Annotated in this window: 49 protein-coding genes (1 of these 49 only partly in view); 30 read left to right on the top strand and 19 right to left on the bottom strand. The window is 71.8% G+C overall.

Annotated elements, in window-relative coordinates; translation table 11 throughout:
• Positions 1-754: 754 nt before the first annotated feature.
• From aceE to IEZ27_RS31900, 3 genes are all read left to right on the top strand, one after another.
• The gene (aceE, locus tag IEZ27_RS31910) at positions 755-3,502 is read left to right on the top strand and encodes a pyruvate dehydrogenase (acetyl-transferring), homodimeric type (RefSeq protein ID WP_189650613.1); all 2,748 of its coding nucleotides are present in this window, start codon (positions 755-757) and stop codon (positions 3,500-3,502) included.
• Positions 3,503-3,686: 184 nt separating this feature from the next.
• Entirely contained in the window at positions 3,687-5,186 is a 1,500-nt protein-coding gene (locus IEZ27_RS31905; protein ID WP_189650612.1) for an alpha/beta hydrolase, read from the top strand.
• Between the two features lie 10 nt (positions 5,187-5,196).
• On the top strand, positions 5,197-5,943 hold the full coding sequence (locus tag IEZ27_RS31900) for a maleylpyruvate isomerase family mycothiol-dependent enzyme (RefSeq protein ID WP_189650611.1): 747 nt from the start codon (positions 5,197-5,199) through the stop codon (positions 5,941-5,943).
• A 183-nt stretch (positions 5,944-6,126) separates the two neighbouring features.
• Here IEZ27_RS31900 and IEZ27_RS31895 read toward each other — a convergent pair whose 3' ends face one another.
• The 3 genes from IEZ27_RS31895 to IEZ27_RS31885 form a co-directional block, all read right to left on the bottom strand.
• A complete protein-coding gene (locus IEZ27_RS31895) occupies positions 6,127-6,483 on the bottom strand; it encodes a VOC family protein (protein ID WP_125639889.1) in 357 nt (118 codons plus the stop codon).
• Positions 6,484-6,559: 76 nt separating this feature from the next.
• On the bottom strand, positions 6,560-7,288 hold the full coding sequence (locus tag IEZ27_RS31890) for a helix-turn-helix transcriptional regulator (protein WP_189650610.1): 729 nt from the start codon (positions 7,286-7,288) through the stop codon (positions 6,560-6,562).
• A gap of 86 nt (positions 7,289-7,374) precedes the next feature.
• The gene (locus tag IEZ27_RS31885) at positions 7,375-8,397 is read right to left on the bottom strand and encodes a PHP domain-containing protein (RefSeq protein ID WP_189650609.1); all 1,023 of its coding nucleotides are present in this window, start codon (positions 8,395-8,397) and stop codon (positions 7,375-7,377) included.
• A gap of 90 nt (positions 8,398-8,487) precedes the next feature.
• On the opposite strand from IEZ27_RS31885, the gene IEZ27_RS31880 reads away from it, so the two are divergent.
• The 9 genes from IEZ27_RS31880 (at position 8,488) to IEZ27_RS31840 (ending at position 16,689) form a co-directional block, all read left to right on the top strand.
• The gene (locus IEZ27_RS31880) at positions 8,488-8,892 is read left to right on the top strand and encodes a hypothetical protein (RefSeq protein WP_189650608.1); all 405 of its coding nucleotides are present in this window, start codon (positions 8,488-8,490) and stop codon (positions 8,890-8,892) included.
• Position 8,893: 1 nt separating this feature from the next.
• Positions 8,894-10,039: a glutathionylspermidine synthase family protein gene (locus IEZ27_RS31875; RefSeq protein WP_189650607.1), complete on the top strand. Its 1,146-nt coding sequence runs from the start codon at positions 8,894-8,896 to the stop codon at positions 10,037-10,039.
• A 23-nt stretch (positions 10,040-10,062) separates the two neighbouring features.
• Positions 10,063-10,494 (top strand): DUF350 domain-containing protein, encoded by a 432-nt coding sequence (locus IEZ27_RS31870; RefSeq protein WP_125639875.1) that lies wholly within the window; start codon positions 10,063-10,065, stop codon positions 10,492-10,494.
• 95 nt (positions 10,495-10,589) lie between these two features.
• Positions 10,590-11,714, top strand: coding sequence for a PucR family transcriptional regulator (locus tag IEZ27_RS31865; protein ID WP_125640279.1), 1,125 nt, complete (start codon positions 10,590-10,592; stop codon positions 11,712-11,714).
• 103 nt (positions 11,715-11,817) lie between these two features.
• A complete protein-coding gene (locus tag IEZ27_RS31860; protein WP_189650606.1) occupies positions 11,818-12,714 on the top strand; it encodes an ACP S-malonyltransferase in 897 nt (298 codons plus the stop codon).
• The gene (locus tag IEZ27_RS31855; protein ID WP_189650605.1) at positions 12,711-13,667 is read left to right on the top strand and encodes a beta-ketoacyl-ACP synthase III; all 957 of its coding nucleotides are present in this window, start codon (positions 12,711-12,713) and stop codon (positions 13,665-13,667) included. The genes IEZ27_RS31860 and IEZ27_RS31855 overlap by 4 nt, the downstream gene beginning before the upstream one ends.
• An 88-nt stretch (positions 13,668-13,755) precedes the next feature.
• Positions 13,756-13,995 (top strand): acyl carrier protein, encoded by a 240-nt coding sequence (locus tag IEZ27_RS31850; RefSeq protein WP_125639869.1) that lies wholly within the window; start codon positions 13,756-13,758, stop codon positions 13,993-13,995.
• 37 nt (positions 13,996-14,032) lie between these two features.
• Positions 14,033-15,265: a beta-ketoacyl-ACP synthase II gene (gene fabF / locus IEZ27_RS31845; protein ID WP_189650604.1), complete on the top strand. Its 1,233-nt coding sequence runs from the start codon at positions 14,033-14,035 to the stop codon at positions 15,263-15,265.
• Complete coding sequence (locus tag IEZ27_RS31840; RefSeq protein ID WP_189650603.1) at positions 15,265-16,689, top strand: acyl-CoA carboxylase subunit beta; 1,425 nt, start codon at positions 15,265-15,267, stop codon at positions 16,687-16,689. The genes fabF and IEZ27_RS31840 overlap by 1 nt, the downstream gene beginning before the upstream one ends.
• Before the next feature lie 160 nt (positions 16,690-16,849).
• Here the strand turns inward: IEZ27_RS31840 and IEZ27_RS31835 are convergent, their stop codons facing one another.
• Positions 16,850-17,344, bottom strand: a complete 495-nt coding sequence (locus IEZ27_RS31835) for a DUF3145 domain-containing protein (protein WP_125639861.1) — start codon at positions 17,342-17,344, stop codon at positions 16,850-16,852.
• A 175-nt stretch (positions 17,345-17,519) separates the two neighbouring features.
• On the opposite strand from IEZ27_RS31835, the gene IEZ27_RS31830 reads away from it, so the two are divergent.
• The 4 genes from IEZ27_RS31830 (at position 17,520) to IEZ27_RS31815 (ending at position 22,244) form a co-directional block, all read left to right on the top strand.
• A complete protein-coding gene (locus tag IEZ27_RS31830; RefSeq protein ID WP_189650602.1) occupies positions 17,520-18,533 on the top strand; it encodes a S8 family peptidase in 1,014 nt (337 codons plus the stop codon).
• A gap of 72 nt (positions 18,534-18,605) precedes the next feature.
• Positions 18,606-19,166, top strand: coding sequence for an RNA polymerase sigma factor (locus IEZ27_RS31825; RefSeq protein ID WP_189650601.1), 561 nt, complete (start codon positions 18,606-18,608; stop codon positions 19,164-19,166).
• The gene (locus IEZ27_RS31820; protein WP_125639852.1) at positions 19,163-19,624 is read left to right on the top strand and encodes a hypothetical protein; all 462 of its coding nucleotides are present in this window, start codon (positions 19,163-19,165) and stop codon (positions 19,622-19,624) included. The genes IEZ27_RS31825 and IEZ27_RS31820 overlap by 4 nt, the downstream gene beginning before the upstream one ends.
• Before the next feature lie 67 nt (positions 19,625-19,691).
• Complete coding sequence (locus IEZ27_RS31815; protein WP_189650600.1) at positions 19,692-22,244, top strand: CHAT domain-containing protein; 2,553 nt, start codon at positions 19,692-19,694, stop codon at positions 22,242-22,244.
• Between the two features lie 23 nt (positions 22,245-22,267).
• Here IEZ27_RS31815 and IEZ27_RS31810 read toward each other — a convergent pair whose 3' ends face one another.
• The 4 genes from IEZ27_RS31810 to IEZ27_RS31795 form a co-directional block, all read right to left on the bottom strand.
• Positions 22,268-23,080: a sulfurtransferase gene (locus IEZ27_RS31810; RefSeq protein ID WP_189650599.1), complete on the bottom strand. Its 813-nt coding sequence runs from the start codon at positions 23,078-23,080 to the stop codon at positions 22,268-22,270.
• Positions 23,077-24,189 (bottom strand): alkaline phosphatase family protein, encoded by a 1,113-nt coding sequence (locus tag IEZ27_RS31805; protein ID WP_189650598.1) that lies wholly within the window; start codon positions 24,187-24,189, stop codon positions 23,077-23,079. Before IEZ27_RS31805 ends, IEZ27_RS31810 begins: the two co-directional genes overlap by 4 nt.
• Positions 24,190-24,247: 58 nt before the next feature.
• Positions 24,248-24,838 carry a DUF5998 family protein gene (locus IEZ27_RS31800; protein ID WP_189650597.1) on the bottom strand — a complete coding sequence of 197 codons (591 nt, stop codon included), beginning with the start codon at positions 24,836-24,838 and terminating at the stop codon, positions 24,248-24,250.
• Positions 24,839-24,934: 96 nt separating this feature from the next.
• The gene (locus tag IEZ27_RS31795; protein ID WP_229824530.1) at positions 24,935-27,607 is read right to left on the bottom strand and encodes a bifunctional acetate--CoA ligase family protein/GNAT family N-acetyltransferase; all 2,673 of its coding nucleotides are present in this window, start codon (positions 27,605-27,607) and stop codon (positions 24,935-24,937) included.
• Between the two features lie 168 nt (positions 27,608-27,775).
• Here IEZ27_RS31795 and IEZ27_RS31790 point away from each other — a divergent pair, with 168 nt between their 5' ends.
• A complete protein-coding gene (locus IEZ27_RS31790; protein WP_125639836.1) occupies positions 27,776-28,669 on the top strand; it encodes a carbohydrate kinase family protein in 894 nt (297 codons plus the stop codon).
• 21 nt (positions 28,670-28,690) lie between these two features.
• On the opposite strand, the gene IEZ27_RS31785 is transcribed toward IEZ27_RS31790, so the two are convergent.
• Both IEZ27_RS31785 and IEZ27_RS31780 read right to left on the bottom strand, forming a co-directional pair.
• Positions 28,691-30,778: a RecQ family ATP-dependent DNA helicase gene (locus IEZ27_RS31785; protein ID WP_229824529.1), complete on the bottom strand. Its 2,088-nt coding sequence runs from the start codon at positions 30,776-30,778 to the stop codon at positions 28,691-28,693.
• A 115-nt stretch (positions 30,779-30,893) separates the two neighbouring features.
• Positions 30,894-31,715 carry a TauD/TfdA dioxygenase family protein gene (locus IEZ27_RS31780; protein WP_189650595.1) on the bottom strand — a complete coding sequence of 274 codons (822 nt, stop codon included), beginning with the start codon at positions 31,713-31,715 and terminating at the stop codon, positions 30,894-30,896.
• A 143-nt stretch (positions 31,716-31,858) separates the two neighbouring features.
• Here IEZ27_RS31780 and IEZ27_RS31775 point away from each other — a divergent pair, with 143 nt between their 5' ends.
• Entirely contained in the window at positions 31,859-34,351 is a 2,493-nt protein-coding gene (locus IEZ27_RS31775; RefSeq protein ID WP_189650594.1) for a DNA gyrase/topoisomerase IV subunit A, read from the top strand.
• 134 nt (positions 34,352-34,485) lie between these two features.
• A complete protein-coding gene (locus tag IEZ27_RS31770; RefSeq protein ID WP_189650593.1) occupies positions 34,486-37,536 on the top strand; it encodes a glycoside hydrolase family 3 N-terminal domain-containing protein in 3,051 nt (1,016 codons plus the stop codon).
• A gap of 46 nt (positions 37,537-37,582) precedes the next feature.
• Here IEZ27_RS31770 and IEZ27_RS31765 read toward each other — a convergent pair whose 3' ends face one another.
• Positions 37,583-37,954 carry a VOC family protein gene (locus IEZ27_RS31765; RefSeq protein ID WP_189650592.1) on the bottom strand — a complete coding sequence of 124 codons (372 nt, stop codon included), beginning with the start codon at positions 37,952-37,954 and terminating at the stop codon, positions 37,583-37,585.
• A gap of 54 nt (positions 37,955-38,008) precedes the next feature.
• Between IEZ27_RS31765 and IEZ27_RS31760 the strand changes: the two genes are divergently transcribed.
• On the top strand, positions 38,009-38,575 hold the full coding sequence (locus IEZ27_RS31760; protein WP_125639822.1) for a thioredoxin family protein: 567 nt from the start codon (positions 38,009-38,011) through the stop codon (positions 38,573-38,575).
• 6 nt (positions 38,576-38,581) lie between these two features.
• Here the strand turns inward: IEZ27_RS31760 and IEZ27_RS31755 are convergent, their stop codons facing one another.
• Positions 38,582-38,902: a hypothetical protein gene (locus IEZ27_RS31755; RefSeq protein WP_125639819.1), complete on the bottom strand. Its 321-nt coding sequence runs from the start codon at positions 38,900-38,902 to the stop codon at positions 38,582-38,584.
• A 139-nt stretch (positions 38,903-39,041) separates the two neighbouring features.
• On the opposite strand from IEZ27_RS31755, the gene IEZ27_RS31750 reads away from it, so the two are divergent.
• Entirely contained in the window at positions 39,042-39,536 is a 495-nt protein-coding gene (locus tag IEZ27_RS31750) for a beta-class carbonic anhydrase (RefSeq protein ID WP_189650591.1), read from the top strand.
• Here the strand turns inward: IEZ27_RS31750 and IEZ27_RS31745 are convergent.
• The 3 genes from IEZ27_RS31745 to IEZ27_RS31735 all read right to left on the bottom strand — a co-directional run bounded on the left by IEZ27_RS31745 (position 39,517) and on the right by IEZ27_RS31735 (position 44,800).
• Positions 39,517-40,533, bottom strand: coding sequence for a cytochrome d ubiquinol oxidase subunit II (locus IEZ27_RS31745; protein ID WP_189650590.1), 1,017 nt, complete (start codon positions 40,531-40,533; stop codon positions 39,517-39,519). The two genes, IEZ27_RS31750 and IEZ27_RS31745, sit on opposite strands and share 20 nt — an antisense overlap.
• 2 nt (positions 40,534-40,535) lie before the next feature.
• Entirely contained in the window at positions 40,536-41,894 is a 1,359-nt protein-coding gene (locus tag IEZ27_RS31740) for a cytochrome ubiquinol oxidase subunit I (RefSeq protein WP_229824527.1), read from the bottom strand.
• A gap of 839 nt (positions 41,895-42,733) precedes the next feature.
• On the bottom strand, positions 42,734-44,800 hold the full coding sequence (locus tag IEZ27_RS31735) for a DNA gyrase/topoisomerase IV subunit B (protein WP_189650589.1): 2,067 nt from the start codon (positions 44,798-44,800) through the stop codon (positions 42,734-42,736).
• A gap of 247 nt (positions 44,801-45,047) precedes the next feature.
• On the opposite strand from IEZ27_RS31735, the gene IEZ27_RS54230 reads away from it, so the two are divergent.
• Positions 45,048-45,278, top strand: coding sequence for a DUF7455 domain-containing protein (locus IEZ27_RS54230; RefSeq protein ID WP_125639804.1), 231 nt, complete (start codon positions 45,048-45,050; stop codon positions 45,276-45,278).
• A 128-nt stretch (positions 45,279-45,406) separates the two neighbouring features.
• Here the strand turns inward: IEZ27_RS54230 and IEZ27_RS31730 are convergent, their stop codons facing one another.
• Complete coding sequence (locus tag IEZ27_RS31730; protein ID WP_189650588.1) at positions 45,407-46,105, bottom strand: GNAT family N-acetyltransferase; 699 nt, start codon at positions 46,103-46,105, stop codon at positions 45,407-45,409.
• A gap of 60 nt (positions 46,106-46,165) precedes the next feature.
• Between IEZ27_RS31730 and IEZ27_RS31725 the strand changes: the two genes are divergently transcribed.
• On the top strand, positions 46,166-46,927 hold the full coding sequence (locus IEZ27_RS31725) for a YaaA family protein (protein WP_189650587.1): 762 nt from the start codon (positions 46,166-46,168) through the stop codon (positions 46,925-46,927).
• 62 nt (positions 46,928-46,989) lie between these two features.
• Here IEZ27_RS31725 and IEZ27_RS31720 read toward each other — a convergent pair whose 3' ends face one another.
• The 3 genes from IEZ27_RS31720 to IEZ27_RS31710 all read right to left on the bottom strand — a co-directional run bounded on the left by IEZ27_RS31720 (position 46,990) and on the right by IEZ27_RS31710 (position 51,760).
• Positions 46,990-48,648 (bottom strand): RNA polymerase sigma factor, encoded by a 1,659-nt coding sequence (locus IEZ27_RS31720; protein ID WP_189650586.1) that lies wholly within the window; start codon positions 48,646-48,648, stop codon positions 46,990-46,992.
• Between the two features lie 242 nt (positions 48,649-48,890).
• Positions 48,891-50,981 (bottom strand): SpoIIE family protein phosphatase, encoded by a 2,091-nt coding sequence (locus IEZ27_RS31715; RefSeq protein ID WP_189650585.1) that lies wholly within the window; start codon positions 50,979-50,981, stop codon positions 48,891-48,893.
• Between the two features lie 206 nt (positions 50,982-51,187).
• The gene (locus IEZ27_RS31710) at positions 51,188-51,760 is read right to left on the bottom strand and encodes an HhH-GPD-type base excision DNA repair protein (protein ID WP_189650584.1); all 573 of its coding nucleotides are present in this window, start codon (positions 51,758-51,760) and stop codon (positions 51,188-51,190) included.
• Positions 51,761-51,901: 141 nt separating this feature from the next.
• Here IEZ27_RS31710 and IEZ27_RS31705 point away from each other — a divergent pair, with 141 nt between their 5' ends.
• The 7 genes from IEZ27_RS31705 to sthA form a co-directional block, all read left to right on the top strand.
• Positions 51,902-52,126, top strand: coding sequence for a hypothetical protein (locus IEZ27_RS31705; protein ID WP_125639785.1), 225 nt, complete (start codon positions 51,902-51,904; stop codon positions 52,124-52,126).
• 141 nt (positions 52,127-52,267) lie between these two features.
• On the top strand, positions 52,268-53,758 hold the full coding sequence (locus IEZ27_RS31700; RefSeq protein WP_229824532.1) for a hypothetical protein: 1,491 nt from the start codon (positions 52,268-52,270) through the stop codon (positions 53,756-53,758).
• A gap of 14 nt (positions 53,759-53,772) precedes the next feature.
• Positions 53,773-54,549, top strand: a complete 777-nt coding sequence (locus tag IEZ27_RS31695; protein ID WP_125639782.1) for a thioesterase family protein — start codon at positions 53,773-53,775, stop codon at positions 54,547-54,549.
• Between the two features lie 16 nt (positions 54,550-54,565).
• The gene (locus IEZ27_RS31690) at positions 54,566-55,321 is read left to right on the top strand and encodes a LamB/YcsF family protein (protein ID WP_189650583.1); all 756 of its coding nucleotides are present in this window, start codon (positions 54,566-54,568) and stop codon (positions 55,319-55,321) included.
• A complete protein-coding gene (locus IEZ27_RS31685; protein WP_189650582.1) occupies positions 55,318-55,929 on the top strand; it encodes a 5-oxoprolinase subunit B family protein in 612 nt (203 codons plus the stop codon). Before IEZ27_RS31690 ends, IEZ27_RS31685 begins: the two co-directional genes overlap by 4 nt.
• Positions 55,926-56,771: a 5-oxoprolinase subunit C family protein gene (locus IEZ27_RS31680; protein ID WP_189650581.1), complete on the top strand. Its 846-nt coding sequence runs from the start codon at positions 55,926-55,928 to the stop codon at positions 56,769-56,771. Before IEZ27_RS31685 ends, IEZ27_RS31680 begins: the two co-directional genes overlap by 4 nt.
• Before the next feature lie 76 nt (positions 56,772-56,847).
• Positions 56,848-57,671 carry the 5' portion of a Si-specific NAD(P)(+) transhydrogenase gene (gene sthA / locus IEZ27_RS31675; RefSeq protein WP_189650580.1) on the top strand. It continues 580 nt past the right edge of the window, so only the first 824 of its 1,404 coding nucleotides appear in the window; the start codon lies at positions 56,848-56,850; the stop codon falls past the right edge of the window.

Here is a 57,671-nt window from a genome sequence, read left to right as displayed (position 1 = left end):
CGGCATGGCTGACGGTACATCCGGCGTCGCCGTCAGTTGCAAGGACGACGAGGTCCGCGCAGAGCGGACCTTCCGCGGGGCCTCACGAACAGCAGGCCGCCCCACCCAAGAGCCGGTTCCTCCCAACGGGCCGCGGCCAAGCCCCTCCCCCACGGCCGGTCCCGCGGACGCCGACAGTCAGCTTTTGCGCGCAGCGAAACCCACCCACAGCAGACCCCACAAGAAGAGAGGGAGCGGCGGGGTGGCCGGGACGCGTGTGCCGAGCATCCGGCCGGGCGTCGCGTTCGAGTGGGCTGAGGTGCTTCCTCTCCGCGAGCACTCCGCGAGGGTTCGTGGTGCCCGAGCGAAGACGGCGCAGGGCGGCAGTGCCACGCGGGGGTTGCGGGGCGGGAGGCGGACCCGCGGAGTCGCACTTCAGGAGCGGAGGCTAGACTCGCGCGTCGCGGTGCCGTCCCCCCGCTCGGGTGAGGATCCTCCTCCCGCGGGGCAGGGTTCAGGGCGGAGGCTGACCCGCCGGTACGGCCCCCTAGGATTGGGGTGAAATTTCGTCCGTTTTCTAGTCTTGTTAAATTCCTCCACCGATGTAACCTTTGGTGGCAATTCGTCCTACCATCGGTGGTCTAGGCCACCAACATGGCCCTGCCAGCAGGGACGCTCTGGTTACCGGTCAGTAGAGATGCGTTTTCTACGACTAGCGACCAGGATGGAAGGCGACCCAGACCAGACTTCAGTCATTCTCGGAAGGCGAGACCCAGTGGCTTCCGGACGCCAGCGATTCTCGATCATCAGCGACGGCCTACCCAGCCAGCTGCCTGATGTCGACCCCAGTGAGACCAACGAGTGGCTCGAGTCTCTCGACAATGTCGTCAAGACCGAAGGCCGCACCAGAGCCCGCTACCTCATGCTGCGCATGCTGGAACGGGCCCGCGAGCACCAGGTCGGCGTGCCGGGCCTGCGCAGCACCGACTACATCAACACGATCCCGCCGGAGCGCGAGCCCTGGTTCCCGGGCGACGAGCACGTCGAGCGGCGCATCCGCGCCTACATCCGGTGGAACGCGGCGGTCATGGTGTCGCGGGCCAACGCCCGTACGAACGTCGGCGGCCACATCGCCACCTACGCCTCGGCGGCCTCGCTCTACGAGGTGGGCTTCAACCACTTCTTCCGCGGCAAGGACCACGGCGAGTCGGGCGACCAGGTGTTCTTCCAGGGCCACGCCGCGCCGGGCATCTACGCCCGCGCCTTCCTGGAGGGGCGTCTCAACGAGGCCCAGCTCGACGCGTTCCGGCAGGAGTTGTCGCACGGCTTCCACGGCCTGCCCTCCTACCCGCACCCGCGGCTCATGCCCGACTTCTGGGAATTCCCGACGGTCTCCATGGGTCTCGGCCCGATCGGCGCGATCTACCAGGCGCGGTTCAACCGCTACCTGCTCAACCGCCAGATCAAGGACACCTCGCGCAGCCACGTGTGGGCCTTCCTCGGCGACGGCGAGATGGACGAGCCCGAGTCGCTCGGCGCGATCGGCCTGGCCGCGCGTGAGGAGCTGGACAACCTCACGTTCGTCATCAACTGCAACCTGCAGCGGCTCGACGGCCCGGTACGCGGCAACGGCAAGATCATCCAGGAGCTGGAGTCCTACTTCCGCGGCGCCGGCTGGAACGTGATCAAGGTCGTGTGGGGCCGCGACTGGGACCCGCTGCTCGCGGCCGACGTCGACGGTGTGCTGGTCAACCAGATGAACACGACGCCCGACGGCCAGTACCAGACCTACTCGGTCGAGACCGGCGGCTACATCCGCGACCACTTCTTCGGCGGCGACCCGCGCCTGCGCAAGATGGTCGAGCACCTGTCCGACGACGACATCCGCAAGCTGTCGCGCGGCGGCCACGACTACCGCAAGGTCTACGCGGCCTTCAAGGCGGCCCGTGAGCACGTCGGCCAGCCGACGGTGATCCTCGCCCAGACCATCAAGGGCTGGACCCTGGGCAAGGACTTCGAGGCGCGCAACGCCACCCACCAGATGAAGAAGCTCACCAAGGCCGAGCTGAAGGAGTTCCGCGACCGGCTCTACCTGCCGATCCCGGACTCCGCGCTGGAGGGCGAGCTGCCCCCGTACTTCCACCCGGGCGAGAACGACCCGGAGATCCAGTACATGAAGGAGCGGCGCGCGGCGCTCGGCGGCGTGCTGCCCAAGCGGGTCATGCGCGCCAAGCCGGTCAAGCTGCCCGGGGACGACGTCTACAGCCAGTTCGGCAAGGGGTCGGGCAAGCAGCAGGTCGCCACGACCATGGCGTTCGTACGGCTGCTGAAGGACCTCATGCGCGACAAGGAGATCGGCCACCGGTTCGTGCCGATCATCCCCGACGAGGCCCGTACGTTCGGTCTCGACGCCATGTTCCCGACGGCCAAGATCTACTCGCCCCACGGGCAGACGTACGAGGCGGTCGACAGGGAGCTGCTGCTGTCGTACAAGGAGGCCGTGCAGGGGCAGATCCTGCACGAGGGCATCAGCGAGTCGGGCTCGATGGCCTCGACCATCGCGGCCGGCACCTCCTACGCCACGCACGGCGAGCACATGATCCCGATCTACATCTTCTACTCGATGTTCGGGTGGCAGCGCACCGGCGACCAGATGTGGCAGATGGGCGACCAGATGGGCCGCGGCTTCCTGCTCGGCGCCACGGCCGGCCGCACCACGCTCAACGGCGAGGGCCTGCAGCACGAGGACGGCCACACGCCGCTCATCGCCTCGACGAACCCGGCCGCGGTCTCCTACGACCCGTCCTGGGCCTTCGAGGTCGCCCACATCGTCAAGGACGGCCTGCGCCGCATGTACGGCGAGCAGCCCGAGGACGTCTTCTACTACCTGACCGTCTACAACGAGCCCTACCTGCAGCCCGCGCAGCCGGCCGACCTCGACGTCGAGGGCCTGCTCAAGGGCCTGTACAAGTTCGCCGAGGCGCCGCAGACGCAGGGCCCGAAGGCCAACATCCTGGTCTCCGGCGTGGCGGGTCCCTGGGCCATGGAGGCCCAGCGGCTGCTGGCCGAGGAGTGGGGTGTGTCGGCCGACGTGTGGTCGGCGACGTCGTGGACCGAGCTGCGGCGCGAGGCGCTGGCGTGCGAGGAGTACAACCTGCTCAACCCCGACGCCGAGCAGCGCGTCCCGTACGTGACGCAGGCGCTCTCGCAGGCCAGTGGGCCGTTCGTGGGCGTCAGCGACTACATGAAGGCGGTCCAGGACCAGATCTCGCAGTGGGTGCCGGGTGACTGGTCCTCGCTGGGCACCGACGGGTTCGGCCTGTCCGACACCCGTTCGGCGCTGCGTCGCCACTTCCACGTGGACGCCGCCTCGATCACGCTGGCCGTGCTCACCCGCCTGGTCAAGCGGGGCGAGCTCGACGGCGAGGTGCTGCGCGAGGCCATCGCCCGCTACCACCTGAAGAACGGCGTCACCGAAGCCGGCGGCGCGGAGAGCAACGACACCCAGTCGATGGGCGTCTGAGTCATCCGGAGACGGCGCTCCCGCGAATGTCTTTCGCGGGAGCGCCGTCATGTCCGGGCCTCCGCTCCGTTTGATGGTTGAGGCGGCACGTTCAGGAGGGGTACGTGCCGCCTCACCCAGGTTTGCTGCCAGGTCCCGTATCGTGGGCACTGCTTCCCCCGGAGACACGAAGGGGAATGTTCGTATGCGACGCGTCCTAGCGGCCGCCCTGCTCGTGACGACCACGGGCTGCGCGAGTGCACCCGCCGAGCCCGCCACCGACGGTCCCGTGGCCGAGACCGACAAGATCACGTGGGGGCCGTGCACCGACATCAAACGTCCGGACGGCGAGCCGCCGGCCCAGCAGGACGCCTCGGTGCGCTGCGGGAAACTGGCGGTGCCGCTCGACTACGCCCGCCCTGACGGCGAGAAGCTGGAGCTGGCGCTCATCAAGCTGGCGGCCACCGATCCGAAGAAGCGGCTCGGCTCGATGGTGTTCAACTTCGGCGGGCCGGGCGCCTCCGGCGTGGACACCCTCGACCAGGCCGCCAAGGCGCTCACCAGCCTGCGCGCCCACTACGACCTGGTCAGCTTCGACCCGCGCGGCGTCGAGCGCAGCTCGGGCGTACGGTGCGGCGACGGCGCGGAGATGGACCGCTTCGTCAGCCTGGACACGCTGCCCTCCAACGCGCAGACGCACCAGGAGAGCGTCGACGCCAACAAGGAGTTCGCCCGGCTCTGCCAGGAGAACTCCGGCAAGATCCTTCCCTACGTCGGCACCGTGAACGCCGCCCGCGACATGGACCGCATCCGCGCCGCGGTGGGCGACCCCAAGCTCAACTACGTCGGCATGTCGTACGGCACCCAGCTCGGCGCCGTCTACGCCACCGAGTTCCCCAAGAACGTCGGCCGCATGCTGCTCGACGCGCCCCTCGACCCGACGGTCACGTTCGAGCAGCGCACGCTGACCCAGACCCGCGGCTTCCAGAAGGCGTACGAGAGTTTCCTGCGCAGTTGCGTCAAGGGCGGCTGCGAGGTCGGCAAGGACGTGACCACCGCGAACGCCAACGTCGAGAACCTGATGAACGAGCTCGCCGCCAAGCCGCTGCAGGTGGACGGCCGGAAGCTCACCCAGGGCCTGGCCTCCACCGGCGTGGCCGCCGCCCTGTACTCGGAGCTGACCTGGCCGTTCCTGGAGAAGGCACTCGGCCAGGCGCTGAAGGGGCAGGGCGACGCGCTGATGTACCTGGCCGACTCCTACACCGGCCGCGCCGAGGACGGCACCTACTCCACCCAGATGACCAGCTTCCCGGCCATCACCTGCGTGGACACCGCCGAGCGGCCCAGCGAGGCCGAGCTGCGGCGTACCGAGGCGGCGGCGCTGAAGATCTCGCCGCTGTTCGGCAGCGAGGGTTCGGGCGGGTTGTGCCGGGTGTGGCCGGCCAAGGGCAGCAACCAGGCGCGGCACGTCAACGCCACCGGGTCGGCGCCGATCGTGGTCGTGGGCGGCCGGGGCGACCCCGCCACGCCGTACCAGTGGGCGCCGCGGCTGACGGCCCAGCTCAGGACCGCGCGGCTGGTGACGTACGAGGGCGAGGGGCACGGGGCGTACCTGTCGGGCAGCAAGTGCGTGCAGGAGCTCGTGGACGCGTATCTGGTGCAGGGCACGCTGCCGAGCAAGGGCGCGACCTGTCCGGCGGCCTAGTGTGTGACGGGTGACCGACAACGACACCTTCATCCCCAGGATCGAGGAAGAGGCGGCGCGGCTGGCGGCGCTGGCCACCGACCTGTCCGTCCCGGTGCCCACGTGCCCGGGATGGACGTTCGGCGAGCTCGTCACGCACGTCGGCCGGACGCATCGCTGGGCCACGCATGTGCTGCGCGACCAGGTGCAAGAGCGCATCTGGTCGCGTCAGGTGCCCAGCGGGCTGGCCGAGGGCCAGAACGGCGACGCCGCCTGGCTCCTGGCGGGCGCCGCCGACCTGCTGGACGTGCTGCGCACCACCGACCCCGCCCTTGAGGTCTGGACCTGGGGGCCGGACCGGCGGGCGGGGTGGTGGCCGCCCAGGATGCTCTTCGAGCTGGTGATCCACCGGGCCGACGCGGAGCTGGCGCTCGGCCTCGACCCGGTGATCCCGGCGGCCACCGCCGTGGACGGCATCGACGAGTTCCTGCACAACCTGCCGTACGCCACCTGGATGGCCTCGTCGCTGGCGGAGCTCGGCGCGGAAGGGGCCACGATCCACCTTCACGCGAGCGACGTCGACGGCGAGTGGACGATCACGCAGGGCCCCGCCGGGGCGGTCACCTGCGAGCGCGGCCACACCAAGGGCGACGCCGCCGTACGCGGCCCGGCGAGCGAACTGCTCCTCCTGCTGTACGGCCGGCGCCCCCTGGAGTCGGCGGCCGTCTTCGGCGACCGCGACCTGCTGACCCGCTGGCTGGCCGCCGCCGCCTTCTGAAACCCCTCGCACGGGGACGAACTGGCCCTGGACGCGCCGCCGCTCGGCGATCGGCGGCGTGTCCAGGGCGGGTGAACCACTCCCGGAACGAACCCGTCGCGCGGCCCCGGTTGGGCGGGGAAGGTGCTTCCCCGGGGGCGCGATCGCGGGAACGGGAGCCGGCGGCCTCGGCCGCCGGGCGGCTCACCTGCGGCGGAAGATCCCGAAAAGGCTCCCTGAGACGTCACGCAGGTAGGCGAAGTCGGTGCCGGCGTCTTCGCCGATCATCTTCATGACCACCTTGCCGCCGAGCGACTCGCTCTTGGCGCACGACGCCTCCACGTCGGCCACCTGCACGTGGAACACCGCGTGGGCGGGGAGGTCGCCCTTGGTGTTGAACAGCCCGCCACCGGACTGCCCGCCCGGGTAGTTGATCAGCCGGTAGTCGAGCGGGCCGTCGCCGCCCTTGTCGAACGACCAGCCGAACAGCTCGCCGTAGAAGCGCTCGGCGCCTTCGGGGTCGTCGGTCGCGACCTCGAACCAGGTCACCGTGTTGTCCATCGTCGTCTCCTCGTCTTTCGAACAAGACAACGATGTATCGCTTTGGCGACAACCCTATGTCGGTGTTTTCGCATCTTCAGTCGAGCAGGGTTCCGTGGACGACCATCTCCGGCACGTCGGGGGCGAAGCCTTCGAGCGGCCGGTCGGGGCAGCGCTCCATGGTGACGACGGCCGCGGCGATGCGGTCGAGCCGGAAGACGCGTACGTCCTCCCGCAGGCGGCACCACGCCACGAGGTACCAGAAGCCGCCGCGCCCGCCCAGGAACACCCCTGGCTCGACGTCGCGCGAGGTGAGCGCGCCCTTGGCGTCGGCGTAGTCGAGCCTGAGCACGCGCCGCCGCAGCAGCGCCTCCTCGATGGCGCGGGAGATGCCCTCGGCCCCGAGCGGCCGCGCCTGCGGGCCGGGCTCGGACGGCGGGCTGACGAGCTGCACCCGCCGCGCCAGCTCCCTGGCCAGGTCGCCCTCGCGGCCCGGCATGGCCGAGACCACCTTGCGTAAGGCGCTGCGGGCCTGCCGGCCGAACGGCTGGTCGCCGGCCTGGCTCAGCGCCACCGCGATGGCCACCGCCTCGGCCGGGGTGAAGTTGAGCGGGGGCAACGACATCTTCTTGTCGAGGGCGTAGCCGCCCCTGCGACCGGGCTCGGCGTAGATCGGCACCCCGGACTCCTGCAACGCGGTGATGTCGCGCTCGATGGTGCGCACGCTGACCTCGAACCGCCCGGCGAGCTCGCGGGCGGAACGGCAGCGTGGCGAGATGGCGCGCAGGTCCTCGACGAGCGCATAGAGCCGGTCGGTACGGTTCACAGCCGGAACGCTACGCGCCGCCACCGACAATCGCCGGGCCCGCGCGGCCCGCGCCACCCCGGCCTAACCGGGCCGACACCCAGGTCTCACGCCGCAGTCCACTCCAGCAGCCGTTCCAGGGGCCAGGTGTTGACGACGCGCTCGGCCTCGATCCCGCAGCGGGCCGCCCGTTCGCAGCCGAAGCGCTGCCAGTCGAGCTGGCCGGGCGCGTGCGCGTCGGAGTCGATCGAGAACACGCACCCCATCTCGTACGCCAGCCGCATCAGCCGCTTGGGCGGGTCGAGCCGGTCGGGACGGGAGTTGATCTCCACGGCCACGCCGAAGCGCCGGCACGCCTCGAAGACCAGCTCCGCCTCGAACTCCGACTCGGGCCGCTTGACCCCGCGTTCGCCGCCGCCCCGCACGACCCGCCCGGTGCAGTGGCCGAGCACGTCGACCAGGGGGTTGGCGACGGCGGTGACCATGCGGCGGGTCATGTCCTCGCGGCCCATGCGCAGCTTGGAGTGAACGCTCGCCACGACCACGTCGAGCCGTTCCAGCAGCGCCGGGTCCTGGTCGAGCGAGCCGTCGAGGTTCACGTCGACCTCGATGCCGGTCAGGATCCGGAACGGCGCCAGCCGCTCGTTGAGCCCGGCCACCACGTCGAGCTGCCGCTCCAGCCGCTCGGCCGACAGCCCCTTGGCCACGGTCAGCCGCGGCGAGTGGTCGGTCAGCGCCCAGTACTCGTGCCCGAGCCCCATGGCGGCCTCGGCCATCTCCTCGATCGGCGAGCCGCCGTCGGACCAGTCGGAGTGGCTGTGCAGGTCGCCCTTCAGCGCCTCGCGCAGGGCCGCGGTCTCCGCGTCGAGCTCGACGCCCTCGGTGGCCCGCAACCTACGCAAATATGTAGGAACCTGGCCATCGAGTGCTTCGTTGATCACGAGGGCGGTGACCTTGCCGATGCCGGGAAGGTCACCCAGCCCGCCGGTGCCGGCCAGCCGTGCCAGCCCGCCTTCCGGCAGGTCGTCCACGACCGCGGCCGCGCGGCGGAACGCGCGGACCCGGTAGGTGGGCTCACCTGCGCGTTCGAGCAGGAAGGCGATCTCGCGCAGGGCCTGGACCGGTTGCATGAGTCATTCATACCCGAGCGGACGACCACCGGCATTGAACGGGGACGAGCCCGACCTATAGGCTGATCGGCCCAGGAAAGCAGGAGCTAGATGGCACACCCGCCGCACAAGCCGGCCGCACCGCCGCCGCCGCCGCGCAAGGCGTCCAAGGTCGTAACTCTGACCGTTCTCGGGGTCCTTTCGGTGATGCTGGTGGGCTACTGCGCCGCCACGTCCGACGACGACGACGTCACCGCCGACTGCGTGATACGGCTCGACGACGGCACGTACGAGGTCGTCGACGACGACTACTGCGACGACGACGGCGGCAGCGGCGGGTCCCACTTCTACGCGGGCTCCCGTGGCGCGTACATGTGGTACTACGGCGGCACCCGGGTCGGCAACCGGATGCAGGGCGGCACCACGCTCCGGCCGTCCGACGTGACCATCTCCAGCCGCAACGGCAAGTCGATCCAGCGCGGCGGTTTCGGCAACAGCTGGGGCGGCGGGAGCTGACGTGCGCCGCGAGCATGGCGATCCCCGTCCGGGCTGGGAGAAGACGATCGAGGGCCAGGGCCTGGCCTACCACCGGGCGGCCCACCCCGAGGGCCTGAGCAGGCCCTACTGGGACGAGTCGGTCCACTACGTCCTGTCCCTGGAGGAGGTGGAGTCGCTGGAGGAGCAGGTCGAGGAGCTGCACGCGATGTGCCTGCACGCCGTCGAGCACGTCGTCTCGACCGGCCGCTACGCCGACTTCGCCGTACCCGAGTGGGCCAGGGACGAGGTGGCGCGCTCGTGGGAGCGCCGCGACCCCCACCTCTACGGCCGCTTCGACCTGCGCTACGACGGCACGGGCCCGGCCCGGCTGCTGGAGTACAACGCCGACACGCCGACGTCGCTGCTGGAGTCGTCGGTGATCCAATGGTTCTGGCTCCAGGACACCCACCCCGGCGACGACCAGTGGAACTCCATCCACGAACGCCTCATCGAGCGCTGGCGCGAGCTGCGCCTGCCGCCCGGCCCCACGCACTTCGCCTTCACCAACGCCGACGAGACGGGCGAGGAGGCCATGACGGTCGCCTACCTCCAGGAGACGGCCGAGCAGGCGGGCCGTACGACGGTGGCCGTGGCCATGGAGGACATCGGCTGGGACGACCTCAACCGCCGTTTCGTCGACGCCGGGAACCAGATGATCCGCTCGGCGTTCAAGCTCTATCCCTGGGAGTGGATGCTGGCCGACGACTTCGGCCGCCACGCGGTGCGTCACTCCACCTGGATCGAGCCGCTGTGGAAGACGCTGCTGTCGAACAAGGCGCTGCTGGCCGTGTTGTGGGAGCTCTACCCCGGCCATCCCAACCTGCTGCCCGCCTACCTCGACGGGCCGCGCGAGCTGACCTCCTACATCGCCAAGCCGCTGCTCGGCAGGGAGGGCGCGTCGATGCGCATCGTCACCCCCGAGGGCACCCAGGAGACCCCGGGCCGCTACGGCCGGGAAGGCTACGTGTTCCAGGGTTTCGAGGCCCTGCCCGCGTTCGAGGGCCAGCGGCCGGTGCTCGGCGCCTGGATGGTCGCCGACGAGGCCGCCGGGCTCGGCATCAGGGAGACCACCGGCCTGATCACCGACGACACCTCCTCCTTCGTTCCGCATCGCATAGCGGGCTGAAGCCCCCCTTGATTGGAAATGACGTGACTCTTCTCGAAGTCCTGGCCCGCGGCGCGGGCGCCATCGCCGCCTACGCGGCCGTCGGCGTGGTCCTGCTGATCATCGGCTTCTACGTGATCGACTGGGCCACGCCCGGCAAGCTGAGCGAGATCATCCGTACCGAGCGCAACGCCAACGCCACGCTGCTCACCACGTCCGCGCTGGCCGCGATCGGGCTCATCGTGGCCGCCTCCATCTGGTCCTCGGGCGGCCGGCTGGCCGAAGGGCTCGCGGGCACGGCCGTGTTCGGCCTGGTCGGCATCGTGGTGCAGACCGTGGCGATGCTGGTGTTCGACAAGGTCGTGGGCATCTCCGTACGTGAGCTGGTGAAGGAGCCCGAGCTCCAGCCGGGCGCGCGCCTGCTCGCGGTGACCCACGTGGCGATCGGCCTGATCACGGCGGTTGCGGTCATCTGAAACACCACCGTTCCGGTCATCGGAACCGACCTGGCACTCTAGGAGGCGTGACAGACCGGACCCGGGAGGACACGACGCGCAGGCTCGAGCGTGCGATGGGCGCGCTCGGCACGGCGGCGATGGCACGCATGGACGACCAGCTCCCCTGGTTCCGCGCGCTCAGCGCCGAGGACCGCTCGTGGGTGGGCCTGGTGGCCCAGGCCGGCATCGCCGCGTTCGTGGAGTGGTTCCAGCACGCCGGCGAGAACCGGCCCACGCCCAGCATCGAGTTCTTCGGCACGGCCCCGCGCGAGCTCAAACGCTCGATCTCGCTCCAGCAGACCGTCGACATCGTCAGGATCGTGGTCGAGGTGGTCGAGGCCCAGACCGACGAGCTGGCCGCGCCGGGCGGCGAGGACCAGCTCCAGCAGGCCATGCTGCGCTACACCCGCGACGTGGCCTTCGCCGCCGCCCACGTCTACGCCCGCGAGGCCGAGGCCCGCGGCTCCTGGGACGCCAGGCTGGAGGCGCTGATCGTCGACGCGCTCGTCCGCGGCGAGGTCGACGACGGGCTCCACTCCTGGGCCGCGGCCCTCGGCTGGACCTCCTCCCCCGTCGTCGTGATCGCCGGGCACGCCCCCGACGACGACCCGCGCGCGGTCATCGACGGCCTGCGCGAGAAGGGCCGCCGCATCGGCATGGACCTGCTCGCCGGGGTGCAGGCCGACCGGCTGATCGTGATCGTGGGCGGGGCCGACAGCGTGCACGACGCGGCCCGGCAGGTCGTGGCCCGCTTCGGCGTCGGCCCGATCGTCATCGGCCCCGAGGTGCCCGACCTGCACGCCGCCGCGCGCTCGGCGCGGGCCGCGCTGGCCGGGCTGAAGGCGTCGGCGGGCTGGCCGGACGCCCCCAGGCCGGTGCACGCCGAGGACCTGCTGGCCGAACGCGCGCTCGACGGCGACGCCGACGCCAGGGAACAACTCATCGAGAACGTCTACCTTCCTTTGGCGGGCACCCCCCTGCTCGATACGCTGGCCACCTACCTCGAACAGGGCACCTCCCTGGAGGCGACGGCCCGGCTGCTGTTCGTACACCCGAACACGGTCCGCTACCGTCTGAAGAAGATCACCGAACTCACGGGCTACCAGCCCACCGAGGGCAGGTCGGCCTTCACGCTTCAGGTCGGCCTCATTCTGGGCAGGCTTTCCGAGGGTGCCGCGACCTGGCGGGCTCTAACGTAACATTCCCGAAATCTTCACTGTAGGGTTCCTACAAATCACCCCGGACAAAGTTCGTACGGATCTCCATCCGCGTGTCGAAGTTCTACAGGGCATGGTGGTTTTTGTGCTTGTACTCGTCGCTCCGGGCCAAGGCGCCCAAACTCCAGGCTTCCTGACGCCGTGGCTCGAGCTGCCCGGTCTGGCCGACAGACTCGGCGCGTGGTCGGAGGTCGCGGGGATCGACCTGGTCGCCTACGGCACGACCGCCGACGCCGACGAGATCCGCGACACGGCCGTCGCCCAGCCCCTGCTCGTGGCCGCGGCACTGGCCGCCGCCGAGGCGCTGGGGGCCGTGCCCGACGTGCTGGCCGGCCACAGCGTGGGCGAGTTCGCCGCGGCCGCGCTGGCCGGGGTGCTCACCCACGAGCAGGCGCTCGGCCTGGTCCGGGCGCGCGCCCAGGCCATGGCCAAGGCCGCCGCCGTCACCGAGACCGGCATGACCGCCGTGCTCGGCGGCGTGGAGGAGGACGTACTGGCCGCGATCGAGCGCCACGGACTGACCCCGGCCAACATCAACGGCGCCGGCCAGATCGTGGCGGGCGGCACGCTGGAGCAGCTCGCCGCCTTCAAGGACGACGCGCCCGCCCGCGCCAGGCTCATCCCGCTCAAGGTGGCCGGAGCGTTCCACACCAGCCACATGGCGACCGCCGTCGACGCCCTGCGCGAGGCGGCCTGGGACGTCGTGCCCGGCGACCCGCGGGTCACGCTGCTGTCCAACGCCGACGGGCGGCCCGCCGCCTCCGGCGCCGAGTTCGTCCAGCGGCTCATCTCGCAGATCAGCAGCCCGGTCCGCTGGGACCTGTGCATGGCGACGATGGCCGAGCTGGGCGTGACCAGGATGATCGAACTGCTGCCCGGCGGCACGCTGACGGGGCTCGCCAAGCGCGGCCTGCGCGGCGTCGAGACCGTGGCGCTGAAGACCCCAGACGACCTCGACGCGGCCAGGGAGCTGATCAAGTGAGGATCCCCGACATCGCCCCCGGCGCCCGGATTCTGGCCCTCGGCCACTACCAGCCGGACAACGTCGTCACCAACGACGACCTGGCCAAGAACATGGAGACCAACGACGAGTGGATCCAGTCGCGCGTCGGCATCAAGGAGCGCCGCGTCGCCTCGGCCGGTGAGTCCGTCGAGGACATGGCCGTCCAGGCCGGCGGCAAGGCGCTGGCCGCCAGCGGGCTGACCCCCGACGAGGTCGATCTCGTGATCGTGGCCACGTGCACGCTGGAGACCCAGATCCCCAACGCCGCGGCGGTCGTGGCCCACCGGCTGGGCATCAAGTCCCCCGGCGCGTTCGACGTCAACGCCGCCTGCGCCGGCTTCTGCTACGCGCTCGCCACGGCCAGCGCCGCCGTCCGCGGGGGCGCGGCCAGGAACGTGCTGGTCATCGGCTCGGAGAAGCTGTCGCAGTGGGTCGACTGGACCGACCGGTCCACGGCCGTGATCTTCGCCGACGGCGCCGGCGCCACGGTGGTCGGCCCGACGGAGACGCCCGGCATCGGTCCCGTGGTCTGGGGCAGCTCCGGCGACAGGTCCGAGGCCATCTCCATCGCCGACCGGACGAAGTTCCTGTTCCAGGAGGGCCAGACGGTCTTCCGCTGGGCCACCACCGCGCTGCACCCGGTGGCCCTGGAGGCGTGCGCCCGCGCCGGGGTCGACCCCTCGGAGCTGTCGGCGTTCGTGCCCCACCAGGCCAACCTCCGGATCATCGAGGCCATCGCGCGCAAGCTCGGGGCCGACAAGGCCGTCGTCGCCCGCGACATCGTCACCGCGGGCAACACCTCGGCGGCCTCCATCCCGCTCGCGCTCTCGCGGATGCTGGAGCGCGGCGAGGTCCGCTCAGGCGACCTCGCGCTCATCCTCGGCTTCGGCGCCGGTCTGACGTATGCGGGCCAAGTGATCGAGATTCCGTAGGATCCGGTACGGCGTCCGCCGTACCTGTCAGAGCTCGTACGGCGCAAGCCGTACAGAATCCAGAAAAATCAGAAGGAGAACTAGCGACATGGCTGCCACCGAGCAGGAGATCCTCGCGGGCCTCGGCAAGATCATCAACGAGATCACCGGCATTCCGGCCGGCGAGGTGACCCCGGAGAAGAGCTTCGTCGACGACCTCGACATCGACTCGCTGTCCATGGTCGAGATCGCCGTGGCCGCTCAGGACGAGTTCGGCGTCGAGATCCCCGACGACCAGCTCAAGAACCTGAAGACGGTCAAGGACGTGCTCAACTTCATCCAGGCCTGACGAACAACCATTTCTGACCAGTAAGGAGCGCGAAAACGTGAGTGCGAACCGGGTACGTGTCGTCGTCACCGGGCTTGGCGCGACGACGCCCGTCGGTGGAGACGTCACCTCGACCTGGACGGCGCTCCTCGCCGGTCAGTCGGGTGTGGAGACCCTCACCACGGAGTGGATCGACTCCGTCCCCGTGCGTTTCGCGGGGACGGCGGCGGTCGACCCCACCGAGGTGCTGCCCCGCCCGGAGTCCCGCCGGCTCGACCGCAGTGAGCAGTTCGCCCTGGTCGCCGCCAGGGAGGCCTGGCAGGACGCCGGCGCCCCCGAAGTCGCCCCCGAGCGGCTCGGCGTCGTCGTCTCCAGCGGCATCGGCGGGATCACCACCACCCTGACCGCCTACGACACGTGGAAGGAGCGCGGCTGGAACCGGCTGTCGCCCTTCACCGTGCCGATGCTCATGCCCAACGGCCCCGCCGCCTGGATCGGCATCGACCTGGGCGCCCAGGCCGGCGTGCACGCCACCGTCTCCGCCTGCGCCTCCGGCGCCGAGGCGATCGGCTACGCCATGGACATGATCCGGCTCGGCCGTGCCGACGTGGTGGTCGCGGGCGGCACCGAGGCCGCCATCCACGGCCTCAACATCGCGGCCTTCGCCGCCGCGCGGGCGATGTCCACCCGCAACGACGACCCGCAGGGCGCCTCCCGGCCGTGGGACCGCGACCGTGACGGGTTCGTGCTCGGCGAGGGCGCCGGCATCGTGGTGCTGGAGTCCGAGGAGCACGCCAAAGCGCGCGGCGCGCGCATCTACGCCTACGCCGCCGGTGTCGGCTACTCGGCCGACGCCCACCACATCACCCAGCCCGAGCCCGAGGGCCGCGGCATCATCATGGCGATGACGCAGGCGCTGACCGACGCCGAGGTCACCGGCCTCGACGTCAAGCACGTCAACGCGCACTCCACGTCCACCCCGGCGGGCGACGTCGGCGAGGTGCAGGCCGTGGCCAAGGCCATCGGCACCCACCCGCTGGTCACCTCGACCAAGTCCATGACCGGTCACCTGCTCGGCGGCGCCGGCGGCATCGAGTCCGTCTTCACGATCAAGGCGCTGCAGGAGCGGATCGTCCCGGCCACCATCAACCTCGACAACCTCGACGACGGCATCGAGGTCGACATCGTCCACGGCGCGAACCGTCCGCTGCCGCAGGGCGACATCGCCGCGGTCAACAACTCCTTCGGGTTCGGCGGCCACAACGTGACCGTCGTCTTCAAGGGCGCTTGATGACCGTACTGGACAACCGGGCGGTGGGCGGCGGCTCCGAGCAGGAGTCCGCCGATCCCCGCGATCCGGTCGTCCGGCTGGCCGCGCTGCTCGACGAGGGCTCGGCACGGTTCATCACCCCGCAGGACAAGAGCGGCGTCCTGGCCGCCATGGGTCGCGTCGAGGGCGTGCCCGTCGTCGCCTTCTGCAGCGATGCCCGCTTCCAGGGCGGCGCGATGGGCAGCGAGGGTTGCGAGCACATCGTGCACGCCTACGACGTCGCCGTCCGCGAACGGGTGCCGGTCATCGGGATCTGGCACTCCGGCGGTGCGCGACTCGCCGAAGGCGTCGAGTCGCTGCACGCCGTCGGGCGGGTGTTCGCGGCCATGACCAAGGCGTCCGGCCTCGTGCCGCAGATCTCGGTGGTCGTCGGCCCGGCGGCCGGCGGCGCCGCCTACGGTCCCGCGCTCACCGACCTGGTGATCCTGGCCGACACCGGCCGCATCTTCGTGACCGGCCCCGACGTCGTGCGCAGCGTCACCGGCGAGAACGTCGACAGCGAGGCGCTGGGCGGCCCCGAGCCCCACAGCAGGCGCAGCGGCGTGGTGCACGTCGTCACCAAGTCCGAGGCCGAGGCGTACCTCAAGGCGCGCCGGCTCGCCACGCTGCTCGGCCACCAGGGCCGGGTGCGTACCGGCGAGGTGGAGGAGGCCGACTTCTCCTCCTTCCTGCCCGAGTCCGCGCGCCGGGCCTACGACGTCAAGCCTCTGGTCAACGGCCTGCTCGACGAGGCCGGTGTCGAACTGCACGCCAAATGGGCGCCGAACATCGTCACGTCGCTGGGCCGCCTCGGCGGCCGGACGGTCGGTGTGGTCGCCAACAATCCGTTGCGGCTGGGCGGCTGCCTCGACGCCACGTCCGCCGAGAAAGCCGCCCGCTTCGTACGTATGTGTGACGCTTTCGGAGTGCCTTTGGTTGTCCTCGTGGACGTACCGGGTTACCTGCCGGGCGTCGGGCAGGAGCACGATGGCGTGGTCCGGCGCGGGGCCAAGCTGCTGCACGCCTTCGCCGAGGCGTCGGTGCCCCGGGTCACGCTGGTCACCCGCAAGGCGTACGGCGGGGCGTACGTCGCCATGAACTCGCGGGCGCTGGGCGCGACCAGGGTGTTCGCCTGGCCGACCACCGAGATCGCGGTCATGGGGGCCGTGGCGGCGGTGCGCGTGCTCAAGCGGCGCGAGCTCGCGGCGGCCTCCGAGGAGGAACGGCCGGCGCTGGAACAGCGGCTCGCCGCCGAGCACGAGAAGCTCGCCGGCGGCCTGGCACGGGCCCAGGAGCTGGGCGTCATCGACGAGGTGATCCAGCCGGCGGCCACCCGTGGGGCGATCGCCAAGGTGCTCGCCCAGGCCACCCCGGCCCGGGGCGCCCACGGCAACATCCCGCTCTGACCCGGCAATTCCCCAGCTTTAAGAACGAAAGGCCCCGCACCGACACCCGGCGCGGGGCCTTTCCGCATGATGGAGGCCGTGTTGCCGCCCGTTCGCTGCCCGGAGGCCGGGAGGCCCGGCAGGCGCTCAGCGGGAGGTGGGGCGAGGTCGGACGGCGAGGTCAGACGGCGGCGTGCAGCCAGCGGACGGGCGCGCCGTCCCCGGCGTACCTGAAGGGCTCCAGCTCTTCGTCCCACGGCCGCCCGAGCAGCTTGTCGAGCTCGTCCTCCAGCACGCACCGCCCCTGGCCGGCCATCATCATGGCGGCGCGCAGCCGGTCCTCGGGGATCATGATGTCCCCGGCCACGCCGATGACCGCCGTGAACGCGCCCAGCGTCGGCGTGTAGGCGTGCCGGGAACCGTCGATGCCCGGCGAGGGATCCTCGGTGATCTCGAATCTGAGGCGCTGCCAGCCCATGAGCGAAGAGGCGATGGCCGCCGCGATGCCGGCGCGGCCCTCCCACTCCGCCTGCGCGCGCACGACATTCGGCGCGGCTGGTTGCGGTGTCCACGTCAGATCAACGGGCACGCCGAGAACACCCGCGACTGCCCATTCGATGTGAGGGCACAGCGCGGGCTGAGCCGAGTGGACGTAAAGGACGCCACGAGCAGACACCGGACCTCCCGTTTCGGTACGAGGTGCGCCTTCCCCAACGGCCTCGCCCCGGGATGATCACAAGTGACTAGGGAGAGACTACCGTCGGTCGCCATCGGACACCAGAGGGGGGCCATACCAAGTTGGTGCGGGCGTGTCACGTGACAGGTGTTGCGGACGGGGAAACTACCCGCTCATGGACATGCAATCTGTCGGCGAGGCGTTCATCCGGCCAGGTCAGGTGCTGGTCGATCGGGGCGCGGTGTCGGCCGCCGCGCGCTGGACGCAGGCGGTCTCCGAGGCCGACGGTGTCACCGTCCTGCATCTGTCGTCCGGCGTCGATCCGTGCGAGATCACGGCCGAGCTGCGCGACCGGGGTTTCCGTGCCTCCCCCAACCACGTGCTCACCGGTCAGCCATTGTTCTTCGGCGGTCCGGCCTCGCGGCCGTTCCCCGTGCCGCCGGTGCCGTTCAGGCCGGGGCGGTCGCGGTCCGACGTGGTCGTGGCCCTGCTCGACACCGGCGTGGCCAAGCATCCGTGGTGGTCGGGCGGCGACTGGTACTCCCGGCTCGGTCCCGAGGGCGCCGACGCCGCGCAGGGGGCTCAGGCCGGGCACGGCACGTTCATCGCGGGTCTGCTGGCCCGTACCGCGCCGGGCGTCAGGCTGCGGGTCCGCCGGGTGCTCGACGGCGACGGCCTGGGCGACGAGGCGACCGTGGTGCGCGCGCTCCACCGCATGCGCGACGACCCGCCGCACGTGCTCAACCTCTCCTTCGGCTGCCACTCCTTCGACGACCGGCCGCCACCCCTGCTGTCCGACGCCATCGGCGCGCTGAGGGACACGGTGACGGTCGCCTGCGCCGGCAACACCGCCTCCGACCGGCCGTTCTGGCCCGCCGCCCTGCCGTGCGCGGTGGGCGTGGCGGCCCTCGACGCCGCCCAGGAGCGCCGGGCGCCCTTCTCCGGATACGGCACGTGGGTCGACGCCTGCGCCCGCGGCGACTGGCTGACCAGCAGTTTCCTGAACACAGGCGAGTTCGGCGGCTACGCCGCGTGGAGCGGCACGTCGTTCGCCGCCGCCCTGGTGTCGGGGGCCGTCGCCGACGCGGCCCGGCGCGAACCGGCCAAGGAGGCCGTCGATCGTGTGCTGGACCCTCGGCAGTCCCGGCAAATTCCGGATCTGGGAGTTCTCGTTCCGGCGAGTCTGTAGAGTTTACGCTCAGTCCTCAGTCAATCACGAGGAGGCAGGATGACCTCCCCGTTCGGGACGAAAGGAGGCCGCATGAGCGACTTGCGCGATCCGGCGGAGCTGCTCCACGACGCGGCCGACGGCGACCGATCCGCCTGGCACGAGCTGGAGTCCAGGTTCGGCCCGCGCATGTGGGCGCTGGCCCGGTCGTGCGGGCTGGGCGAGGCCGACGCCGCGGACGCCGTCCAGGGCGCCTGGCTGCGGCTGCTCCAGCACATGCACGACATCCGCGATCCGTCGCGGGTGGGCGGCTGGCTGATGACGACCACCCGCCGTGAGGCGCTCCTCCTGCTGCGTAAGGAGCCGTCGGGCCTGCTCGTCGGCGATCCGGAGGGAAGGCCCACCTTCGGGGCCGTCGAGGAGCCCGATCCCGCGTCCGCCGTGCTGGAGGCCGACGGCAGGCGCCTGCTGTGGAAGTCGGTGTCCGCCTTGCAGGAACCCTGCCGCACTCTGCTGCAGCTGGTCGCGACGGATCTCGGAAACCAGCAGATGGCGATGCGGCTCGGCATGCCCGTGGGCAGCGTGGGGCCGACCAGGGCCCGCTGCCTGGAGAAACTGCGCACTCTGCTCTCACTACAGGAGACAGCGCAATGATCAACGACGAGTACTTCCTGGCCGCCCTGCGGCTGGCCGCCGGAATGGATCCGATGCCCGGTCACGTGTCGGCCGCCGCGCGTGACGTCTACGGGCTGCGGGTTCCGCAGGCGGTGACGGCCAACCCGGCCGAGCACGCCGGGGGCCGTCCGGCCCGCAGCGGCGCCGCCGCCCGCGACGACGGCTCCCATCTGGTGCGGTTCGTCACCGACGGTCTCACCTTCGACCTGGAGGTGACCGTGGGCGACGGGCTGATCGACGTGGCCGGGCAGATCTTCCCCGATCCAGGGGAGGACACCGTCATCGACGTACGCACCCCTCATCTGACGCTCACCCGTGGAGTCGGCCGGAACGGCAGGTTCGCGGCCACCGGGTTGCCGCCCGGGTGGCTGAGCGTCGTGTGCCACCGTCCCGGTCATGCGCCCGTACAGACGAGGTGGGTGCGCATCCGGCCGTGAGGCCCCAACCGAAGCACCCGTCCGCGCCGAACACCGTCGACCCCCCGTCCCCGTCGGTCACCCCCCCATGAGTGTCAGTTCACCTCCATCAGAATCAGCAGACGACTTCGGTCCGCTCGTAGAGGCGGCCGAGGCGGCCGTTCTGCGTGCCCACATCGACCCCGAGCAGGCCCTCTACGCCGGCCGCACGGTCCTGGCCGCGGCTCTCCGCGCCGGATCGACGGAAGCCGAGGTGATCGCGCTGCGGGCCATGGCCCTGGCCTCCCGTGAGCTGGGCGACCTGCTCAGCGCCGAACACTGCCTGCGGCAGGCCATCGGCACCCCGGGCGCACCGGCCGAGCGCCGGGCCCAGGCTCGGCTGTCGCTGGTCACCGTACGCACCGAGCGCGGGCACCCGCTCCAGGCCCTGCGCGTGGCCGCCCTGGCGTGGGCCTATCTGTCCCCGCTCGACCGCGCCAAGCTCGACACGCAGCGCGCGGTCGCCCTGGCCCACCTGGGCCGCCACCAGGAGGCCATCGCCGCCTGCGACCGCTCGCTGCGGGCCCTCGTGGCCGCGCCGGGCACCGTCGACGACCGCCGTTTCCTGGCCGGCGGCCTGCTCAACCGGGGTCTCATCCACGCCTACCGGGGCGACTGGGACGCCGCCATGCGTGACATCTCGGCCTGCCTGGAGATCGCCCGGCACGCCGGTCTGCGTCACCTGGCCCGGCTGTCGGCCGCCAACCTGCCGTTCCTCTCGGTGCGGCGCGGCGACGTCGCGGGCGCGTTCGAGCATTACCGGGAGGCCGAGGACACCCTGTTCGGCTTCCCCGAGCGGCTGGCCACCATGCGGGCCGACTTCGCCGGCGCGCTGCTGGCCGCGCACCTGCCGGGCGAGGCCAGGGCGATGCTGAGCCTGGCCGTGCCCGATCTGGAGTCCTCCGGCGCGCGGGTGGCGCTGGCCGAGGCGCGGCTGAAGCTGGCCCAGGTCGAGCTGCTCACCGGCGACCCTCACCGGGCGCGGCAGGTGGCCGAGCAGGCGGCGGCCGAGCTGGCCGAGCAGGAGCGGCTGTCGTGGCTGCCGCTGGCCAACGAGGTCGTCCTGCGTGCCCGGCTGGCGCTCGGGCCGGTCACGCCCGAGCTGATCACCGACCTGATCACCTGCGCCGACGAGCTGGAGGACGTCTCCTCGCACGTGGTCGCCGCCGCGGCGCTGCGCCTGGCCGCGGCGGAGGCGGCGCTGGCCGTCGACGACCATCCGGTGGCCTCGGCCCAGCTCCGCAGGCTCACCCGGCACGCCGAGCCGGCCGAGCGCTGGATGCCCGCCGGCACCCGCCTGACCCCGCTGGCGCCCGAACCGCAGGCGATGCAGCTCGCGCAGGTGCCGGTGACCGTACGCCAGCACGCCCTGGCCCTGGAGGCGGCGCTGCGGGAGGACGTGAGCGGCGCGCTGCGGGCGGTGCGTGACGGGCTGGCCGAGGTGAGCGGGCAGGTGGAGGCGTTCGAGGATCCGGCGCTGCGGGCCCACGCCGCCCGGTCGGGAGAGCGGCTGGCCGCCTTCGGGCTGGGGCTGGCGGTGCGTGACGGGTGCGCGGGCGAGGTGTTCGAGTGGGCCGAGCGGTGGCGGGCGGTGGCGGCGCCGGCGCACGCGTGCGGTCTGGTGGAGGCCGATCAGGTGCGGGCGGCGCTGGACGGCGCGGCGCTGGTCGAGTTCGTGACCGACGAGGAGACGTTGCTGGCGGTGCTGATCAGCGGCGACCGGGTGCTCCTGCGGCGGCTGGGCGGCGTACGGCAGGTGCGCGAGTCCGTCGTGGGGCTGCGTCACGCCCTGCGCCAGTGGGGTGCGGGGCTCGACGTCGCCCGTCCCGCCCAGGCGCTTCCCGAGCTGAACGCCGCCGGCGCGGAGCTGGAGCGGCTGGTGCTCGGGCCGCTCAGGGCCGAGCTGGGTGACCGGCCGCTGGTGGTGGTGCCGGTGGGGCCGCTGCACACGCTGCCGTGGGGCGCGCTGCCGGGGCTGCGTGAGCGTCCCGTCAGCGTGGCGTCCAGCGCGGCGGCGTGGGTGGAGGCCCGGCGGCGGGCCCGCGCGCGCGAGGGCGCCCCCGCGGTACGGGCCGCGGCCGGTCCGGCGCTGGCCCACGCGCGGGAGGAGGTGGCCCGTGTGCTGGCCTGCCATCCGGGCGCCCGGGAGGTGACCGGCCGCCGCGACGACGTGCTGGCGGCGCTGGGCGAGGCCGACGTCCTCCACCTGGCCGCGCACGGCTCCTTCCACGCCCGCAGTCCGCTGCTGTCCGGCATCACCCTCGACGACGGGCAGCTCATGGCCTACGACCTGCTGGGGCTGCATCGGGCGCCGGAGCTGGTGGTGTTGTCGTCGTGCAACTCGGGCATGGCCCGTACGCCGGCGGAGGGCGCGCCGCTGGGGCTGCCCGGCACGTTCCTGGCGCGCGGGAGCACGTGTGTGGTGGCGGGGATGGTGCCCATCGGGGACGAGGCGGCGATGGCCATGATGAGCGCCTTCCACGAGCTGGTCGCCGCCGGGCAGGCGCCGGACGCGGCCCTGGCGTGCGCGTCGGCCAAGACCGGGCTGCTGGGGTTCGTCTGCTTCGGGGCCGGCGACCGGCCCCTCTACCCGGCCGGCTGACACCCGGCCGGGTGACCGGCCGTTCAGCCGGTGGCCACCGGGCGGGAGGGGTCGGCGACCCAGTTGGACCAGGAGCCGACGTAGAGGGCGGCGGGCAGGCCCGCCAGCTCCAGGGCCAGCACCTCGTGGGCGGCGGTGACCCCCGAGCCGCAGTAGGCGCCGACCGCGACCCCCTCCTCCACGCCGAGCGCGGCGAACCGCTCGCGGAGGGCGGCGGGGGCGAGGAACCGGCCGCCGGGGCCGACGTTGTCGGTCGTGGGCGCGCTCACGGCTCCGGGCACGTGGCCGGCCACCGGGTCGACCGGCTCGACCTCGCCCCGGTAACGTTCGGCGGCGCGGGCGTCGAGCAGCACGCCCTCGGTGGCCAGCGCGGCGGCCTCGTCGGCGGTGAGCGTCGGCATGCCGCCGGGCCTGGCGGTGAAGTCGCCGGGCCGGATCTCGGGCTCGTCCTTCGTGAGCGGAAGACCGGCCTCGGCCCATGCCGCGAGACCGCCGTCGAGCACGCGTACGGACCGGTGGCCGAAGTAGCGCAGCGCCCACCAGGCGCGGGCGGCGGTCGTGGAGCCGGCGTCGTCGTAGACCACGACCGTACGGCCGTCGCAGACGCCCAGCGCCCGCATGGCCCGCTGGAAGCCGGCCGCGTCGGGCAGCGGGTGGCGGCCGCCCGCGCCGGGAGGCGCGGCGAGGTCGGCGTCGACGTCGCAGAAGACGGCGCCGGCGAGGTGGCCCTCGTGGTAGAGCTCCACGCCGGGCGGGCCGCCCAGCCGCCAGCGTACGTCGAGCACGGACGCCTCGGGCAACGCGGCGAGTTCGGCGGGCGTGATCAGCGCACTCATCGGGTGGACACCTCCAGGAGCGGGACGCGGAGCTCGGCGGCGGTCATCGAGCCGTGGTAGCCGGTGAACAGCGCCTCGATCGGATGACGACGGGGAGCGGTGATGGCCAGGCCGTCACGAGGCACGGCCACGACGTCGCCGATGCGGCCCAGCCACGCCTCGCGTACCCGGGGCCCGAACCAGCCGGACTCGACCGCCTCCTGCCTGGACACTACCGACGCGCGCTCGCCGAGGGTCGCGCGCCACGCCTCAAGGACGTGATCGGCGGCTCCCGGCTCGGCGTAGACGTGCCTGGCCCGGGCCTCGCCGCCGAGCAGCGCCACCCCTTCGGTCAGCGCGGGCACGCTCTCGGCGTCGATCTTGTCGGTGGCGTTGACCATGCCGTGGTCGGCGGTGACGTAGAGGGCCGCGCCGGGTGGCAGGGCCTCGGCCAGGCGCCGGGCCAGGTCGTCGACGACGGCCAGCTCGCTCAGCCACTCCTCGCCACCCCATCCGGCCAGGTGGCCGGCGGCGTCGAGCTTGCCGTAGTAGGCGGTGACGTGGGCGCGGGGCGCGGCGCGCAGGGCCTCGCCCACGCGGGCGACGATGTCGTCGACGCCGTCGGCGGCCACGTAACGCACGCCGCGGTAGACGGCCCTGGTCAGGCCGGAGCCCTCGAACTCGGCGGGGGCGACGTAGACGGCGTCGACGCCCTGGCGGGCGGCGCGCTCGTAGACGGTGGGGGCGGGCTGCCACTCGCCGGGGTCCATCGTCAGACCGCCGGGGAGGGTCCAGCGCAGGCAGTTGAACAGGTGGCCGGTGCCGGGGACGGCCAGCATCAGGCCGACCATGCCGTGCTCGCCGGGGGTCAGGCCGGTGCCGAGCGAGCACAGGCTGGTGACGGTGGTGGCGGGGAACCCGGCGGTGAGGGTGCGGCCGGGCAGGGCGGACAGGAACGGGGCGGCCTCGGGATGGGCGCGGAGCAGGTCGGCGCCCAGGCCGTCGACCAGGAGCAGGCAGACGCGCGCCGCGGGGTCGAGGGCCAGCGGATTGGGCTCGGTCAGGCCGAGGGCGGCCAGCAACGAGCCGGGGAGGTCCGCCAGCGACCCGGTGCCGTAGTCGGGCAGCATCCCCACATCCTAGTGTCCACGCGCGATCAGGCGGGGGCCTCGCGGTGGCCCGGGGGCGTCAGGCGGCGGCCCTCGCGGTGGCCTCGGACAGGGCCTTGGCGAAGGCCAGCACGTGGGTGACCGCCTCCGGCCCGTCGGCCGCCTCGCTGACACGCAGCGACAGGTCGTCGGCGGTGATCGCGCCGGTGTAGCCGTGGTCGGCGTCGCAGTTCTCGTCGCCGCAGGTGGCGGGCTCCAGGTCGACGTGGGAGATCGCGCCCCAGCCGATCGTCAGGGTGACCTCGGTGGGCGGGACGCCCGGCGCGTAGGAGGCCGGGTCGGGCACCACGCGGGTCACAGCCACCGACTGGACGCGGCTCAGCCGGACCGCCTCGGTGGTGGTGGAGGCGTGGGAGGCGGAGACACCCTCGACCGCCGGGTGCTCGTCGGTGTGGCAGACCAGCAGCCTCGTCGTCGACAACACCAGGACGGTGACGTGCCGGCGGACCTCCATCGCGGGATCGAAGGTGGCCTCGTGGTGGACCACGAACGCGGTCACGGCCTCCTTGCCCAGCGCGGATTCGACCGCATCGGTGACGAGGTCGGGGTAGTAGCCGCTGCGCTCGATCGCTTCACGCAGGCCCGCGGCTGAGACTCGGGTTTCCCTCATGCCTCCATCCTGCCAGGGCCGCGCAGTGCACTCACCCGCCAGACATAACGCTCTATGAACGTCTTTGTCAGCACATGGGTGACATGTTGGGTGCGGTCAGGAGAGCCTTCTCGGGCCGCCGTCCAGGCGTGGGCCGGCCGGGGTGCGCAGGGTGGCGCGGGCGCCGAGCACCAGCACCTCCGACTCGCCCACCAGCACCTGGTCGAGGTCGAGGCAGGCCACCTCCGGCAGGTCGTTGGCCAGGCGGCCCACGCGGACGAGGAGCTCCTCCAGGGCGGGGACGGCGACGGGCGGGTAGCCGTACTGGCCGAACAGCAGGGGGGCCGCGCGTACGGACCGCACGAGGGCGGCGGCGTCCTCGCCGGTCAGCGGGGCGAGGCGGAACCCCTGGTCGAGCAGGAGGCGCGCGGTCACCTCGCCGAGCCCGAACGAGACCACCGGCCCGAACGCCCGGTCCTCGACGACCCGTACGACGGTGGGCACGGCCGGCTGCGGCGCCATGCGCTGTACGGCCAGCTCGACCCGCTCGCCGAGCTGCTCGGCGAACTCGGCGTAGGCGTGGCGCACCATCTCGGGACCGGTCAGCCCCAGGCGTACGGTGCCCGCGCGACGTGAGGCCCCCGGGTCGGCCACCTTGAGCACGACGGGCGGGCCGAGCCGTTCGGCGGCGGCCACGGCCTCCTCCGGCGAGCGTACGACCTCGGCCGGCCAGACGGTCAGGCCATAGCACGACAGCAGCTCGGTGGCGTCGATCTCGACGGGCGGGCCGGGCTCGGCGAACCCGGTGGGCTCCTCCCCCGCCGCCGGGGCCGCCGCGCCGGACAGCGTGGCGAGGACCAGCTCCCGGGCACGGGCGGTGTCGAGGCCGTCGAGCTCGGGCGGCGGCACGGCCGGGTGGGCCCGCCAGGTGGCGTAGCGCACCACGTGGGCCAGGGCCCTGACCGCCTCCTCCGGCGCCGCGTACGACGGGATCGAGCCGCGCGCGGGCGCGGCGCCCGAGCCACCGGCCACGCGCAGGGACGGATGCATGCCGAGGTGCCCCCGGAACGTGGCCAGCACCGGCTTGGCGGAGCCCTGCGAGACCCGCAGCAGCTCGGCCGCCACCTCGTCGGACTTCCCGGGGATCGGCGGCATGTAGATCACGACGGCGGCGTCGACCTCGTCGCGGGCCAGCTCGCCGGCGAGCGCCGCGCCGAACTCCGTCGGCCCGGCGGCGGCCCCCAGGTTGACCGGCGGGCGTGGTTCGAGGCCCGCGGCGAGGCAGGCGTCGGCGGCCAGCAGGCCGAGCGCGTCGGAGTTGGTGACCAGCGCGACCCTCGGCCCGGCGGGCAACGGCTGGTAGGCCAGGAGCTGGCCCACGTCGAAGAGCTGGATGAGGTCGTCGACCCTGATCAGGCCCGCCTGGGCGAACAGGGAGCTGATGGCGGAGTCGGGCAGCCCTAGCTCCTCGGCCGAGTGGCCGGCGGGGGTGCCGCCGCTCTTGACCACCACGATCGGCTTGCTGCGCGCGATGCGCCTGGCCAGGCGGGTGAACTTGCGCGGGTTTCCCAGCGACTCCAGGTAGAGCAGGATCACCTCGGTGGCGTCGTCCTCCTCCCAGTACTGGAGGAGGTCGTTGCCGGAGACGTCGGCGCGGTTGCCGGCCGAGACGAACGACGAGATGCCCATGCCGCGCTGGGCCACACGCTGGAGCAGCGCGGTGCCGAGCGCGCCCGACTGGCTGAAGAAGCCCACCCGGCCGCGGCCCGGCACGGTGGCGGCCAGCGTGGCGTTGAGCTTGACGGCCGGGTCGGTGTTGGCGATGCCGAGGCAGTTGGGGCCCACCACGCGCAGGCCGTACGAGCGGGCGATGCGGGCCAGCTCGTCCTGCCTGTCGCGGCCGGGCGCGCCGGTCTCGCCGAACCCGGAGGAGACCACGACCAGCCCGTGCACGCCCTTCTCGGCGCACTCCTTGACGACGTCGAGCACGCCTTCGGCGGGCACGGCCACGACGGCCAGGTCGACCTCGCCGTCGATGGCGGTCACGCTCGGGTAGGCCCGTACGCCCGCGACGGCGCGTACCTGGCGGTGGACGGGATAGACCGGGCCGGTGAAGTCGGCGGCCAGCAGGTTGCGCAGGACGGTCTGGCCGACGCCGCCGGGCTCGCGGGAGGCGCCGATGACGGCGACCGAGCCGGGGGCGAGCAGGCGGGCGATCGACCGGGACTCGGCGCGGTGCTCGCGCGAGGTCGTCACCTCCGCCGAGGTCTCGGTCGGGGTGAGGTCGAGGGTCATGCGTACGACGCCGTCGGCGAACCGGCTCTGCGCGGTGTAGCCGGCCTGCCGCAGGACGCCCATCATCTTCATGTTGGCGGGCAGCACGTCGGCGACGAACCGCTCGATGCCGCGCTCGCGGGCCGTGGCGGCCAGGTGTTCCAGCAGGACGGAGGCCACTCCCCTGCCCTGGTGGGCGTCCTCGACCAGGAACGCGACCTCGGCCTCGCCCGGACCGGTGCGGTCGTAGCGGATGACGGCCACCATCTCGGCTCCGATGGTGGCGATGAGGGCCACGCGGTTGTCGTAGTCGACGTTGGTGAAACGTTCGACGTCGCGGTCGGACAGGCGGGGGCGCGGGCCGAAGAAGCGGAAATAGATCGACTCGTCGGACAGACGGGAGTAGAAAGCGCGGAGACGGTCGGCGTCGGCGGGCCTGATCGGGCGTACGTGCGCGGTGCCCCCGTCGGCCAGGACGACGTCGGCCTCCCAGTGAGCCGGATAGTGTGCCTCCACGTCCACGAGCGTAAACCCGCATCCCACATGCCAAGACCGGCGGGCCTGTTGGGCAACGCTTGTGCATCGACTGACACCCGGTGTCCCGGGTCAGCCCCACGAACAGCCCGGAAGCTGTTAGTTTTGCCGTGGCCAGGCTCGTTCTGAAGGCAGCAAGGTGGTGACATCATGACGCGGGTCGTCGTGGTGGGCGATCTCATGACCGACGCGGTCGCGCGCGCCCGTTATGCGCTCGCCAGGGCGAGCGACACGCCTGCGATCGTGACCATGCACGGCGGAGGCTCCGGCGCCAACATCGCCTCGTGGCTCGCCGTCGAGGGCGCTGAGGTGGCCTTCATCGGCCGCCGGGGCGCCGACATCACCGGCCGTAACCGCGACATGGAGCTGATGGGCTACGGCGTCGACGCCCGGCTCGTCATGGATCCCGAGCGGCCCACCGGCACCTGCGTGGTGCTCGTCACGCACAAGGGCGAGCGCACCATGCTCTCCGACCCGGGCGCCAACGCCGCCCTGTCGCCGGAGGACCTGCCGCGTGACCTGTTCACCTCGGGCGCCCATCTCCACCTGTCGGGTTACACGCTGGTCAACGAGGGCTCGCGCGACGCCGGTCTCGCGGCGCTCGACATGGCGCGACGCTCGGGCATGTCGATCTCGGTCGACTGCGCCTCGTCCGCGCCGCTGGATCGTACGGGCGCCGAGCCGTTCCTCGAATGGACCAACGGCGCCAAGCTGCTGTTCGCCAACATCGACCAGGCCAAGGTGCTGACCGGCCGCGACGACGCCGAGGCCGCCGCCAAGGTGCTGACCGCGTGGTTCCCGCAGGTCATCATCAAGATGAACGCCGAGGGCGCGCTGTGGTTCAGCAACGGCCGTCCCGACCCGGTCCGGGTGGCCGCCGAGCCGGTCGACAAGATCGTTGACGGCACGGGCGCGGGTGACGCGTTCTCGGCCGGGTTCCTGCCGCCATGGCTGGCCGGCAAGCCGCCGGCCGAGTCGCTGGCCGCCGGGTGCCGGCTCGCGGCCAAGGCGATCATGCACCTGGGCGCGCGGCCCCCGTTCTGAGCCGCGCTCCCCTGCCGGGCGCTACGACGTGGTGGCCAGCACGAGCGGGAGCACGGCCGGCGCGCCCGCGTGGCGCACCAGCGCCGCCGCCAGCGTCATCGTCCAGCCGGTGTCGACCCGGTCGTCCACGAGCAGCACCGGGCCGCCGCACTCGGCGATCGCCGTGCCGACGTCTTTGGGCATCGCCAGGGTGCCCCTGATCGCCTGGACGCGCTTGGCGCTGTTGAACTGCTGCCCCGGCGCCCCCGCCCGGTAGCCCAGCTCGCCCAGATAGGTCAGGCGGCCCACCTGGGCCAGCCGCTCGGCGAAGCCGCGTACGAGCTGCGGCCGCGTGGCGGACGGCACGTTGACCACGGCCACCGGCCGGTCGCGCCACTCCCACGCCGACAACACCTGGATCACGGCCTTGAACATGTCGTCGGCCATCGGCCCGTCGCCTCCGGCGAGCAGGTCGCGCAGCCGGTTGCCCCAGCCGATGTCGGTCAGGCGGCCGAGCGCCCGGCCCGGCTCGGCCCCCAGCTCGGGCTTGATCCGGCCTGACAGGTCGGCGAGGCCGGTGGGCCACTGCTTGCGTGCCTCGATCTCGACGCCGGGCCTGCTGAGGCGTTCGCGGGCGGTCTCGACGGCCTGCGCGGCGATCTCCGGCGAACGGTGGCGGCCGGTGCAGTTGTCGCAACGTCCGCAGGGCGTGGCGGCGTCGTCGTCGAGGTGGCGGCGCAGGTATTGCTCGCGGCACTCCTCGATGGTCAGGTAGCGCAGCATGGCGTCCTGCTCGGCCCTGCGCTCGGCGGCGATGCGGGTGTAGCGCTCGGTGTCGTAGGCCCACGGCTCGCCGGTCGACTCCCAGCCGCCCTTGACCCGGCGTACGGCGCCGTCGACGTCGAGGACCTTGAGCATCATCTCCAGGCGGCTGCGGCTCAGGTCGACCGCGGTCTCCAGGGCCGGGGTGGACATCACGCCGCCCTGTTCGAGGGCCTGGAGCGTGGCGCGTACGACGGGCTCGGGCGGGAAGGCCAGGGAGGCGAAGTAGGCCCAGATCTCGCGGTCTTCGGTGCCGGGCAGCAGGATGACCTCGGCGCGCTCGACGCCGCGCCCGGCCCGGCCGACCTGCTGGTAGTAGGCGACGGGCGACTGCGGCGCGCCGACGTGCACGACGAACCCGAGGTCGGGCTTGTCGAACCCCATGCCGAGCGCGCTCGTGGCGACCAGCGCCTTGATCTTGTTGTTGAGCAGCGCCTCCTCGGCGGCCAGGCGCTCGGCCGGGTCGGTCTGCCCGGAGTAGGCGGCCACCTCGTGGCCCTGCTCGCGCAGGTAGCCGGCGATCTCGTGGGCGGCGGCGACGGTGAGGGTGTAGACGATGCCGGAGCCCGGCAGCTCGCGCAGGGTCTGGGCCAGCCAGGCCAGGCGCTGCTCGGCCGAGGGCAGCCGCACGACGCTCAGGTGGAGGCTCTCCCGCTCCAGCGGGCCGCGCAGCACGAACGTGTCCTCGCCCATCTGCTCGGCCACGTCGCGGGTGACGCGGGCGTTGGCCGTGGCGGTGGTGGCCAGCACGGGGATGCCGGGCGGCAGCTCGCCGAACAGCGTGGCCAGCCTGCGGTAGTCGGGCCTGAAGTCGTGGCCCCAGTCGGAGATGCAGTGGGCCTCGTCGACGACGACGAGCCCGGCGCTCTCGGCCAGCTCGGGCAGCACGTTGTCGCGGAAGTCGGGGTTGTTGAGGCGTTCGGGGCTGACTAGCAGCACGTCGACCATGCCCTCGGCGACCTGGCCGTAGATCTCCTCCCACGCCTCGGGGTTGGCGGAGTTGATGGTGACGGCCCTGATGCCGGCGCGCTCGGCGGCGGCGATCTGGTTGCGCATGAGGGCGAGCAGCGGCGAGACGATGACCGTGGGCCCCTCGCCCAGCTCGCGCAGCAGGGCGGTGGCCACGAAGTAGACGGCGGACTTGCCCCAGCCGGTGCGCTGCACGACGAGGACCCTGCGCCGGTCGAGCACGAGCGCCTCGATGGCGGCCCACTGGTCGTCTCGCAGCCGGGCGTGGTCGCCGGCCAGGGCCCGCAACCGCTCCTCGGCCTCTTCGCGCAGCATCGCCGCATCGGGGGCATCAATCATGCCCCCCTTATTACCAGCTCCCACCGACGGAAGCGGCACACCCGCGCTCCCGTCCCGGGAACGCCGGACGGTTGTCCACCGGCCCGCCCCCTCCCGGAAGGGCCGGACGGGGGTGCTACCGGTCGGCGTGCTCGGGGAAGGCGTTGACCGTCACGCGGTGCATGCGGCGGCGTTCGGTGTAGTCGGCGACCGCGTAGTGCTGGGTGGGGCGGTTGTCCCAGAAGGCGAGCGTGCCGGGCCGCCAGTTCAGCCTGCACTGGTACTCGGGCGAGCGGATGTGGTCGATGAGCAGCGGCAGCAGGGCCTCGTTCTCGCGGTCGGTCAGCCCCACCAGGCGGGTGGTGGAGGCGCGGTTGACGAACAGGGCCTTGCGGCCGGTCTCGGCGTGCACGCGGACGACCGGGCGTTCGATCGGCGGCCATTTGGCCTGGATCTCGGCCAGGTCGAACGGGTGCCCCTTGGAGATCGCCTTCCTCATCGACATCGTGATGTCGTGCACGGCCGTCAGCTCATCGCACAGCCGCTGGATCGACGGCGACAGCGTCTCGTAGGCCAGGTACGTGTTGGCCCAGCAGGTGTCGCCGCCCACGCTCGGCAGTTGCACGCAGCGCAGCAGCGAGCCCATCGGCGGCGTCGGCTCGAAGGTGTTGTCGCTGTGCCATTCGTCGCCGCCCTCGCCCTTCGGCGACGTCTGGTCGAGCACGTGGATCGGGCTGCCGGAGTCCTTCTTGAACGCCGGATGATTGAGTGTGCCGAAGTTCAGGGCGAACTGCAGGTGCTGCTCGTCGTCGATGTGCTGGTCGCGAAAGAAGAGCACCAGGTGTTTCAGCCATCCCTCGCGCAGGGTCGCGACGTCTTCCGGGGAGAGGGGTTTGCGCAGATCGACCCCGGTGACCTCGGCGCCGATGTGCTTGGTCACGGGATGAAACTCGATCATGGCGAAGCCTCCGGAGGCGGGCGTACGGTGTCCTCGCCTCCGACGGTAAGACCCAAGCAATTGCTTGGTCAAGAGCAGGTCGCCGCGCGCCGGACGCGCCGACGAGTCGCGGGCACCCAAGTCTCTTCGGCACAATGTTCGACATGGCCCGACGTACGACTGCACCCCCGCCTGAGGACTTCGAGGAGCGGATCGTCGACATCGACGTCTCCTCCGAGATGCGCAAGAGCTATCTCGAGTACGCCTACTCGGTGATCTACCAGCGGGCTCTGCCCGACGCGCGCGACGGCCTCAAACCGGTGCAGCGGCGCATCCTCTACTCCATGAGCGAGATGGGCCTGCGTCCCGAGCGCGGCCACGTCAAGTCCTCGCGCGTCGTCGGCGACGTCATGGGCAAGCTCCACCCCCATGGCGACAGCGCCATCTACGACGCCCTCGTACGCCTGGCGCAGCCGTTCTCGATGCGCCTGCCGCTGGTCGACGGCCACGGCAACTTCGGCTCGCCCGACGACCTGCCCGCCGCCATGCGGTACACCGAGGCCAGACTGGCCCCCGCGGCGATGCTGATGGTGGAGTCGCTCGACGAGGACACCGTCAACTTCAAGCCCAACTACGATGGCCAGGAGACCGAGCCCACGGTCATGCCGTCGGCGTTCCCCAACCTGCTGGTCAACGGCACGACCGGCATCGCCGTCGGCATGGCGACCAACATGGCGCCGCACAACCTCGCCGAGGTCGTGGCCGCCGCCCGCCACCTGATCAAGAAGCCCGACGCGACGCTCGACGAGCTGATGAAGTTCGTGCCCGGCCCCGACCTGCCGACCGGCGGCTCGATCATCGGCCTGCAGGGGGTGCGCGACGCCTACGAGACCGGCCGCGGCACGTTCCGCATGCGGGCCAGGTGCGCGGTCGAGCAGATCACGCCGCGGCGCAAGGGCATCATCGTCACCGAGCTGCCCTACAACGTCGGCCCCGAGCGCGTGGTCACCAAGATCAAGGAGCTGGTGACCAGCAAGAAGCTCCAGGGCATCGCCGACCTGAAGGACCTCACCGACCGGCACAAGGGCCTGCGCCTGGTCATCGAGATCAAGAACGGCTTCATCCCCGAGGCCGTCCTGGAGGAGCTCTACCGGCTCACGCCGATGGAGGAGACCTTCGGCATCAACAACGTCGCCCTGGTCGACGGCGAGCCGCGTACGCTCGGCCTGCGCGAGTTGCTGCAGGTCTACGTCGACCACCGGCTGGAGGTCGTGCGGCGCAGGTCCGAGTTCCGCCGCCGCAAGCGCGAGGAGCGCCTGCACCTGGTCGACGGCCTGATCATCGCGCTGCTCAACATCGACGAGGTCATCCAGGTCATCCGTTCCTCCGACGACTCGGCGCAGGCCCGCGCCCGGTTGATGGAGGTCTTCGACCTGACCGACATCCAGGCCGCCTACATCCTCGACACGCCGCTGCGCCGGCTGACCAGGTTCGACAAGCTGGAGCTCGACCGCGAGAAGGAGACGCTGAGCGAGGAGATCGCGGCGCTGACCGAGATCCTTTCTTCGGAGGCCAAGCTGCGGCAGGTCGTCTCGGGCGAGCTGGCCGAGGTGTCCAAGAAGTACGCCACGCCGCGCCGTACCGTGCTGCTGGAGGCGCCGGGCGTGGCCCGCACCCCGGTGGTCTCGCTCCAGGTGGCCGACGACCCGTGCTGGGCGCTGCTGTCCTCGACCGGGCTGCTGGCCCGCACGTCCAACGCCGAGGCGCTGCCGGGCGAGGGCGAGCGTTCGGCGCACGACGTGCTGGTGTCGGTGGCGCGCACGTCCGTACGCGGCGAGGTCGGCGTGGTGACCTCACTCGGGCGGCTGATCCGCGTCCAGGTCGTCGACCTGCCGACGTTGCCGCCCTCGGCCAACCCGCCGACCCTGTCGGGCGGCCACCCGGTCTCCGAGTACGTCTCGCTCCAGCCGGACGAGAAGGTCGTCGGCCTCGGCTCGCTCGACCCCGACAGCCCCGGGCTCGCGCTCGGCACGGCGCAGGGCGTGGTCAAACGGGTGGTTCCCGACTACCCGGCCAACCGCGACGACTTCGAAGTGATCACGCTGAAGGACGGCGACACCGTGGTGGGCGCCGCCGAGCTCGACTCCGAGGACCACGACCTGGTCTTCGTCTCCTCCGACGCCCAGCTCCTGCGTTTCCCGGCCTCGCTGGTCCGTCCGCAGGGGCGTCCGGCCGGCGGCATGGCCGGCATCCGGCTCGACGACGGCGCCCGGGTGATCTGGTTCGGCGTGGTCGACCCCTCGCTGCCCGCGCAGGTGGTCACCGTCGCCGGTTCCTCGACGGCGCTGCCCGGCACCCAGGTCGGGGGCGGCAAGGTGTCCGACTACGCCGAGTTCCCGGCCAAGGGGCGGGCCACCGGCGGCGTACGGGCCCAGCGGTTCCTGAAGGGCGAGGACGAGCTGCTGCTCGCCTGGGCCGGTCCGGCTCCCGCCAAGGCCGTCTCGGCGGTCGGCAAGCCGGTGCCGCTGCCGGAGGAGATCGGCCGCCGCGACGGCTCGGGCGTGCGCCTGACCCACACGATCGGCGCCGTGGGCGGCGCCCTGGCCTCGGGTCCGGCGGCCGACGTCGCGCCGCCGCCACCGGCCGAGGAGGAGTGACCCCGTCCGCCGGGGAGGCCCGCCCTGCGGGTCCCCCCGGCGGACACACCCGCGAGAGCGGTTACCGGAACGTGTTATGAAATGGGCTCGACGCCCGATCTCCTCCTGAGAGCGCTCTCTCTTGGGAGGTTAACGTGTTCCGTGCAAGACCCCCGTCATGGGCGGCACTCGCCCTGGTCGCCTCGCTGGCCGTCGTCCCGCCCGCCCAGGCGGCGGCCGAGCCGCACACCGTCACCGACTTCGAGTCCGACGGCGTCCCCCAAGGCGTGTACGCCTGGGGCAACGACGCCCCCTCCACCCCCACGCTCACCGTCCAGCCCGCCCAGGACCGTCCGGACGCCCCGGCGGCCAACCGGGCGCTCAAGGCCGTCTACGCCGTCGGCCAGTGGGGCGGCTGGTCCCACGACCTGCCCGCCACCCAGGACTGGTCCCCGTACGAGGGCTTCTCCTTCTGGGTGAACGGCACCGGCTCCGGCCAGAAGATCTTCTTCGAGATCAAGGACGGCGGCGCCGGCGCGGGCGCGTCCGAGCTGTTCGAGTCCGCCTTCACCGACGACACCGCCGGCTGGCGGCAGATCAGGACCCCCTTCTCCGGCTTCACCCGGCGGGCCGACTACCAGCCGGGCGGCGCCCCCACCGACGGCGAGCTCGACCTGACGGCCATGTGGGGCTACTCGATGCGCCTGCCGGCCGCCTCGGGCACGCTGCTCTGGGACGACGTCCAGGTCTACGGCAGCGCCCCGCCCCGCCCGGTGCGCCTGTCCACCGGCAGGCCCGTCTACACGGTGGACGAGAAGGGCGCCGTCCAGGTCGGCGTGACGGTCACCACGACCGGCGGCGCGCCCCTGCCCGCCGACCTGACCGTCGAGTACGCCACCGGCACCGGCACGGCCACCCCGGGCGAGGACTACACCCCGGCGCGCGGCACGCTCACCTTCCCTGCGGGCACGGCCTCGGGCGCGACCAGGACGTTCACCGTCAGAACGCTGGCCGACGGCCAGAACGAGGTCGCCGAGACCATCCCGCTCGTCCTGTCCGGCACCGGCACCAGACCCCCGGCCGAGCAGCCGATCATCGTGATCAACGCGCACGGCCTGCCCTACCTGGACGCGCGCAGGCCGGTCCGGCAACGGGTGGCCGACCTGCTGGCCCGGATGACGACCGAGGAGAAGGTCGGCCAGATGACCCAGGCCGAACGCGGCGCGCTGACCAAGCAGAGCGACATCGCCGCGTACGCGCTGAGCTCGCTGCTGTCGGGCGGCGGCTCGACCCCCGCCGTCAACACCCCGGCCGGCTGGGCCGACATGATCGACGCCTTCCAGGCCCGCGCCCTGCAGACCCGCCTGCAGATCCCGCTGATCTACGGCGTGGACGCCGTGCACGGCCACAACAACGTCGTCGGCGCCACGATCTTCCCCCACAACGTGGGCATGGGCGCCACCCGCGACCCCGAACTGGTCCGGCAGGAAGGCCGCGTCACCGCGCGCGAGGTCAGGGCCACCGGCGTCCCGTGGGACTTCGCGCCCTGCCTGTGCGTCTCGCGCGACGACCGGTGGGGACGCGCGTACGAGTCGTTCGGCGAGGACCCGGCCCTGGTCTCCAGGATGGCCACCATCGTGGACGGCCTCCAGGACAACGGCGTGCTGGCCACGGCCAAGCACTACGCCGGCGACGGCGGCACCGCGTACGGCTCCTCCACCACCGGCGACTACACGATCGACCAGGGTGTCACGAGGACGACGAGGGCGGAGCTGGAGGCGGTGCACCTGGCACCGTTCGCCGAGGCGGTCAGGCGCGGGGTCGGCAGCGTCATGCCGTCCTTCTCCAGCGTGGACTTCGGCGACGGACCGCTGAAGATGCACGCGCACAAGGAGCTGATCACCGACGTGCTCAAGGGCCGGCTCGGCTTCGAGGGCTTCGTGATCAGCGACTGGCAGGCCATCGACCAGCTCCCCGGCGACTACGCGAGCGACGTGCGCACCTCGGTCAACGCGGGCCTGGACATGATCATGGTGCCCTACGCGTACCCGGCGTTCTTCACCACGTTGAAGGGCGAGGTCGAGGCCGGGCGGGTGCCCATGGCCAGGATCGACGACGCCGTCTCCAGGATCCTGACGCAGAAGTTCCGGCTGGGGCTGTTCGAGCACCCGTACGCCGACCGGTCCGGCATCGCCGACGTCGGCTCGGCCGCGCACCGGGCGGTGGCCCGTACGGCGGCGGCCAGGTCGCAGGTGCTGCTGAAGAACGACGGCGGCCTGCTGCCGCTGCGCCCCGGCGCGAAGCTGTACGTGGCCGGCTCGAACGCCGACGACATCGGCAACCAGACCGGCGGCTGGACCGTCACCTGGCAGGGCTCCTCGGGGCCGATCACCCCGGGCACGACGATCCTGGAGGCCATCCGCGCCCGCACACCGTCGGTCACCTACTCGGCCGACGCCTCGGCCCCGCTCGCCGGGCACGACGCCGGCGTCGTCGTGGTGGGCGAGAAGCCGTACGCGGAGGGGGTGGGCGACGTGGGCCGCGCCGGGCGCACGCCGGCGCTGTCGGCGGCCGACCGGACCGCGGTGGACCGGGTGTGCGCGGCGATGAGATGCGCCGTGCTGGTCGTGTCGGGGCGACCGCTGGAGCTCGGCGACCTGACGGGCGTCGAGGCCGTGGTGGCCTCCTGGCTGCCGGGCACCGAAGGCGCGGGGGTGGCCGACCCGCTGTTCGGAGCCGTGGCCTACACCGGGCGGCTGCCGTTCACCTGGTTCCGTACGGCCGCGCAGGTGCCGGTGAACGTGGGTGACGCGGTCTACGACCCGCTGTACCCGTACGGGTGGGGGCTGCGGACCGATCGGGCGCGGGACCGGCTCAAGGCGGCCCGTGACACGCTCGCGCGCGGCGACGGCCCGTCGAGGGCCGCGGCCGCGGCGCTGACCCCGGCGCTGCGCGAGCGCGCCTGGAACGCCGACGGCTCGGTCCGCGACACGCGGGCCGTGCTCGCGGCCGTGGCGACCGCGGCGTCGCTGCTCGAACGTTCCCGCACCGACACCCAGGCCGTGGACGACGCCGTCGTCTCGGTGGCCAGGGACGTCGCCCAGACCGTGGGCAGGCGCTTCGACCTCCAGGCGGCGGCCGACCACGAACTGGCCTCCGGACGGCTCCGCGAGGCGGTGGACCTCCTGGCCCGGGCCGCCCGCTGACAACGCGAGCCCGTCCCGCCCGCTCCCGGGCGGGACGGGCTCCCGCTCAGTCCCGGCAGAGGCAGAACGGGTGGCCGGCCGGGTCGAGGAAGACCCGGAAGCTGTCGTCCTCGCTCGGCTGGTGCTCGTGCTTGGTCGCGCCGATCTCCTGCACCTGTTTCTCGGCCCGGTCCAGGTCGGTGACCGTGACGTCGATGTGCAGCTGCTGCGGCCGCGCCGGGTCGGGCCAGGACGGCGGCCGGTGGTCGGGCGCGCGCTGGAAGGCCAGGCGCTTGGGCGAGCCGCCGTCCTCGACGACCACCCACTCCTCGTCCTCGTACGTGACGGGCCAGCCGAGCAGCCGCGAGTAGAACTCGGCGAGCGCCCTCGGCTCCGGGCAGTCGAGCACCGTCGTACGGAACTCCGCGATGCCGTCCATCATTACCCTCCGGGAGTTGTTTCGCCGGCACGCCCACCGACGAGAATGAAGGTCATGGCTGCCAACTCGTTCATGGTCCCGCTGGGCACCCCCGCGCCCTCCTTCGACCTGACCGCCATCGCCGGCGGCAGCGTCTCGCTCGCGGACCTCAAGGGCTCCCCCGCCACGCTCGTGGTCTTCCTGTCCAACCACTGCCCCTACGTCCGGCACCTCGAGACGGGCCTGGGGGCGATGGCCGCCGGCTACGGATCCAGGTTGTCAGTGGTGGGCATCTGCAGCAACGACAGCGTGAACTACCCGGACGACGATCCGACACACCTGGCCGAGCAGGCCCGGCGGGCCCGGTTCCCGTTCCCGTACCTGCTGGACGACACCCAAGACGTCGCCAAGGCCTACCGCGCCGCCTGCACCCCCGACTTCTTCCTCTACGACGGGGAGCTGCGGCTGGTCTACCGGGGCGAGTTCGACGGGTCGCGGCCCGGCAACCAGGTCCCGGTGACGGGCTCGTCGCTGCGGGCGGCGATCGACGCGCTGCTCGCGGGCGACCCCGTCCCGGACGAGCAGCGGGCCTCGATCGGCTGCGGAATCAAATGGCGGCCGGGGAACGAGCCCACCGGCTGAGCGCCGTCAGGCGGAGGTGGCGGCCTCGATGGCGGCGGGCAGGCCGAGCAGCAGCTCGTGGGGCTCGCCGCCGGTCCATGACCGGATCATCCGGCCCCCCGCCTCCCCGGGCTCGAACTCCTCGCAGCCGAGCGGCCCGTAGCAGCCCGCCTGGTCGAGCATGAGGATGATGGGGTCGTCGTCGGGCAGGCCGGCGGCGTACGAGGCGGCGTCGAGCAGGGCCAGTGCGGACCTGGCGTTGCGCCCGTCGTCGTTGGACTCCACTCGGTCGAGGCGGCGCCGGGCTTGAGCGCGGAGATACGCGGCGAGCGATTCGGACCTACTCACGACTGACCTTCTTCGACGGCGTACAGATGGTGACGACATCATCACTCAAGGTGAGCCGATTTCGTGGGACCTTCGTAAACTCCCGCCAGTCGCCACCCCGGAAAGCATCACCTTTGGGGCATAAGGGAAGATCTGAGGCATGACTGCGTTCGACGACCTGTACGCCGCCAACGCGAAGTACGCCGAGACCTTCGGCGAGTCCGGGCTCACCGGCCGGGCAGCCCGCGGGCTGGCCGTGGTGACCTGCATGGACTCCCGCATCGACCCCCTGGGCCTGCTGGGGCTCCAGCCCGGCGACGCCAAGATCCTGCGCAACGCCGGGGCCCGCGTCACCGACGACGTGCTGCGCACGCTGGTCCTCGCCGTCTACCTGCTCGGCGTGGAACGGGTCCTGGTCATGCCCCACACCGACTGCGGGATGACCAAGGTGACGGACGCCGACGTGCACGACCTCACCAGCGCCCGCGGGGTGGACACGCGCAGCCTGGAGTTCCACACGGTCCCCGACCAGGGCGAGGCGCTCCGGCACGACCTCACCCGCATCCGCACGACGCCGTTCCTGCCCGACGACATGCCGGTGACGGGCGCGATCTACGACGTGCGCACGGGCCGGCTCACGCCGGTCGGCGACTGACCTCGCCGCGGTCGCGCTGGAAGGTGGCGTACAGCCACCACAAGGACGGGACCAGCAGGAACGCGCCCACGGCCAGCGACCCGAGGCTGGCCGCCAGCACCGCGTCGGTGGCCGCCGCCCGGTCGAGCGTGAGACCGGGCAGCAACACGGGGTACTGGCCCACGCCCCACCCCCACAGCAGCCCCACCACGGCCAGCGCGGCGGTGAGGCGTACCGCGAGGTAGGCCCGCCGCCACAGCAGCACGAGCGAGGCCAGCCCGGCCAGCACCGACAACACGAGCAGCGGCAGGGCGCGGCCCGAGGTCAGCTCGGCGAACAGGGCGGGTGAGTCGGCGCGCAGCACGAGCAGGCTCACCGCCGACAACACGCCGACGACCGCGCCGCACCACAGCGCCCGCCGCCGGAACTCCTCGGCCAGCGCGTCGTCGCCGCCGCGCCGCGCGTCGCGGGTGAGGTAGACGGCCGCCAGGTACGCGGCCGTGCCGACGCCGAGCGCGCCGGCCGCCATCGACGTGGGGTTGACCCAGCTCCGGACCAGGTCGCCCGCGGCGATGCCGGGCGGCACCCGGCCGGAGGCGATGCCGCCCGCCGCGGCCCCGAGGAAGAACGGGGTCACCACCGAGGAGAAGGCGAAGGTGGCCCCGAACAGCCGCCGCTGCCACAACCTGGAGGAGACCTTCCGGAAGGCGAACGCCGCGCCGCGCCCGATGACGCCCAGCGCCACCAGCGTCAGCGGGATGTAGAGGGTCGAGGTCACCGAGGCGAACACCGAGGGCACACCGGTCCACGCCAGCACGATCACGAAGATCAGCCACACGTGGTTGGCCTCCCAGATCGGGCCGATGGAGTGCTCGACCAGGTCCCGGAACCGCCGGCCGCGCTCCGCGCCGCCGGCCAGCAGGTCCCAGATCCCGCCGCCGAAGTCCGCGCCGCCGAACAGCACGTACGCGGTCAGCCCGATCCACAGGACGACCAGCATGATCTGCGGCAGCGGCATGGTCACACGACCTTGTAGCCGGTGACGTCGGGCTCCTGCGGCGCCAACGGCACGGGCACGTCGCGGGCCAGGCGGCGCATCACGTACACGGTGGCCACGGTCAGGGCCACGTAGACGGCGGTGACCAGCACGAATCCGTACACCAGGCCGGGCGCGGGGTTGACCGCCTCCGACGTGCGCAGCACCTGGAACACGATCCACGGCTGGCGTCCGACCTCCGTGACGACCCAGCCGCTCTCCAGCGCCAGCACGGCGGCCACGCCCGACACCGCGACGCCGCGCAGGAACCACGGCGAGTCCGGCAGGTCCCGCCGCCGTTTCCAGGACAGCGCCAGCCAGACCGCGATCAGGAGCAGGGCGAACCCCATGACCACCATGATCTGGAACGCCGGGTGCACGATGTTGACCGGCGGCCGGTCGGCGGGCGGGGTCCGCTCCAGGCCGACGATCTCGGCGTCGGGGTTCCAGTGGGCCAGCAGCGACAGGCCGTAGGGGATCTCCACGGCGTACTTCAGCTCGTCGCCCACCGCGATCCCGCCCAGATGCAGCGGCACCCCGCGCCCGGTGCGGAACACGCCCTCCATGGCGGCCAGCTTGACCGGCTGGGAATCGGCCACGAAGTGCGCCGCCCAGTCGCCGACGCCGATCTGCACCGGCGTGACGACCGCCGCCACCGTGAGCGGCAGCAGCAGGCCGAGGCGGTGGTAGCGGTCACGCCGTCCGCGCAGCATGGCGACGGCGTACACGCCGGCCATGAGGAACCCGGCCACCATGAACGCCGCCAGGATCATGTGCACGGTCTGCGGCGGCGTGGCCCGGTTGAACATCGCCGCCCACGGATCGACGGCGGTGATCCGGCCGCCCTCGGTCACGAACCCGGCGGGATGCTGCATCCAGGCGTTGGCGGCGACCACGAAGAACGCGCTGGTCACCCCCGCCAGCACGATCGGCACGCCGGACAGCAGATGCGCCACCGGCGACAGGCGGTCCCAGGCGTACAGGTAGATGCCGAGGAAGATGGCCTCGACGAAGAACGCGATGCCCTCCAGCGAGAACGGCAGGCCGATGACCTCGCCGTACACGCCCATCAGCCCCGGCCACAACAGGCCCATCTCGAACGACAGGATCGTCCCCGACACCGCCCCTACCGCGAACAACACGCCGAGCGCCCTGGCCCACCGCCGCGCCAGCAGCCGGTAGGCGTGGTCCCCGGTACGGTGGCCCCGCCACTCTGCGAGCAAGGTGATGGCCGGCATGCCGACGCCGAGGCAGGCGAGCACGATGTGCCAGCCGAGCGACAACGCCATCTGCATCCGCGCCGCCCCGAGGTCCGCCCCCGCGACCCCCAGAACCCCCGTCAACCGCCCTCCCCCTCCCTCACCTCACCGCCACCCCACCAACCCGACCCGCGCCACCCGCATGTGGTACCGCAATTTCTGCCCGGGTCACCGGTTTCAGAGCCTGGGCCCTCTGGTCCAGGCCCATCCAGCGGCCCGCCGACCGCCCAGCACAGCGGCCGCTCGCACGAGCTCCAGCGCGCCGACCCACCTGGTGACCTCACCCACAGCCGGCCCGTCCCCGAACCCGGCCGAACGACCGACGACCCGAAGCACCACGAGCCCGCCCCCCAAACACCCGAGCACACCGGCAACTCTGGCGACCTGCATGGAAACGTCCTCGTGATCGTGGGCCATGGGCACGTCCGCAGCATTCGGGCATCCCCCGCAAACGCTCCGCGTCCGCCCCGTACCCGCAATAACACTCCGCAACCACCAGTAACCCTCAGCAACCAATCCTGGGCCAACGAGAGGGTGACACAGACCCCAGAACGCCCACGAGTACGACGAAGAGCCCACCGGGCCCCTGGAAAGGCGGCAACGGCGGCAGGACCCCAGAGCGCCACCGAGCCCCCAGAGGGCTACTGAACCTCAGAGAGGCCCCAGGCGTGCCGTGGGGGCCACAGAGGCCTCAGAGGGCACCACGAACCCCAGAAGGCACCCCGAAGGCGCTCCAGGGGCATTCTGGCGCCCCCGGAGGATCACGCCAGCCCCGCGACAGAACCACTGCCGCAACGAGACGCCAGGGCCCGCCCATACGTTTCGGGCCACCTGGCGCACGCCTAAAACCGACAAACACGCCTCAGCCGAACAAGGCACCTCAAGCCGCACAACCCGACTGAGGCAAGGCCGCACGACCCTGGTCAGGCGTCGATGTGATCCCGATCGACCTCGGCCGCGCTGCTGACGATGAACTCCCGCCGCGGCGCCACATCGCTCCCCATCAGCAGGCTGAAGATCGACTCAGCCCCCTCGGCGTCCTCGATGCGCACCCGGCGCAGCACCCGGTGCCTGGGGTCCATCGTGGTCTCGGCGAGCTGGTCGGCGTCCATCTCCCCCAGACCCTTGTACCGCTGCACCGGGTCCTTCCACCGCTTGCCCCGCCGCTCCAGGTCGCGCAGCACCTTCTGCAGCTCGGCGTCGGAGTAGCAGTAGATGTACTTCTCCTTGCCCCGCCCCGGGTTGGTGAGCTCGATGCGGTGCAGCGGCGGCACGGCCGCGAACACCCGCCCGGCCTCCACCATCGGCCGCATGTAGCGGTGGAACAGCGTGAGCAGCAGGCACCGGATGTGCGCGCCGTCGACGTCGGCGTCGGCCATCAGGATGACCTTGCCGTAACGGGCCGCCTCGATGTCGAACGAACGCCCAGACCCGGCGCCGACCACCTGGATGATCGCGGCGCACTCGGCGTTCTTGAGCATGTCGCTCACGGACGCCTTCTGCACGTTGAGGATCTTGCCGCGGATCGGCAGCAGCGCCTGGAACTCCGAGTCGCGGGCCAGCTTGGCGGTGCCGAGCGCGGAGTCGCCCTCGACGATGAACAGCTCGCTGCGGTCGACGTCGTCGCTGCGGCAGTCGACCAGCTTGGCGGGCAGCGCGGAGTTCTCCAGGGCGCTCTTGCGCCGCTGGTTGTCGCGGTGCTCGCGGGCCGCGATGCGGGCCTTGGCGGCGGCGACGATCTTCTCCAGCACGGCCCGCAGCGGCTGCTTGAACCCGCGCGGCGGGTTGGCGAACAGCTCCTTCAGCTCGCGCGAGACCACGTGGGAGACGATGCGGGTGGCCGCGGAGGTGCCGAGAATCTCCTTGGTCTGCCCCTCGAACTGCGGCTCGGGCACCCTGACGGTGATCACACCGGTCAGGCCCTCGGAGATGTCGGCGTTGTTGACCGGGTCGTCGCCGCTCTTCAGCAGCCGGGTCTCGCGCAGCAGCTCGTTGATCGTACGGGCCAGACCGCGCTCGAAGCCGGTCAGGTGGGTGCCGCCCTTGGGCGTGGAGATCACGTTGACGAACGAGCGCACGGTCGACTCGTAACCCTTGCCCCACCGGATCGCCACGTCGACGGTGAGCTCGCGCTGCACCTCGGTGGGCGTCATGTGGCCCTGGTCGTCGAGGACCGGCACGGTCTCGTGGAAGTGGCCCACGCCCTGAAGGCGCAGCACGTCGCAGACGGGCTCGTCGCGGGCCAGGAACTCGGCGAACTCGGAGATGCCGCCGTCGAAGCGGAACTCCTCGCCGGTGCGCTCCTCCTGCCTGCTGTCGAAGACCGCCAGGGTCAGGCCGGGCACCAGGAACGCGGTCTGCCGCAGGCGCACGTGGATCTCGTCGAGCGAGACCTCGGCGTCGGGCAGGAAGATCTGCTTGTCGGCCCAGAAGCGCACGCGGGTGCCCGTGACGTTCTTGGGCAGCGTGTCGCCGAGCCGCAGCCCGGACTTCTTCTTGAACTTGGCCGTCGGCCCGTCGCCGTCGAAGACGCCGGGCACGCCGCGCCTGAAGCTGATCGCGTGCACCCGCCCGCCGCTGTCGACCTCGACGTCGAGCCGGGAGGACAGGGCGTTGACCACGGAGGCGCCCACGCCGTGGAGGCCGCCGGAGGCGCCGTAGGAGCCGCCGCCGAACTTGCCGCCGGCGTGGAGCTTGGTGTAGACGAGCTCGACGCCGGCCAGGCCGGTCTTGGGATGGATGTCGACGGGGATGCCGCGACCGTTGTCGCGCACCTCGATGGAGCCGTCGGCGTAGAGCTCGACCTCGATGCGGTCGCAGTGGCCGGCCAGCGCCTCGTCGACGCCGTTGTCCACGATCTCCCAGAGGCAATGCATGAGCCCGCGGCTGTCGGTGGACCCGATGTACATGCCCGGCCGCTTGCGTACGGCCTCGAGGCCCTCAAGCACCGACAGGTGACGAGCTGTGTAACCCGCCTCCACTACCGTCACTCTTGCTCCCCTGGTCTAAGCATCGAACACGTGTGCGTAGCTTACCGTTCTTCCCTCAGGCGCGCGTACAAGCTTGCCATGGCGACACGTTTGCCGTTACCAACCGGCTGATCACCATTACATTCGGACACATTCCGCTCTGGGCGTAGCGAGGCGGAGGTTGGGAACGTCCACGTCCGGTTAGATGTTGTCTCAAGTGACTGACGCCAGATCCTCGCTTCGGCGGGGGTGACCCGAAAGGCGATACGTGACTGGAGCTCTCGCCCCCGTTAAGCCGCTGACGGCCCTCGACCGCTGCGACCGCTGCGGTGCCCAGGCCTACATTCGCGCGACCCTGCCTGTAGGTGGGGAGCTGCTGTTCTGCGCTCACCATGGGCGTCAGCACGTCGCAGCGCTGCGCGAAAAGGGCGCCGACATCCTGGACGAGTCGGCTCGCCTCAGCGAAACCCCATCGATGAACCCCAACGACGACCGCTGACCCGTTCGTTGTGATCACATAACCACATATTGCACGACCAGCTCGGCGATCCCGGCCCACCACGCCGGGGTCGCCGTTCTGCGTTCGACTGCGTTCGACTGCGTTCGACTGAGTTCGACCCCGGCCGGCTACCGGCGCACGCGGTAGTGGTAGCGGCCGACGGTCTCGAAACCCTCCGCGCGGTACAACGCCTGCGCCGCCAGGTTGGGTTCCGTCGTGACCAGGTACGCGCTCTTCGCCCCGGCCCTCCGGGTCAGCGCACGCAGGACCGTACGCGCCAGCCCGCGCCGCCTGGCCTGCGGCAACGTCGCCATGCAGAAGATCCCGGCCGTCTCGCCCTGCGGGACGACCCGCCCGACCGCGACCGGCACGCCGTCCTCCTCGACCGCGGCGTACCAGGCGGGAACGCCGGTGCAGATGCGTTCGGCCTCCTCCAGGCCGCTGCCGTACCGGCCGTCCACGGACCACCAGGTCTCCAGCCATTCCGGCCACGGACGGTCCTCGATCCGGACCGGGCCGCGCGGCTCGGCCGACGGCGATCCCGCCATGATGACCGTGGGGTCGACCAGCTCGTATCCTCTGCGCGCCAGTTCGGCGTCCAGGCCGGGCCAGGTGCCGGGCCCGATGGAGAACGCGCAGAGTTGTCCCCGTTCGCCGTAGAACACCTCGGCGGCGCCGATCGCCGCGTCCAGGTCGGCGGGGGCGGTCAGGGCCAGCACCGAGTTCGCCCGTTTGGTCACGCCGCCCGCCGAACGCAGCACCCACCCGTCGTGGGAACGCTGTTCGTAGGCCGGCCAGGCCTCGTGCACCAACAGGTCGAGATTCATCCGCGCAGCCTAGCCGACCAGCGCGAACACCCTCCGAGCGGCCCGTTAGGGTGTGGGGTTGTGCTGATTCTGCTGCCGCCGTCCGAAGGCAAGGCCACCGAAGGGAGCGGGCCGCCGCTCGGGGAACTCTCCTTCCCCAAGCTCGGCCGGGCCCGCGGGCGCGTCCTGACCGCGCTGATCCGGGCCTCCAAGCGCCGCGACGCCCCGCAGGTGCTCGGGCTGACGCCCGGCCTGGCGGGCGAGGCGGCCAAGAACACGGTGCTGAGGACCGCCCCCACCCTGCCCGCCGCCGAGCTCTACACCGGCGTCCTGTACGACAACCTCGCCCTCAACACCCTGGACGACGCGGCCAGGGCCAGGGCGGAGGAGTCCGTGCTGATCTTCTCCGGCCTGTGGGGCGTGTTGCGCGTCACCGACAGGGTGCCCCCGTACCGGCTCTCGATGGGTGTCAGCCTGCCGCCGCTCGGCGGCCTGGCCGCCTACTGGCGTCCCCACCTGGCCAAGGAGCTGGACCGGGTGCCGGGGCTGGTGGTGGACCTGCGCTCGTCCACGTACGCCGGCGCGTGGCAGCCAGGCGACCGGTCGGTGTCGGTCCGCGTCTTCAGGGACGGCAAGGTCGTCAGCCACATGGCCAAGGCCACCCGGGGCGAGATCGCCCGCGTGCTCTTTCAGCAGGAGGAGGCGCCCTCCACTCCCGGCGAACTGGCGAAGGCCCTGGATAACTTGGGGTACCAGGTCGAGCTCATCGAGCCCGTCCGCGTGGCCCGCCCCTGGATCCTCGACGTTCACCTCACCGACGCACACCCCACCGACGCACGCTGAGGGCGGAAACGGCGATCGCCCCGCCCGGAGGGTTCCGGACGGGGCGATCGACGAGCTGACTGCTAGTCCAGGTAGTCGCGCAGGACCTGGGACCTGGACGGGTGACGCAGCTTGGACATGGTCTTGGACTCGATCTGGCGGATGCGCTCACGGGTGACCCCGTAAACCTTGCCGATCTCGTCGAGTGTCTTCGGCTGCCCGTCGGTGAGGCCGAACCGCATCGACACGACGCCCGCCTCCCGCTCCGACAACGTGTCGAGAACGGAGTGCAGCTGCTCCTGCAGCAGCGTGAAGCTGACGGCGTCGGCCGGCACGATGGCCTCGGAGTCCTCGATGAGGTCACCGAACTCGCTGTCGCCCTCCTCGCCCAGCGGGGTGTGGAGGGAGATGGGCTCGCGGCCGTACTTCTGGACCTCGACGACCTTCTCGGGCGTCATGTCCAGCTCACGGGCCAGCTCTTCCGGCGTGGGCTCGCGGCCGAGGTCCTGCAGCATCTGCCGCTGGACGCGGGCCAGCTTGTTGATCACTTCGACCATGTGGACCGGGATGCGGATGGTCCGCGCCTGGTCGGCCATAGCTCGCGTGATCGCCTGCCGGATCCACCACGTGGCGTACGTGGAGAACTTGTAGCCCTTGGTGTAGTCGAACTTCTCGACGGCCCTGATCAGGCCGAGGTTGCCCTCCTGGATCAGGTCGAGGAACAGCATGCCGCGCCCGGTGTAGCGCTTGGCCAGCGAGACCACGAGCCGGAGGTTGGCCTCCAGCAGGTGGTTCTTGGCACGGCGGCCGTCTTCGGCGATCCATTCGAGCTCGGCCCGGACGTCGACCGGCAGGCTCTCGGTCTCGCCGCCGCCGAGCTGCTCCTCGGCGAACAGGCCCGCCTCGATGCGCTTGGCCAGCTCGACCTCCTGCTCGGCGTTGAGCAGGGGGACCTTGCCGATCTGCTTGAGGTAGTCCTTGACCGGGTCGGCGGTGGCGCCGGCGGCGGCCACCTGGGCGACCGGGGCGTCGTCGTCGTCGTCCGACAGGATGAGGACCTCGTCCTCGGTCTTGTCGGCGGCGACGGCTGCGACCTCGGCGGCCTTGGGCTCCTCGTCGGTGTCGTCGTCGGAGTCACCCTCGGACTCGGTGTCGTCGTCGGTCTCGATGTCCTCGACCTCGATGTCCTCGAGGTCCTCCAGCTCCACGTCGCCGTCGAGCTCGAGATCGTCGTCGTCTTCCGAGTCGGAGCCCTTGAGCCCCTCGGGTGCCTTCTTGGTCTCGGCAGGCCCAGCGCTTGCGACTTCTGGCTTGGCCTTCTTGGCGGCGGCCGGAGCCGCCTTCTTCGGAGCGGGAGCGGCCTTCTTGGCCGGGGCCGGCTTCTTGGCGGCCGGCTCGGCCTCAGCGGCGCCCACGACCGCGGTCACGGTCTCGGGCTGCTGCTCTTTGGCGGCCGCTGCCGTCTTGGTCTTGACGGGGGCAGCGGTGCGGCGCTTTGCTGGACCACGAGACTTCTTCGGCGCAGCCGAATCCGCGGCGGTCACCACCACGGTCACGCCCTCTTTGCTGAGGTTCCGCAAGAACGCGGCGGCGTGCGACATGGGGATGTCCGCCTCCTCGAAGGCCTGACGGACATCCTCAGACTCGAGGAAACCCTGCGAGCGCCCACGCTCGAGCAGTCGCTGAATGACGGGCTCGTTCAGCTCTTGTGGCTTCGAGCGAGTCGAACTTGCAGGCGACACGAACACCTCTCGAACGAACGCGTGGCGACAATGGACCCAGATGCCCGCTGGGGGCTGTTGCCTCTCTCGGAGATCGGTGAGGCCGTGCGAAGCGCGACGGACCTGACACAGCATTGTGGCACGACCCAGCACTCCATACGGCCACCTCCCGGCGGTTGTCCTCCACCCTAGGCCGACGAAGACAGTAGTGCGTACGTAAGCGGGGCACTGATACCCGAAAGCAACCGTTATGACTGTTTCATTCAGTCACTCTTCGTGGCTGGAGGAACGTGAATTGCGAGCGCGGTAACGTCATCATCCTGTTCATATCCAGACAACATCCGGTCAACCAGGAAGTCCAGCAACATGTGCGGGCTACTCACGACCTCAGGCGGCGCTTCGGTCACAACACTGCAAATCTCTGCGAGACCGGCGTCGAGACCCCGCTTCCTGTTCTCCACGAGACCGTCGGAGTAGAGCACGGCGGTGTGGCCGGGCGGCACCACGAACCGGAACTGCCGGCGGCTGGTCGGCCAGCCCAGCGGCGTGCCCGGCTCGGCGTCGCACAGGATCGCAGTGCCCTGCGGCGAGACGAGGACGGGTGGCGGGTGGCCGGCCATGGCCAGCGTGCCCTCGCCGGTGACCGGCTCCACGACCATGTACGCCAGCGTCGTGACCTGCTCTTCCTCTTCCGTGGCCTCGAAGACCCGGTCGAGGCCGGTGAGCACGGCGGCGGGCGGCGGGTTGGTGAGCGCCAGCGCCCGCATGGCGTTGCGGATGCGGCCCATGCCCGCCGCGGCCTTGACGCCCTTGCCCATGACGTCGCCGACGACGGCCGCCACCCGGCCGTCCTGGAGGACGAAGGCGTCGTACCAGTCGCCGCCGACCTGGACGTGACGGCTGCCCGAACGGAAACGCTGGGCCAGCACCAGGCCCTTGACCACGGGCAGGCGGTCGGGCAGCAGGCTGCGCTGCAGCGTCTCGGCGGTGCGGTGCTCACGCTCGAACAGCGTGGCCCGCTCCACGGCCAGGGCGCACTGCCCGGCCAGCGCCTCCAGGAAGACGCCGTCCTCCTGGGAGATCTTCTGCGGGCGCGTGAAGGAGAAACGCAGCGCGCCGAGCGCCCGGCCGGCGGCCAGCAGCGGCAGGCCCACCCAGGCGCGCTCGTCGCCGTGGGCGAGGAAGCCCGCGAGGATCTCCTCATCGCCGCCGGCCTCCAGGAGCTGCGACTTCAGCGACTCGGGCGACTCGGCGAAGACCGGCCGGCGGCTGTTGACCGCCATGGTCATCACGTTGGAGTGGGACAGCGGGATCTCGTCGCCGCCGCCGGAGACCTCGGGGATGCCCTCGCCGTTGACCAGCTTGAGCGCGGCGCGGTCGGTGTCGAGCAGCGCGACCGCCGAGCGGTCGGCGGCCAGCGCGGTACGGCCGACGTCGATGATGACCTGCACCACCTGCTCGACCGTCAGGGCCTCGGCCAGCATGGCCGTGGCGCCCTGGAGGCGGGCGGTGCGCAGGGCGGCGGCGCCGAGCTGGTCGGTCAGCCTGCCGCGCATCTCCTCGGCCTCGCGCTGCGGGGTGACGTCGGTGTTGGCGCCGACCCACTCCACGACCCTGCCGTGCCTGATGATCGGCACGGCGCGCACCTCGAAGTGGCGGTAGCCGCTGGCCCGGGTGCGGACCCGGTAGTTCCACTCGAACATCGTGCGGCCGCGCAGCGCGTCGCGCCACGCCTCCTCGGTGTGCTGGCGCTCCTCGGGGTGGACGACCTCCAGCCAGCCGTTGGCGAGGTACTCCTCCAGGCCCTGGCCGGTGATGGCGCGCCACTGCGGCGCGTCCTCGACGACGGCGCCGGTGGGCGAGGTGATCCAGACGAGCTGGGACTGCGCCTCGACCAGCGAGCGGTAGCGCTCCTCGCTGCGGCGCAGGGCCTCCTCGGTCTGCCTGCTCTCGGTCACGTCGAGGCCCACCAGCGCGATCGCGCGCAGCTCGCCCGCCTCGTCGTGGACCGGCGAGAACGACAGCGACCAGTGGCGGGTGTCGCCCTCGGCGGAGCGTACGCGCACGCGGCCCTCGGTGACCGGCGCGTCGCTCTCGATGACGGCCTGCACGGCGTGGGTGATGATCTGGCTCAGGTCGGCGGCCAGCACCTCGACCGGCGAACGGCCCACCAGGCGCTCGGCGGGCACGTTGACGACGTCGCTGAACACGTCGTTGACCCGCTGGACGCGGCCATCGCCGTCGAAGAACGCGAAGGCGAACTCGGCCTCCGACAGCATGCCCTTGAACAGGGCGGAGTCTGAGATGTCCACATCCGACTCCCGGGGACGGGGAACGGAGGTCTCGGCGCTCATGGTCGGCACCTCCGTCGCGTGCCAGGGTCTCCCACGCGGCACATCTCCATAACTGTGTATCGGCGTAGCGCAGCTCCGGGCGACCGGATTCTGCAGTACATCATCGGCGATGGGCATGCGCCGACGGAAGCCCCCGCCGCCGCCCGGTCGCCATAAGGGTCAACGCATCCTGTCAAAGTCGCTCCACGTTGCGCAGCAAGATCAGGTTACTCGCCCTTGGCCGCCGCGCGCTTGGCCTCCTGTTTGGCGGCGCGCACCCGGCCCAGACTGTCGGCGTCGACCACGTCGGCCACCGACCGGAATGACCCCTCCTCGCCGTAGAGTCCGGCTGCCTCACGCCAGCCTGACGGCTGGACCCCCAGCTGCTTGCCCAGCAATGCCAAAAAGATCTGGGCCTTCTGCTTGCCGTATCCCGGAAGGGCCTGCAGTCGTTTCACCAAGTCTTTCCCGTCGGCCGCGTCGCTCCAGATGAGCTCCGGCCGCCCGTCGTAGTGTTCGACGAGGTAGGCCGCGAGCTGCTGCACGCGGGCAGCCATCGACTTGGGATAACGGTGAACGGCCGGCTTCTGCGCCAGCAGCGCGGCGAACGCCTCGGGGTCGCAGGCGGCGATCTCCTCGGCGGTCAGGTCGTGCCCCAGCCGTTCGGAGATGGTGTAAGGCCCCGTGAACGCCCATTCCATGGGAATCTGCTGGTCGAGCAGCATGCCGACAAGCAGGGCGAGCGGGCTGCGGCCGAGGAGCTCGTCTGCCTCGTCCCGCTGGGCGAGCTGGATGCGCATGGAACCAGCTTTGCACGAGAAGCGAACACAGGCGTCGCAGAGCCTTGACACAAGCCCGAGAAAAGATGAAATGGGAGCGCAAGTCACCCTGCATACGTTCCTGGGGGTTTGCTCCCGGGTCTCCAGAGGAATCTCACAACTATGCTCGCTCTGGCCACACGCTTCCTCAGGGAGCCGGTCAGTCTCCGGCTGGCCGAAGAGTTCCTGACCGTACCCGTGGACACCATCGACCGGTGCGTGGCCGATGTGTGCGCATGCGCGGAGCACCTCGGCGTCCCGCCGACGCCGGAGGTCGTGGAACGCATCGCCCGCGAGCACCTGCTCGCCATCGTGAACTCCGCCCCGCCGCCCCGAAGTCCCCGCTGAGCGCGGTTCCACCGATAACATCGGGGTCACCAGGCCGAGTTCTCTTCACCGTTTGCGCCTGGAATACGAGAGAGTGAGGGCGTGCGCCGACACCGACGAGATCCCCGGGAGAGCACCCCGCCAGACGACGTGTTCAAGGAGATGGTGCAGGCGGCCCGCGAGCTGCTCGCGGTGCGCAGCCCTCTCGACGCGGAGCTGATGGTCTCCGACATGATCGGGGCCTGGTGGGGCAGACGGGTCAGGGGCGGTGACGTGGAGCAGGTCCTCGGGGAGGGCCTGGTCGACTACGCGGCCAAGGCCGGCACCCCGGCCTCCCTGACGCTGCTGGTGTGCCTGGCCTACCTGGGCACCGCCCGCCAGGGCGCCAAGGCCGAGGGGGCGGCGCTGGCGATGATGGAGTCCGGCGTGGCCAGGCCCGGCTGGGCCGACCGGGTGGGCGCGGTCAAACCCACCGGCTGCTACGTCTCCCGCGACGCCTACGGCGACCAGGACACGGTGATCTGCACGTTCGCCTACCGCTGGAACGAGGCATCCCCGCCGAGCGACCGCCACGCGCTGGTCGTGGTCGTCGACCACAACATGAGCGGGATGGCCCGCGACGCCTGGGTCTCCTCGCACGTCGACAAGCTGCTGGAGCAGGCCAGGGCCGAGGCGGCCGGGAACCCGATGCTGCTGTTCGAGGAGATCCAGCCCGAGCAGGCCAGGGCGCTGCTGGAGTCGGCCATGAAGGCCACCAGGGAGCCCAAGACGCCGCCGCCGGTGAGCGACAGCTACAGCGCCTACCACGCCTTCGCCCGCGCCCGGCTCAAGGCGCTGCCGCCGGGCCGCAAGCGTCCGGCGCCGCTGCACATCGAGGCGCCCTACAGCCGCGAGCGGCGGGCCATGCTGGCCGCGGAGTTCCTGGCCTCCGACGCGGCCGAGCACCTGTCGGACCCGTCGGCCGCCTCGCGCTGCGCCGACCACATCATCGACTACGGCTGCGAGCGCGACTTCAACCGGCCGCTGCGGATCAGCCCGACCAAGAGCGAGACGTTCCTGCTCGACTGGCTGCCGCGCAAGGTGATGCTGAGCGTGGCCGAGCAGGAGGCGATGCCGCACGTGCTGTCGGCGTGGGTGCGCTTCGCCGCGCGCCGTACGGGCCTGCCCGAGCAGGGGCTCAAGGCCACGCTCGACGCGGTGTGGGAGGCCACGGGCAAGTTCCCCGAGGCCTACCGCGACCCGACGTCGTTCGGGCTCGACCGGCCGCTGCTGGAGCGGCTGCTGCCGGACGGCGACCTGTCGGCGCTGGCCAGGCGGGTGTTCGCGTTCCCGTTCCTGCAAGGGGTGCACAACGGGATCGACCTCGACAGGCTCAACCCGGCCGACGAGGCCGACCGGCGCACGTTACTCGAGATCGACCACGGCGGCACGATCGACCAGGAGCACCTGGCCTGGCACGAGGAGATCGCGACCCGGCTGTGGGACGGCGACCCGCCGCAGTTGTGGGAGGCCGCCCAGCGCCTGCTCGACCTCGGCCACGACCGCCACGACGTGCTCCACGTGCTGATCGAGATCGCCGAGCGCATCGGGGGCGACCCCGACGAGCTGGCGGCGGCGCTCGACGACATCGCCGACATCCCCGACGAGATCTAGAGGCGACCGCCGTCATGTCGATGTACCGCCGTCTGGCCCTGGGCCGCTACCTGGCCTCCGAGCACACCCAGGGCCCTTGGGACCCGCGTACCCAGCACATGGGCCCGGTGACCGCCCTGATCGTCCACGAGCTGGCCGCGACCGCGCCGCGGCCGGGGCTGGAGCTGTCCAGGCTGGCGGTCGACGTGTTCTCCCCGGTCCCCGTGGCCGAGCTGGAGGTCGTCACCGGCGTCGTCCGCGACGGCAAGCGCGTGCAGTGCCTGTCGGCGTCCGTCCTGTCCGGCGGGCGCGAGTACGCCAGGGCCACCGCGTGGCGCATCCGCGAGGCGGACACCCCCGCCACGCCGGCGCCCGCGCCGCCCGCGCCCGTGCCGCCGCCCTCGTCCGAGCACGCCGCCTCGTGGCTGCTCTCGGGCTTCGGCTACGGCAGGGCGCTCGACTGGCGGTACGTCAGCGGCGCCCCGATGCGTACGGGCCCCGCCACGGTGTGGGGCAGGCTGACCGTGCCGCTGGTGGAGGGCGAGGAGATCACCCCGGTCGAGCGGCTGGCCGTGTTCGCCGACAGCGGCAACGGCGTGAGCCCCGCCGTCGACTTCGCCACCCACGTGTTCGTCAACGTCGACCTGACGATCTCGTTGTTCCGCACGCCCGCGGGCGAGTGGATCTGCATGGACGCGGCCACCGCGATCGGCCCCTCCGGCCGCGGCCTGACCCGGTCCACCCTGTACGACGAACTCGGCGAGGTCGGTACGGCGACTCAGACGTTGTTCGTCGCGCCGAGGGAGCCCTAACCGCCATGATGGTGGGATGGTGATCGACCTCAACGCGGACCTCGGTGAGGGTTTCGGCATCTGGCGGCTCGGCGACGACCTCGCGCTGCTGGACATCGTCACCAGCGCCAACGTGGCCTGCGGCTTCCACGCGGGCGACCCCGTGACGATCAGACGCACGTGCGCTGCGGCCGTCGACCGCGGCGTGTCGATCGGGGCGCAGGTGTCCTACCGCGACCTGGCCCACTTCGGCCGCAGGGAGATGGACGTCGAGCCCGAGGAGCTGTGCGCCGAGGTGCTCTACCAGCTCGCGGCCGTCGACGGCATCGCCAGGGCGATGGGCGGCCGGGTCTCCTACGTCAAGCCCCACGGCGCCCTGTACAACCGCGTCTGCCGCGACAAAGAGCAGGCGACGGCCCTGATCGACGCCGTCGCCGACTACGATCCCGCGCTGCCCGTGCTGACGCTGCCGGTCTCGGCGGTGCACGAGGTGGCCGCGGCCGCGGGCGTACCGACGGTGAGCGAGGCGTTCGCCGACCGGGCGTACACGGCGGCGGGGGCGCTGGTGCCGCGGCGGGAGGCGGGGGCGGTGATCCACGACGTGGCGGCGGTGACGGCGCGGGCCCGCGGGATGGCCCTGGAAGGCTCTGTGACGGCCGTGGACGGCAGCCGGGTGTCTGTTTCCGCCCGTTCGCTGTGCGTCCACGGAGACACGCCTGACGCCGTCGGACTGGCCCGTGCCGTACGCAACGACCTGCTGGCGGCCGGAGTGGTCCTCCAGGCGTTCGCGTGATCCGTACGGCGGGAGAGCACGCGCTGCTCGTGGAGACCGGGTCGCTCGCGGCCTCTCACCGGCTCGACGCGGCGCTTCGCGCGGATCGGCCCGAAGGGGTCGTGGAGATCGTGCCGGGTCCCGAGACCGTGCTCGTGGTGGCGCCGGGCGCCGATCGGGAGCGGTTGCGGGCCCGGCTGGCGGCCGTGGCCGTACGGACCGGCGGGGACGCCGGGGACGTCCCGGCCGGGCCGGTGGTGACGATTCCCGTCGTCTATGACGGGGCCGATCTCGATTCCGTGGCGGCGCTGGCCGGGATCCCGGCCGAGGAGGTGGTCGCCCGGCACACCGGGCGCGAGCTGGTGGTCGGATGGCTGGGGTTCGCGCCGGGATTCGCCTATCTGACCGGGCTCGACCCGGTGCTGGAGGTGCCCCGGCTGGACACGCCGCGCACGTCGGTGCCGGCCGGGTCGGTGGCGGTCGCGGGGCCGTACTCGGCGGTCTACCCCACCGCCTCGCCGGGCGGGTGGCGGCTGCTGGGCCGTACACCGGCGCGGGTGTGGGACGTGTCGGCCGATCCGCCGTCGCCGTTCAGGCCCGGGACGCGCGTGCGGTTCGAACGCGCATGATCGAGGTGATCGCGCCCGGTCCCTACGCGACCGTCCAGGATCTCGGGCGGCCCGGCCTGGCCCATCTGGGGGTGCCGAGGTCGGGGGCGGCCGACGCGCGCAGCCTGCGGCTGGCCAACCGGCTGGTGGGCAACCGCGAGGACGCGGCGGGCGTCGAGGTGACGTTCGGCATGGCGCGGCTGCGCTTCCACGGCGGCGCGTGGGTGGCGCTGGCCGGGGCGCCGGCGGCGGCGCGCATGGGGGTGCCGTTCTGGGTGCCGCCCGGCGGCGAGCTGCGGCTGGGGGCGCCGGAGTGGGGTCTGCGGACGTACGTGGCGGTGCGGGGCGGGATCGCGGTCGAGCCGGTGCTGGGCAGCCGGTCCACCGACTCGCTGTCGGGCCTCGGCCCCGAGCCGCTGCGGGCCGGGACGCTGCTGCCGGTGGGCGGGGCGGCCGTCGAGGAGATCTCGGTCGATCTGGCGCCGCCGCCGGGGCCGGGGCCCGCCGTGCTGCGGGTGCTGGCAGGGCCGCGGGACGACTGGTTCGCGCCGGGGGCGCTGGAGGCGCTGTGCGGGGGGCCGTACGTGGTGAGCCAGGACAGCAACCGCGTCGGGGTGCGGCTGGGCGGGCCCGAGCTGGCACGGGCCAGGAAGGGCGAGCTGCCGAGCGAGGGGATGGTCACCGGGGCGGTGCAGGTGCCGCCGAGCGGGCAGCCGATCGTGTTCCTCGCCGACCACCCGCCCACGGGGGGCTATCCCGTGATCGCGGTGGTACGCGAGGCCGACCTGCCGGTCGCGGCGCAGCTCCGGCCGGGCGACGAGGTGCGCTTCAGTACGCGGCCCGCCCGCCGGCGCCGGACCTGACGGAATCCGGACGTCGTACGCGCTGTCTGGGCTGTGGCCCTTCCGTCACCGGCCCCGCGCGCTCACACTGGGCGATGTGGCGGACTTCGACGTGTTGGTGCTCGGCTCCGGTCCCGGCGGGCAGAAGGCCGCCATCGCGGCGGCGAAGCTGGGCCGGCGCGTCGCCGTCGTCGAGAAGCGGAACATGATCGGCGGCGTCTGCATCAACACCGGCACGATCCCCTCCAAGACGCTGCGCGAGGCGGTCCTCTACCTCACCGGCCTCAACCAGCGCGAGCTGTACGGCGCCAGCTACCGCGTCAAGGACGAGATCACCGTCGCCGACCTCGGGATGCGCACCCAGCACGTGATCGGCCGCGAGATCCAGGTGATCCGCAGCCAGCTCGGCCGCAACCACGTCACCGTCCTGCCGGGCACCGGCCGCTTCCTCGACCCGCACACCATCGGGATCAGCGGCGACGAGGAGCGCAAGGTCACCGCCGACAAGATCGTGATCGCGACCGGCACCTCCCCCGCCCGTCCCGACAGCGTGGAGTTCGACGAGCGCACGGTCATCGACTCCGACGCGATCCTGCGTCTCGACCGCGTGCCCGAGACCATGGTCGTCGTCGGCGCCGGGGTCATCGGCATCGAGTACGCCTCCATGTTCGCCGCGCTCGGCACCAAGGTGACCGTGGTCGAACGGCGCGAGCGCATGCTGGAGTTCTGCGACCTGGAGATCGTGGAGGCCCTCAAGTACCACCTGCGCGACCTGGCGGTGACGTTCCGCTTCGGCGAGCACGTCGCCGCCGTCGAACGCCGTCCGCGCGGCGCGCTGACCCTGCTGGAGAGCGGCAAGAAGATCCCCGCCGACTGCGTCATGTACTCGGCGGGCCGGCAGGGCAAGACGGCCGAGCTGAA

This window comes from Nonomuraea spiralis, from assembly GCF_014648435.1.
GTDB lineage: Bacteria > Actinomycetota > Actinomycetes > Streptosporangiales > Streptosporangiaceae > Nonomuraea > Nonomuraea spiralis.
This window is presented reverse-complemented; position numbering and strand designations above follow the sequence as displayed.

Bases quoted from the DNA above. Each gene is read 5' to 3' on its own strand.
- IEZ27_RS31705 (WP_125639785.1), top strand. From the start codon at position 51,902: ATGCTCGCTCTGGCCACACGCTTCCTCAGGGAGCCGGTCAGTCTCCGG.
- IEZ27_RS31880 (WP_189650608.1), top strand. From the start codon at position 8,488: ATGGCACACCCGCCGCACAAGCCGGCCGCACCGCCGCCGCCGCCGCGC.
- IEZ27_RS31690 (WP_189650583.1), top strand. From the start codon at position 54,566: ATGGTGATCGACCTCAACGCGGACCTCGGTGAGGGTTTCGGCATCTGG.
- IEZ27_RS31850 (WP_125639869.1), top strand. From the start codon at position 13,756: ATGGCTGCCACCGAGCAGGAGATCCTCGCGGGCCTCGGCAAGATCATC.
- IEZ27_RS31810 (WP_189650599.1), bottom strand. From the start codon at position 23,080: ATGAGTGCGCTGATCACGCCCGCCGAACTCGCCGCGTTGCCCGAGGCG.
- IEZ27_RS31825 (WP_189650601.1), top strand. From the start codon at position 18,606: ATGAGCGACTTGCGCGATCCGGCGGAGCTGCTCCACGACGCGGCCGAC.
- IEZ27_RS31780 (WP_189650595.1), bottom strand. From the start codon at position 31,715: ATGATCGAGTTTCATCCCGTGACCAAGCACATCGGCGCCGAGGTCACC.
- IEZ27_RS31905 (WP_189650612.1), top strand. From the start codon at position 3,687: ATGCGACGCGTCCTAGCGGCCGCCCTGCTCGTGACGACCACGGGCTGC.
- IEZ27_RS31700 (WP_229824532.1), top strand. From the start codon at position 52,268: ATGGTGCAGGCGGCCCGCGAGCTGCTCGCGGTGCGCAGCCCTCTCGAC.
- IEZ27_RS31715 (WP_189650585.1), bottom strand. From the start codon at position 50,981: ATGAGCGCCGAGACCTCCGTTCCCCGTCCCCGGGAGTCGGATGTGGAC.
- IEZ27_RS31680 (WP_189650581.1), top strand. From the start codon at position 55,926: ATGATCGAGGTGATCGCGCCCGGTCCCTACGCGACCGTCCAGGATCTC.
- IEZ27_RS31805 (WP_189650598.1), bottom strand. From the start codon at position 24,189: ATGCTGCCCGACTACGGCACCGGGTCGCTGGCGGACCTCCCCGGCTCG.
- IEZ27_RS31885 (WP_189650609.1), bottom strand. From the start codon at position 8,397: ATGCAACCGGTCCAGGCCCTGCGCGAGATCGCCTTCCTGCTCGAACGC.
- IEZ27_RS31695 (WP_125639782.1), top strand. From the start codon at position 53,773: ATGTCGATGTACCGCCGTCTGGCCCTGGGCCGCTACCTGGCCTCCGAG.
- IEZ27_RS31865 (WP_125640279.1), top strand. From the start codon at position 10,590: ATGGGCGCGCTCGGCACGGCGGCGATGGCACGCATGGACGACCAGCTC.
- IEZ27_RS31790 (WP_125639836.1), top strand. From the start codon at position 27,776: ATGACGCGGGTCGTCGTGGTGGGCGATCTCATGACCGACGCGGTCGCG.
- IEZ27_RS31830 (WP_189650602.1), top strand. From the start codon at position 17,520: ATGGACATGCAATCTGTCGGCGAGGCGTTCATCCGGCCAGGTCAGGTG.
- IEZ27_RS31730 (WP_189650588.1), bottom strand. From the start codon at position 46,105: ATGAATCTCGACCTGTTGGTGCACGAGGCCTGGCCGGCCTACGAACAG.
- IEZ27_RS31765 (WP_189650592.1), bottom strand. From the start codon at position 37,954: ATGGACGGCATCGCGGAGTTCCGTACGACGGTGCTCGACTGCCCGGAG.
- IEZ27_RS31840 (WP_189650603.1), top strand. From the start codon at position 15,265: ATGACCGTACTGGACAACCGGGCGGTGGGCGGCGGCTCCGAGCAGGAG.
- IEZ27_RS31895 (WP_125639889.1), bottom strand. From the start codon at position 6,483: ATGGACAACACGGTGACCTGGTTCGAGGTCGCGACCGACGACCCCGAA.
- IEZ27_RS31760 (WP_125639822.1), top strand. From the start codon at position 38,009: ATGGCTGCCAACTCGTTCATGGTCCCGCTGGGCACCCCCGCGCCCTCC.
- IEZ27_RS31745 (WP_189650590.1), bottom strand. From the start codon at position 40,533: ATGCCGCTGCCGCAGATCATGCTGGTCGTCCTGTGGATCGGGCTGACC.
- IEZ27_RS31775 (WP_189650594.1), top strand. From the start codon at position 31,859: ATGGCCCGACGTACGACTGCACCCCCGCCTGAGGACTTCGAGGAGCGG.
- IEZ27_RS31815 (WP_189650600.1), top strand. From the start codon at position 19,692: ATGAGTGTCAGTTCACCTCCATCAGAATCAGCAGACGACTTCGGTCCG.
- IEZ27_RS31820 (WP_125639852.1), top strand. From the start codon at position 19,163: ATGATCAACGACGAGTACTTCCTGGCCGCCCTGCGGCTGGCCGCCGGA.
- IEZ27_RS31750 (WP_189650591.1), top strand. From the start codon at position 39,042: ATGACTGCGTTCGACGACCTGTACGCCGCCAACGCGAAGTACGCCGAG.
- IEZ27_RS31800 (WP_189650597.1), bottom strand. From the start codon at position 24,838: ATGAGGGAAACCCGAGTCTCAGCCGCGGGCCTGCGTGAAGCGATCGAG.
- IEZ27_RS31710 (WP_189650584.1), bottom strand. From the start codon at position 51,760: ATGCGCATCCAGCTCGCCCAGCGGGACGAGGCAGACGAGCTCCTCGGC.
- IEZ27_RS31785 (WP_229824529.1), bottom strand. From the start codon at position 30,778: ATGATTGATGCCCCCGATGCGGCGATGCTGCGCGAAGAGGCCGAGGAG.